The sequence below is a fragment of the Paraburkholderia sp. GAS334 genome (genome assembly GCF_050436625.1).
In the GTDB taxonomy this organism is placed as follows: domain Bacteria; phylum Pseudomonadota; class Gammaproteobacteria; order Burkholderiales; family Burkholderiaceae; genus Paraburkholderia.
On the sequence record NZ_JBNDMO010000019.1, the window covers coordinates 57672 to 115342 of the forward strand.

At 59.9% G+C, this 57671-nt stretch carries 52 protein-coding genes and 6 pseudogenes (1 of these 58 only partly in view); 23 read left to right on the forward strand and 35 right to left on the reverse strand.

What is annotated here, in order from left to right; genetic code table 11:
• Positions 1-83: 83 nt before the first annotated feature.
• The 5 genes from mdlC to P3T21_RS27570 all read left to right on the forward strand — a co-directional run bounded on the left by mdlC (position 84) and on the right by P3T21_RS27570 (position 5815).
• Positions 84-1661 carry a benzoylformate decarboxylase gene (gene mdlC, locus P3T21_RS27550; protein ID WP_429259119.1) on the forward strand — a complete coding sequence of 526 codons (1578 nt, stop codon included), beginning with the start codon at positions 84-86 and terminating at the stop codon, positions 1659-1661.
• Between the two features lie 22 nt (positions 1662-1683).
• Positions 1684-2871, forward strand: coding sequence for an alpha-hydroxy-acid oxidizing protein (locus P3T21_RS27555; RefSeq protein WP_429259120.1), 1188 nt, complete (start codon positions 1684-1686; stop codon positions 2869-2871).
• On the forward strand, positions 2868-3947 hold the full coding sequence (locus P3T21_RS27560; protein WP_429259121.1) for an enolase C-terminal domain-like protein: 1080 nt from the start codon (positions 2868-2870) through the stop codon (positions 3945-3947). The genes P3T21_RS27555 and P3T21_RS27560 overlap by 4 nt, the downstream gene beginning before the upstream one ends.
• Positions 3948-4045: 98 nt before the next feature.
• Positions 4046-5509: a benzaldehyde dehydrogenase gene (locus tag P3T21_RS27565; protein WP_429259122.1), complete on the forward strand. Its 1464-nt coding sequence runs from the start codon at positions 4046-4048 to the stop codon at positions 5507-5509.
• 21 nt (positions 5510-5530) lie between these two features.
• Complete coding sequence (locus P3T21_RS27570; RefSeq protein WP_429259123.1) at positions 5531-5815, forward strand: hypothetical protein; 285 nt, start codon at positions 5531-5533, stop codon at positions 5813-5815.
• 754 nt (positions 5816-6569) lie between these two features.
• Here P3T21_RS27570 and P3T21_RS27575 read toward each other — a convergent pair.
• Both P3T21_RS27575 and P3T21_RS27580 read right to left on the reverse strand, forming a co-directional pair.
• Positions 6570-7004: a TolC family protein gene (locus P3T21_RS27575; RefSeq protein WP_429259124.1), complete on the reverse strand. Its 435-nt coding sequence runs from the start codon at positions 7002-7004 to the stop codon at positions 6570-6572.
• Positions 7005-7048: 44 nt separating this feature from the next.
• Positions 7049-7180 carry a hypothetical protein gene (locus tag P3T21_RS27580; protein ID WP_429259125.1) on the reverse strand — a complete coding sequence of 44 codons (132 nt, stop codon included), beginning with the start codon at positions 7178-7180 and terminating at the stop codon, positions 7049-7051.
• 96 nt (positions 7181-7276) lie between these two features.
• Here P3T21_RS27580 and P3T21_RS27585 point away from each other — a divergent pair.
• Positions 7277-7489 (forward strand): annotated as a pseudogene (locus P3T21_RS27585) (LysR family transcriptional regulator); the annotation flags it as partial.
• A gap of 119 nt (positions 7490-7608) precedes the next feature.
• On the opposite strand, the gene P3T21_RS27590 reads toward P3T21_RS27585, so the two are convergent.
• The 5 genes and pseudogenes from P3T21_RS27590 to P3T21_RS27610 form a co-directional block, all read right to left on the reverse strand.
• Complete coding sequence (locus P3T21_RS27590) at positions 7609-8847, reverse strand: MFS transporter (protein WP_429259126.1); 1239 nt, start codon at positions 8845-8847, stop codon at positions 7609-7611.
• A gap of 145 nt (positions 8848-8992) precedes the next feature.
• Positions 8993-9259: pseudogene (locus P3T21_RS27595) on the reverse strand (MarR family winged helix-turn-helix transcriptional regulator); the annotation flags it as partial.
• Positions 9260-9373: 114 nt separating this feature from the next.
• The gene (locus P3T21_RS27600) at positions 9374-11020 is read right to left on the reverse strand and encodes an FAD-dependent monooxygenase (RefSeq protein WP_429259127.1); all 1647 of its coding nucleotides are present in this window, start codon (positions 11018-11020) and stop codon (positions 9374-9376) included.
• A gap of 288 nt (positions 11021-11308) precedes the next feature.
• Positions 11309-12238, reverse strand: coding sequence for a LysR family transcriptional regulator (locus P3T21_RS27605; RefSeq protein WP_429259128.1), 930 nt, complete (start codon positions 12236-12238; stop codon positions 11309-11311).
• A 45-nt stretch (positions 12239-12283) separates the two neighbouring features.
• Complete coding sequence (locus P3T21_RS27610) at positions 12284-12775, reverse strand: LysR substrate-binding domain-containing protein (RefSeq protein ID WP_429259129.1); 492 nt, start codon at positions 12773-12775, stop codon at positions 12284-12286.
• A 218-nt stretch (positions 12776-12993) separates the two neighbouring features.
• On the opposite strand from P3T21_RS27610, the pseudogene P3T21_RS27615 reads away from it, so the two are divergent.
• Positions 12994-13842, forward strand: a pseudogene (locus P3T21_RS27615) (IclR family transcriptional regulator).
• 559 nt (positions 13843-14401) lie between these two features.
• On the opposite strand, the gene P3T21_RS27620 reads toward P3T21_RS27615, so the two are convergent.
• The 4 genes and pseudogenes from P3T21_RS27620 to P3T21_RS27635 all read right to left on the reverse strand — a co-directional run.
• Positions 14402-15328: a SphA family protein gene (locus P3T21_RS27620; protein WP_429259130.1), complete on the reverse strand. Its 927-nt coding sequence runs from the start codon at positions 15326-15328 to the stop codon at positions 14402-14404.
• Between the two features lie 450 nt (positions 15329-15778).
• Positions 15779-16846, reverse strand: coding sequence for an alpha/beta fold hydrolase (locus P3T21_RS27625; protein ID WP_429259131.1), 1068 nt, complete (start codon positions 16844-16846; stop codon positions 15779-15781).
• 316 nt (positions 16847-17162) lie between these two features.
• Entirely contained in the window at positions 17163-17660 is a 498-nt protein-coding gene (locus tag P3T21_RS27630) for an FAD-dependent oxidoreductase (RefSeq protein ID WP_429259132.1), read from the reverse strand.
• A 266-nt stretch (positions 17661-17926) separates the two neighbouring features.
• Positions 17927-18425 (reverse strand): annotated as a pseudogene (locus P3T21_RS27635) (IS5/IS1182 family transposase); the annotation flags it as partial.
• A gap of 269 nt (positions 18426-18694) precedes the next feature.
• On the opposite strand from P3T21_RS27635, the gene P3T21_RS27640 reads away from it, so the two are divergent.
• Positions 18695-19585: an AraC family transcriptional regulator N-terminal domain-containing protein gene (locus P3T21_RS27640; RefSeq protein ID WP_429259194.1), complete on the forward strand. Its 891-nt coding sequence runs from the start codon at positions 18695-18697 to the stop codon at positions 19583-19585.
• 435 nt (positions 19586-20020) lie between these two features.
• Here the strand turns inward: P3T21_RS27640 and P3T21_RS27645 are convergent, their stop codons facing one another.
• The 3 genes from P3T21_RS27645 to P3T21_RS27655 all read right to left on the reverse strand — a co-directional run bounded on the left by P3T21_RS27645 (position 20021) and on the right by P3T21_RS27655 (position 21838).
• Complete coding sequence (locus P3T21_RS27645; protein WP_429259133.1) at positions 20021-20329, reverse strand: hypothetical protein; 309 nt, start codon at positions 20327-20329, stop codon at positions 20021-20023.
• A gap of 156 nt (positions 20330-20485) precedes the next feature.
• On the reverse strand, positions 20486-20887 hold the full coding sequence (locus tag P3T21_RS27650; RefSeq protein WP_429259134.1) for a transposase: 402 nt from the start codon (positions 20885-20887) through the stop codon (positions 20486-20488).
• A gap of 747 nt (positions 20888-21634) precedes the next feature.
• Complete coding sequence (locus P3T21_RS27655; protein ID WP_429259135.1) at positions 21635-21838, reverse strand: DUF2964 family protein; 204 nt, start codon at positions 21836-21838, stop codon at positions 21635-21637.
• A gap of 516 nt (positions 21839-22354) precedes the next feature.
• On the opposite strand from P3T21_RS27655, the gene P3T21_RS27660 reads away from it, so the two are divergent.
• Positions 22355-22969: an NADPH-dependent FMN reductase gene (locus P3T21_RS27660; protein WP_429259136.1), complete on the forward strand. Its 615-nt coding sequence runs from the start codon at positions 22355-22357 to the stop codon at positions 22967-22969.
• A gap of 116 nt (positions 22970-23085) precedes the next feature.
• On the opposite strand, the gene P3T21_RS27665 is transcribed toward P3T21_RS27660, so the two are convergent.
• Positions 23086-23988: an AraC family transcriptional regulator N-terminal domain-containing protein gene (locus tag P3T21_RS27665; protein WP_429259137.1), complete on the reverse strand. Its 903-nt coding sequence runs from the start codon at positions 23986-23988 to the stop codon at positions 23086-23088.
• A gap of 265 nt (positions 23989-24253) precedes the next feature.
• Between P3T21_RS27665 and P3T21_RS27670 the strand changes: the two genes are divergently transcribed.
• The 3 genes from P3T21_RS27670 to P3T21_RS27680 all read left to right on the forward strand — a co-directional run bounded on the left by P3T21_RS27670 (position 24254) and on the right by P3T21_RS27680 (position 26276).
• The gene (locus tag P3T21_RS27670; RefSeq protein WP_429259138.1) at positions 24254-24817 is read left to right on the forward strand and encodes a carboxymuconolactone decarboxylase family protein; all 564 of its coding nucleotides are present in this window, start codon (positions 24254-24256) and stop codon (positions 24815-24817) included.
• A 413-nt stretch (positions 24818-25230) separates the two neighbouring features.
• Positions 25231-25668, forward strand: a complete 438-nt coding sequence (locus P3T21_RS27675) for an alcohol dehydrogenase catalytic domain-containing protein (protein ID WP_429259139.1) — start codon at positions 25231-25233, stop codon at positions 25666-25668.
• Positions 25669-25718: 50 nt separating this feature from the next.
• Entirely contained in the window at positions 25719-26276 is a 558-nt protein-coding gene (locus P3T21_RS27680; RefSeq protein ID WP_429259140.1) for a zinc-binding dehydrogenase, read from the forward strand.
• A 195-nt stretch (positions 26277-26471) separates the two neighbouring features.
• On the opposite strand, the gene P3T21_RS27685 is transcribed toward P3T21_RS27680, so the two are convergent.
• The 4 genes from P3T21_RS27685 to P3T21_RS27700 form a co-directional block, all read right to left on the reverse strand.
• Positions 26472-27938 (reverse strand): efflux transporter outer membrane subunit, encoded by a 1467-nt coding sequence (locus P3T21_RS27685; protein ID WP_429259141.1) that lies wholly within the window; start codon positions 27936-27938, stop codon positions 26472-26474.
• Between the two features lie 159 nt (positions 27939-28097).
• Positions 28098-31259, reverse strand: a complete 3162-nt coding sequence (locus P3T21_RS27690; protein WP_429259142.1) for an efflux RND transporter permease subunit — start codon at positions 31257-31259, stop codon at positions 28098-28100.
• Between the two features lie 12 nt (positions 31260-31271).
• Complete coding sequence (locus tag P3T21_RS27695) at positions 31272-32432, reverse strand: efflux RND transporter periplasmic adaptor subunit (protein WP_429259195.1); 1161 nt, start codon at positions 32430-32432, stop codon at positions 31272-31274.
• Between the two features lie 142 nt (positions 32433-32574).
• A complete protein-coding gene (locus P3T21_RS27700) occupies positions 32575-33471 on the reverse strand; it encodes an NmrA family NAD(P)-binding protein (protein ID WP_429259143.1) in 897 nt (298 codons plus the stop codon).
• Between the two features lie 503 nt (positions 33472-33974).
• On the opposite strand from P3T21_RS27700, the pseudogene P3T21_RS27705 reads away from it, so the two are divergent.
• Both P3T21_RS27705 and P3T21_RS27710 read left to right on the forward strand, forming a co-directional pair.
• Positions 33975-34706, forward strand: a pseudogene (locus P3T21_RS27705) (COG4705 family protein).
• A 17-nt stretch (positions 34707-34723) separates the two neighbouring features.
• The gene (locus P3T21_RS27710) at positions 34724-34975 is read left to right on the forward strand and encodes a hypothetical protein (protein WP_429259144.1); all 252 of its coding nucleotides are present in this window, start codon (positions 34724-34726) and stop codon (positions 34973-34975) included.
• A 410-nt stretch (positions 34976-35385) separates the two neighbouring features.
• On the opposite strand, the gene P3T21_RS27715 is transcribed toward P3T21_RS27710, so the two are convergent.
• Entirely contained in the window at positions 35386-36057 is a 672-nt protein-coding gene (locus P3T21_RS27715) for a TetR/AcrR family transcriptional regulator (protein WP_429259145.1), read from the reverse strand.
• Positions 36058-36144: 87 nt separating this feature from the next.
• Between P3T21_RS27715 and P3T21_RS27720 the strand changes: the two genes are divergently transcribed.
• The 5 genes and pseudogenes from P3T21_RS27720 to P3T21_RS27740 all read left to right on the forward strand — a co-directional run bounded on the left by P3T21_RS27720 (position 36145) and on the right by P3T21_RS27740 (position 40435).
• Entirely contained in the window at positions 36145-37245 is a 1101-nt protein-coding gene (locus tag P3T21_RS27720) for an NmrA family NAD(P)-binding protein (RefSeq protein WP_429259146.1), read from the forward strand.
• 44 nt (positions 37246-37289) lie between these two features.
• Positions 37290-37886, forward strand: a complete 597-nt coding sequence (locus P3T21_RS27725) for a hypothetical protein (protein WP_429259147.1) — start codon at positions 37290-37292, stop codon at positions 37884-37886.
• 462 nt (positions 37887-38348) lie between these two features.
• Positions 38349-38504: pseudogene (locus tag P3T21_RS27730) on the forward strand (phage integrase N-terminal SAM-like domain-containing protein); the annotation flags it as partial.
• A gap of 93 nt (positions 38505-38597) precedes the next feature.
• Positions 38598-39230, forward strand: coding sequence for a class I SAM-dependent methyltransferase (locus P3T21_RS27735; protein WP_429259196.1), 633 nt, complete (start codon positions 38598-38600; stop codon positions 39228-39230).
• Between the two features lie 197 nt (positions 39231-39427).
• A complete protein-coding gene (locus P3T21_RS27740; protein WP_429259148.1) occupies positions 39428-40435 on the forward strand; it encodes an SDR family oxidoreductase in 1008 nt (335 codons plus the stop codon).
• Positions 40436-40509: 74 nt separating this feature from the next.
• Here the strand turns inward: P3T21_RS27740 and P3T21_RS27745 are convergent, their stop codons facing one another.
• On the reverse strand, positions 40510-41406 hold the full coding sequence (locus P3T21_RS27745; protein WP_429259149.1) for a LysR family transcriptional regulator: 897 nt from the start codon (positions 41404-41406) through the stop codon (positions 40510-40512).
• A 194-nt stretch (positions 41407-41600) separates the two neighbouring features.
• On the opposite strand from P3T21_RS27745, the gene P3T21_RS27750 reads away from it, so the two are divergent.
• Genes P3T21_RS27750 through P3T21_RS27765 form a run of 4 tightly spaced genes read left to right on the forward strand, consistent with a single transcriptional unit; the run spans position 41601 to position 44257 of the window.
• Positions 41601-41999, forward strand: coding sequence for a nuclear transport factor 2 family protein (locus tag P3T21_RS27750; protein ID WP_429259150.1), 399 nt, complete (start codon positions 41601-41603; stop codon positions 41997-41999).
• Positions 42000-42032: 33 nt separating this feature from the next.
• Positions 42033-42932 carry an NAD-dependent epimerase/dehydratase family protein gene (locus tag P3T21_RS27755; protein ID WP_429259151.1) on the forward strand — a complete coding sequence of 300 codons (900 nt, stop codon included), beginning with the start codon at positions 42033-42035 and terminating at the stop codon, positions 42930-42932.
• A complete protein-coding gene (locus tag P3T21_RS27760; protein ID WP_429259152.1) occupies positions 42929-43759 on the forward strand; it encodes an SDR family NAD(P)-dependent oxidoreductase in 831 nt (276 codons plus the stop codon). The genes P3T21_RS27755 and P3T21_RS27760 overlap by 4 nt, the downstream gene beginning before the upstream one ends.
• Before the next feature lie 24 nt (positions 43760-43783).
• Positions 43784-44257 (forward strand): nuclear transport factor 2 family protein, encoded by a 474-nt coding sequence (locus P3T21_RS27765; RefSeq protein ID WP_429259153.1) that lies wholly within the window; start codon positions 43784-43786, stop codon positions 44255-44257.
• A 12-nt stretch (positions 44258-44269) separates the two neighbouring features.
• On the opposite strand, the gene P3T21_RS27770 is transcribed toward P3T21_RS27765, so the two are convergent.
• From P3T21_RS27770 to P3T21_RS27835, 14 genes are all read right to left on the reverse strand, one after another.
• Positions 44270-44965, reverse strand: a complete 696-nt coding sequence (locus tag P3T21_RS27770; protein ID WP_429259154.1) for a TetR/AcrR family transcriptional regulator — start codon at positions 44963-44965, stop codon at positions 44270-44272.
• Between the two features lie 147 nt (positions 44966-45112).
• The gene (locus tag P3T21_RS27775) at positions 45113-46030 is read right to left on the reverse strand and encodes a LysR substrate-binding domain-containing protein (protein WP_429259155.1); all 918 of its coding nucleotides are present in this window, start codon (positions 46028-46030) and stop codon (positions 45113-45115) included.
• Between the two features lie 28 nt (positions 46031-46058).
• Positions 46059-47282, reverse strand: coding sequence for a porin (locus P3T21_RS27780; RefSeq protein WP_429259156.1), 1224 nt, complete (start codon positions 47280-47282; stop codon positions 46059-46061).
• A gap of 113 nt (positions 47283-47395) precedes the next feature.
• Entirely contained in the window at positions 47396-47809 is a 414-nt protein-coding gene (locus P3T21_RS27785) for a DoxX family protein (RefSeq protein WP_429259157.1), read from the reverse strand.
• Positions 47810-47887: 78 nt separating this feature from the next.
• The gene (locus tag P3T21_RS27790; RefSeq protein WP_429259158.1) at positions 47888-49180 is read right to left on the reverse strand and encodes an MFS transporter; all 1293 of its coding nucleotides are present in this window, start codon (positions 49178-49180) and stop codon (positions 47888-47890) included.
• 268 nt (positions 49181-49448) lie between these two features.
• Positions 49449-50588 carry an FAD-dependent monooxygenase gene (locus P3T21_RS27795; RefSeq protein ID WP_429259159.1) on the reverse strand — a complete coding sequence of 380 codons (1140 nt, stop codon included), beginning with the start codon at positions 50586-50588 and terminating at the stop codon, positions 49449-49451.
• Positions 50589-50590: 2 nt separating this feature from the next.
• Entirely contained in the window at positions 50591-51088 is a 498-nt protein-coding gene (locus tag P3T21_RS27800; RefSeq protein ID WP_429259160.1) for an acyl-CoA thioesterase, read from the reverse strand.
• 1 nt (position 51089) lies between these two features.
• Positions 51090-51872, reverse strand: a complete 783-nt coding sequence (locus P3T21_RS27805) for a maleate cis-trans isomerase family protein (RefSeq protein WP_429259161.1) — start codon at positions 51870-51872, stop codon at positions 51090-51092.
• Between the two features lies 1 nt (position 51873).
• A complete protein-coding gene (locus P3T21_RS27810; protein WP_429259162.1) occupies positions 51874-53565 on the reverse strand; it encodes an AMP-binding protein in 1692 nt (563 codons plus the stop codon).
• Between the two features lie 26 nt (positions 53566-53591).
• Positions 53592-54455, reverse strand: coding sequence for a VOC family protein (locus P3T21_RS27815; protein WP_429259163.1), 864 nt, complete (start codon positions 54453-54455; stop codon positions 53592-53594).
• A 15-nt stretch (positions 54456-54470) separates the two neighbouring features.
• Positions 54471-55730 (reverse strand): alpha/beta hydrolase, encoded by a 1260-nt coding sequence (locus tag P3T21_RS27820; RefSeq protein WP_429259164.1) that lies wholly within the window; start codon positions 55728-55730, stop codon positions 54471-54473.
• 160 nt (positions 55731-55890) lie between these two features.
• Positions 55891-56667, reverse strand: coding sequence for an SDR family NAD(P)-dependent oxidoreductase (locus P3T21_RS27825; protein WP_429259165.1), 777 nt, complete (start codon positions 56665-56667; stop codon positions 55891-55893).
• Between the two features lie 46 nt (positions 56668-56713).
• Positions 56714-57502 (reverse strand): SDR family NAD(P)-dependent oxidoreductase, encoded by a 789-nt coding sequence (locus P3T21_RS27830; protein ID WP_429259166.1) that lies wholly within the window; start codon positions 57500-57502, stop codon positions 56714-56716.
• A 65-nt stretch (positions 57503-57567) separates the two neighbouring features.
• Positions 57568-57671, reverse strand: the 3' portion of a protein-coding gene (locus tag P3T21_RS27835) for an SDR family oxidoreductase (RefSeq protein ID WP_429259167.1). Its footprint extends 763 nt past the window's final position; 104 of the gene's 867 nt are visible here — the last part of the coding sequence; its start codon lies off the right edge, out of view — the gene reads right to left on this strand; its stop codon occupies positions 57568-57570.

Here is a 57671-nt window from a genome sequence, read left to right on the forward strand (position 1 = left end):
ATCTATTTTTACAACACAAAAATGATGATTGGATTTATTTTTCACCGACTCCTAGGATGAGCGCGTTGACTAGGAGATTTGCAATGACGACCGTTCACCAGGCATGCCACGACATTCTTCGCGAGCAAGGCCTGACCACCCTCTTCGGCAATCCAGGTTCGAACGAACTGCCGTTCCTGAAGAACTTTCCGGCCGATTTCCGGTACATCCTCGGCCTTCACGAGGGCGCTGTCGTCGGCATGGCCGACGGTTTCGCGCAGGCGACCGGCCGGCCCACACTCGTGAATCTGCACTCCGCCGCCGGCACCGGCAACGCGATGGGCGCACTCGCGAACGCGTGGAACTCGCATTCGCCGCTCGTCGTCACGGCCGGGCAGCAGGTGCGTTCGATGATCGGCGTCGAAGCGTTGCTGACCAATACCGACGCGACCAATCTCCCGCGCCCGCTCGTCAAGTGGAGCAGCGAGCCCGCCAGCGCGCAGGAGGTTCCGCTCGCACTGAGCCGTGCGATCCACACGGCGGCGACGCCCGCGGCGGGGCCCGTCTATCTGTCCATACCTTACGACGACTGGCAGCAGGAAGCCGGACCGGGCGTCGAGCATCTCGCGCGCCGCCGCGTCGAGTTCGCGGGGCAGCCCTCCGCGCATATGCTGGCGTCGCTCGCGAACGCGCTCGAGCAGGCAAAGGAGCCGGTGCTGGTCGTCGGGCCCGACGTCGATGCCGTCAATGCAAACCGCTTTGCCGTCGAGCTCGCCGAGAAGCTCGCGATGCCGGTGTGGATGGCACCTTCGGCGCCACGCTGCGCGTTCCCGACCACCCATCCCTGCTTTCGCGGGCTGCTCCCCGCAAGCATCGCAGGTATCAGCAGGCTGCTCGACGGCCATGACCTGATTCTGGTTGTCGGTGCACCGGTGTTCCGCTATCACCAGTACGAGCCTGGCGACTATCTGCCCAAGGGCGCCCGGCTGATCTCAATCACGTGCGACATCAACGAAGCGACACGCGCGCCGATGGGCGACGCCATCATTGCTGATATCGCTGCCACGTTGCGCGTATTGAGCGAAATCGTGTCGCCCAGTCCGCGGTCGATGCCCAACACGCTATCGCGTCCCGACCACGCGCCCGAATTGCCCGGCCCGCTCGCGCCCGAGCGCGTGTTCGATATTCTCGACGCCGTCGCGCCGCGCGACGCGATCTACGTGAACGAATCGACGTCGACCACGAACCTCCTGTGGCAGCGGCTGCGCATGACCGAGCCGGGTAGCTATTACTTCGCCGCCGCGGGCGGACTCGGATTCGCGCTGCCCGCGGCCGTCGGCATCCAGCTCGCGAAGCCGGAACGGCGAGTCATCGGCGTGATCGGCGACGGGTCCGCGAATTACGGCATCCAGGCGCTCTGGAGCGCCGCGCAGTACGAAATTCCCGCGATCTTCATCATCGTGAAGAACGGCACATACGGCGCATTGCGCTGGTTCGCTGGCGTTCTGCAGGTCGAAGACGTCCCGGGCCTCGACGTGCCGGGTCTCGACTTTTGCGCGCTCGCGCGCGGCTACGGCGTCGATGCGCTGCATGCGAATTCCGGCGCGTCGTTGAAGGCGGCGCTCGAGCAGGCGCTTGGCAGCGACAAGCCGTTCCTCATCGAAGTCGAGACGCGCGCTTGAGCGCATGCGGAAGGAGACAGAGATGAACCACCCCGTCAATGTCGCGGAATTCCGCGCACTTGCCCGGAAGCGTCTTCCGCGAATCGTGTTCGACTATGTGGATGGCGGCGCGGAGGACGAAATCGGTCTGCACCACAACCGCCGCGTTTTCGACGATGTGAAGTTTCAGCCTCGCCGTCTCGTCGACGTCAGCCGGCGCGATATCCGGACGTCGCTGTTCGGCAAACCGCTGTCGGCGCCACTCGTCATCGCGCCAACCGGCCTCAACGGCATCCTGTGGCCGGACGGCGACCTGGCGCTCGCGCGCGCGGCCGGAAAGTTCGGCATTCCGTTCACGCTGTCGACCGCATCGACCTCGTCGATCGAAGCCGTCAGCAGGGCCGCGACCGGCGAGATCTGGTTCCAGCTCTACGTCCTCCACCGCAGGCTCGCGGAATCGCTGGTGAAGCGCGCGCTGAGCGCCGGCTACACAACGCTGATTCTGACCACCGACGTCGGCGTCAACGGCAAACGTGAACGCGACCTGCGCAACGGCTTCGGAATGCCGATGCAGTACAGCCCGCGCACACTGCTCGACGGCATACTGCACCCTCGCTGGTCGCTCGACCTCGTGCGGCACGGGATGCCACAACTCGCGAACTTCGCGAGCACCGATGCTACGGATACCGAACTTCAGGCCGCGCTGATGAGCCGGCAGATGGACGCAAGCTTTTCGTGGGAAGGATTGCAATGGCTGCGCGATCTTTGGCCGCACCGGCTGCTCGTCAAAGGCATCAGCCGTGCCGACGACGCCGAGCGCTGCATCGCGCTGGGCGCGGACGGCGTCATCCTGTCGAACCACGGCGGCCGCCAGCTCGACAGCGCGGTCGCGCCGTTCGAAGCGCTCGGTGCGACGGCGTCGCGGATCGCGGCGCCCGTGCTGATCGACAGCGGCATTCGCCGCGGCGCCGATGTCGTGAAGGCGATCGCGATGGGCGCGAAAGCGGTGCTGCTCGGCCGCGCGACGCTGTATGGCCTCGCCGCCGACGGCGAGCGCGGCGTCGAAGCCGTGCTGTCGATGCTGAAGAGCGAGATCGACACCACGCTCGCGCAGATCGGCTGCCCCGACATCGGCCAACTGTCGCGGGACTTCCTCTGGCCGCACGGGCCGAACGCAGATGGCGGCGCGCCTGCGCCGTCGCCGCTCACTCAACTTTTCGAGGCACCATGACCGACATCCGCATCACCGGCCTGCGCGCGCGGGCTGTCAACGTTCCACTGCAATATCCGGTCAAGACCGCAGTCGGCACGGTGGCGACGTCGCCGCTCGTGCTGATCGACTTGCAGACGAATGCGAACGTCACCGGCACATCCTATCTATTCACCTACACGCCGCTCGCGCTCAAGCCAGTTCGGCAGATGGTCGAGGAGCTCGCGGCGGTCGTCAAAGACATGCCGCTCGCGCCCTACGCGATCGATCAGCTGATGCAGTCCCGATTCCGCCTGATCGGCCATACCGGCGTCATCCGCATGGCGACCGCGGGCATCGACATGGCTGTATGGGACGCCCAGGCCAAATTGCACGGGCTGCCGCTCGTCGAGCTGCTTGGCGGCACGGCACGGCCGCTTGCCGCGTACGACAGCCACAGCATGGACGGCGTCGAGCTCGCCCGGAAGCGGGCGGGCGACGCAGCCGCGTCCGGCTTCAAGGCGATCAAGACAAAGATCGGCTATCCAACGCTTGAGCACGACCTCAATGTCGTCCGGTCCATACGCGAGGTGGTCGGCGACGCGGTTCAGATCATGGTCGACTACAACCAGGGCCTGACGGTGCCCGACGCGGTGCGGCGCGGGAAGGCGCTCGAACAGGAAGGCGTCGCGTGGATCGAGGAGCCGACGCTGCAGCACGACTACGTGGGACATTCGACCATACGCGAAGCATTGCAGATTCCCGTTCAGCTAGGCGAAAACTGGTTCGGTCCCGAGGACATGACCAAAGCGATCGCGGCACGCGCGTGCGATCTGTGCATGCCCGACTTGATGAAGATCGGCGGCGTGAGCGGATGGCTGCGGGCAAGCGCTCTGGCCGAGCAACATGGCCTGCCGATGTCCAGCCACATCTTTCAGGAATTCAGCGCGCATCTGCTGGCGGTCAGCCCGACGTGCCACTGGCTCGAACGCATGGATCTCGCCGGCCCGATCGTCGAGCCCGTTCTGCAATTTAAAGACGGCAGAGCGCATTTCGGAGACGCGCCCGGCGCGGGAATCATCTGGCGCGAAAAAGAGGTCGACCGTTTCCTGGTCTGATCGTCGCCCGCGTGGACCAACGCGGGCGAATGAAGCTGATCCATCTCGCAGATCAGCAGGTGCAACGTGATGCGCAAAAACATTTTTGGAGACAACGAATGACCGACAACAAGCAAACGTGCAAGTGGGAAGGACTCATCTTCTCGAACGGATGGGTACCCGCTGCCGGCGGTACGGCCCCCGTCATCGAACCATCGACGGGCGATACGCTCGCGGCGATCGGCATGGGGCTTCCCGAGGACATCGATCGGGCCGCGCATTCGGCCAGTGCGGCTCAGCCGTCGTGGGCGGCGACGCCGTTCGATCAGCGCGCGGCGATCTTGCGGGAAGCAGCGAGATTGCTGAAGGAACGCGCGTCCGAAATCAACGACTGGAACGTGCGTGAATGCGGCTCCACTCGCGCCAAGGCGGAGTGGGAACTGCACGCGACGTATGAGCAACTGCACATGGCGGCCGCGATGCCGATGCAGCCGGAAGGTGCGCTGTTTCCGTCGGCGCTCCCCGGTCGAATGAATTTCTGCCGACAGATCCCGATTGGCGTCGTCGGCGTGATCGCCCCGTGGAATTTCCCTCTCCTTCTCGCGATGCGGTCGGTTGCGCCGGCCCTCGCCGTCGGCAACACGGTCGTTCTGAAACCGGATCTGCAAAGCGCAGTGGCGGGCGGCTTGCTGCTGGCTCAGGTGCTGGAAGATGCCGGCTTGCCGGCCGGCGTCCTCCACGTTGTCCCGGGCGGTCCGGCGACCGGCGATGCGCTCGTGCGCCATCCGAAGGTCGGGATGATCTCGTTTACGGGTTCAACGGCGGTCGGCCGAGCGATCGGCCAGATCTGCGGACAGATGCTGAAGAAGGTTTCGCTGGAGCTCGGGGGCAACAACGCGATCGTCGTGCTGGATGACGCCGATGTCGACGCAGCGAGTTCGAGCGGCGCATGGGGCGCGTTTCTGCACCAGGGGCAGATCTGCATGCAGACGGGTCGGCATCTCGTGCATCGCTCGCTGGCCGAGCAGTACGCATCGAAACTCGCCGAACGAGCGCGCAAGCTGGCGGTGGGTGACCCGTACAAGGCGCAAGTGCACCTCGGGCCGCTGATCAATCAGAAACAACGCGACCGGATCGACAACATCGTCAGGAAGACCCTCGCGTCCGGCGCGACACTCCTTACGGGCGGACGATTCGAAAAGCTTTTCTATCAACCGACGGTGCTGACCGGCGTGACGACGGACATGCCCGCGTTCACGGAGGAAATCTTCGGGCCTGTCGCGCCTGTCACGGTGTTCGACGACGATGACGAAGCCGTGGCGCTCGTCAATGCGTCGGATTACGGTCTTGCGGCCGCCCTCCACACTCGGTCACTGTCGCGCGGTTTTGCGCTGTCATCACGTATCCGGGCGGGCATGGTGCATTTGAACGACCAGACGGTCAACAACGAATTCCACGTGCCCTTCGGGGGAATGGGGTCGTCCGGAAACGGTGGGCGATTCGGCGGACCCGCGAACGTCCACGAATTTACGCAGACCCAATGGATCAGCGCGCTCGACAAGCCGATCGCCTATCCTTTTTAGAAAACGCTAACTGAATGAATTTTGAAACCGTCGCTAGCGAATGATGCAGGCGGCAACTTTGAGGAATGCCTTGCCGTCTCGCAGATCATCGCCGGCGTCGAGCCTCGCTGTGCCGCCGTCGCACCGACGGCAACCGCGCTCGTCGCGACCTCCGTGGTCGCGACCGCACTGCTGACGTCCGTGCTCAGCGCTGTGGTCGCGCCGGTGGGGCGTGCTGTCGGCGAGACATCGCGGCCCCCGCGGCGGCGCGCTCGGGTGCGCTGTCTGACGCAAACGGGCTACGGCCAATGCTCGATCATCCGCTGAAATAGCTACGCGAGGCGCCTGAGTCGTCGAAGCCTGCCTTCGACCATGAACAGGTTCGGACTGCGATCGTCGACATTCTCGAGACCGCTCGGCATGCGCAGCGCGCGGCGCATCGCTAGGCTACCTGATCTGAGCAAAGACGGGGTCGTGCGCGATCAGAGACTGCGGCACAGAGGACAAGATGATGCGCGCGGGTGCAGTCGTACGCAAAACACCGGAAATCAGGTTCATGGCCGCGGCCTTTGCACCATCGCCGCGGGATCCAATCGCGTTTGAACAACTCGTGATAGATAGCAAAAGAGAAATCCGCCAGGAATGTCAGGTGGACTATTGACCTTCTCATAAATCATGATGTCGCCATTACATTGCCTGAATCCAACACGCGGCGGCATATAGGAGCCGTGGCGGTGGCAGCACCTCGAAGCCGAGATACCAGAAGATTACATTCTCGACATCATTCACTTGACATGAAGGGCTGGTGCCAATCCATCCAGTCATACGTTCCCTGCACGTTGCTCCAAGCCCAGGTTGGACGTCTTTCAGCGATCCTTGTTTTAATCCGTACCCCTGGCTTTGTGATTCGATCGTCCGGCTGTAACCAGTCTCTCGCTTCAACGAAATCTTGCACGAGTACATTCGTCGACGTACGCATCATCTAACCACCTCAAAGTAACTATTCCGGCCATTGGTTGCAGCTTTCCCGTCGTCAAGGAAGAGACCCTGCGACGTCCAGACCGCTCGAACGTGATACCCGTTAATCCAGATCTGACGCTGTCATGGAGGCCCGCGAAACACTGCCATCGATCGAAGTCTGGTTCCAGGTACTCAACGGGCTGTTGCGTTTCAACGAAGACGCTACCGGAAAGGTGGTCTCCCAACTTCCACCCAGCGCCTTGAAAAGGCCGACAAGCGCGAGTGAGACCTCTGTGGTGCTGACAACACTTGCCTGCTGAGTGTCCAGCAGGTCCCGCTGGACCGTGAGGACGTTCAGAAAGTCTGTCGCACCCGCAACGTATTGCCGACGTGCATTGTCAAGCGCCACCTGATCCTGTGCTACGGCGCTGTCAAGCTTCTCGTGCCTTGCCTGACACGTGTCGTAATCACTCATCGCGTTATCAACCTCATGCCAGGCGTCGAGCACAACGCGCTGGTATCCGACCATTGCCTCGCGCTGCTGGGCCTTGCGCAACTCGAGTTGTCCTTTCAGCCGACCGCCCTCGAAAATCGGAACAGTCAGCGCCGGCCCGACCCCAAAACATCCGCGAGCTCCACTCTTGTGACGGTGTCCTTGTGCGTGATGGATGTGGCGACGCGCTCGGTGCCATCTACGGCGTCGACAAACAGCGATTCGATATCGAACGTCATGCGCTTTCGACTGACAGCGTCGTATATTTCGAAGTGGAAGTAAAATATATTAATTTTACTGATTGATCATTTAATCTGATCTTGTGATAGAACACCATGGATCTTCGCCGTCTACGTTATTTCGTTGCCGTCGCGGAAAAAGAGCATTTCGGACGCGCGGCCAAACGCATCCACATTGTGCAGTTCGCGTTGAGCATGCAGATTCGCTCGCTGGAGGAAGAACTGGGCGGGCCGCTTTTCCAGCGCACCAGCAGGCGCGTGGTGCTGACCGAGGCTGGCAGCATGTTGCTCGCGGATGCGCGGCGTCTGCATCCATTAGGCACGCAATGCTGGTGCGCTGAAAACAACATGGTAGCGATACGGACGTTATTCCGATAATGCGTCATCTCTATAGTTGTCGTTCGGATTGTGTTTAATGGTACAAACCCTTACGTCGCTAGGGGCCCCGCGCCACGTGCTACGCCTTCAGTGCCTTCGGCAATGGGCATGGACCGCCCGAGCATGAGGAACAAGAAGGCCGAGACAACGAACAGAGCCGCGGACATCGCGAGCGCCGTCACGTAGCTACCGGTGCGGTCATGAATCACGCCGTAGGCAATACCGCCAACCGCGATGCCCGTATAGAAAAACGCGGCGAGCCCTCCATACACGGCGCCGTAGTGCCTGAGGCCGAACAGACGGGCGCAGAAGAACGAGAGAAAATCGAGCTCGGCGCCGATACTCAGCCCAACGAGAAGCACGGCGAACAACGCCGTAGCCGCATGCGGCCCACCGAACATCCAGAGCAGCATGCCGGCTGCGGCGAGGCAAAGCGCCGTTGCGGCGACTCGCTCCGGCCGGAAAGCGTCCAGCGCCCCGCCGATTACCAGCCGGCTCACCACAACCGACGCGGAAAGCGCTGACAAGAGCAAAGGCGCCGATTGCGCGGCGAGTCCTTTCTCAATGACGATGGACTGAAATTGCGACACGAATCCGAGCGACGCCACGCTCAAGCCCAAAATTGCCGCGCCCAACAGCCAGAACGCACGCTTGCAAGCAGCGACGGCGAGCCGCTCGCCCGCTCGCGTATCCGGCGAGCTTGCGTCTTGGACCGGCGCGCGGCTTAGCGCCAACGCAAGCAGTCCGCCAATCAGCACCGCCGCAGCGAAGAACTGGTAGCCGCCTCGCCAGCCCCAGCGCGCCATGACGCCTGCGAGCACCGGCGGCAGGATCATCGCGGTCAGGCCGATACCGAGCAGCGAGAACGCAAGCGCCGTTCCGCGCGACTTCCGGAAGCGAGTCGAGATGGTTCGTGTATAGCTGACGGGACCAGTCGCACAGCCGAGCACATTGAGCGAGATGAACGCCGCATAGAACATCCAGAGTTGACCATTCATGGCCGAAAGCCACACGAAGCAAGCCGACATGCAGATGGTCGAAAGCGCTGCCACCCGGCGCACCCCAAAGCGATCGAGCAACAGTCCCGCGAAAGGGAGCACCGCTGCGGTCACGGGCAGCGCGATCAGCGAAACGGCGGTGGCGCCTTTCGACCAGCGGAACTCGTGCTCGAGCGCGCGAAAGAAGAAACTCGAAAGCGGGGTATAGGCGCCGATGCCGAGGCCCAGTCCAAGGACAGCGCCGATCAAGTCGCGCCAGCCGGCGCGCAGTTCGTCGAGGAATGCGCTCATGTTTCGTCCTTGCCTGAAGGCAGCATTATGTCGTTCACGTTTGTCTCCATTTGTTGTACGCCAGTGAGTGGCGATCTTTTTTGCCTCAGTCCGGCGCGCACCCACGTGTGCGCCGTGTTTCGGGACGGGTCAGTGCACCGCGCTATCGCGAGCGTTTCAGCAGACCCCTTGCATCGAGCTTGTCGAGCAAGCGGGTCATCAGTCCCGTGTCGACGGCCAGCAGCGTGGACAGCTCGAACGGCGTGCTTGCCCCGTCGTTATGCATCGACAGCAGGATGCCCATCTGCTGGCTCGTAATGTCGAATTCCTGGAGCGCCGCATCCATTTCCGCCATCACGAGGTTGCGCGCCTTCTTGAGCAGAGACCCGATGGTTTCGTTCAACAGGAAGTTCTGGGTTGTATAGTGTTTCATCGAAAACGGAGGAACGGCCACGTCAACCTTCGCCTTGTTTGCGGGCCGTAAGCGTGCCGTCTGGCAACGTGTCAGTCGCCAAACGGATGGCAGGATGCCGCTGAGTGATCGTCGTTAGACTGCCGCACGGCAAAGCGTGCGGTCCAATGCCTTCTGGAGAATCGTCGACGGATCGGATACCGCGCCCCGGCTGCGCCATGCGACGTGACCGTCTGGCCTGACCAGTACGGCGCCGTCTTCGCCGATCCCATACAGATCGGCAAACGACCCTTCCGGCGTCAAATCGGCATTGCCTGTATCGGCGACGGTGTATGTACGAAGCGGTGGACACTGCTGCAGCCTTTGCGCAGCTTCGCGCCAAACGTCTCCCTTGCCGCCGGTCAGCAAAACAATGTCCCTGTCGAACAGATCAGTCGCCGACAGCCTCTCATTCCCGCGGCGAAGCCATATGTGGGGTGCCCGATAACCAGGTTTTGCGCACGGAACATAATCAACGACTGGATGAGCGACGGCGGGTGCAGGTTCATCGTCCGGAACGAAAGCACCGTCCTGTTCGTAGTGAACGCCTAAATCCACTCCCGCCCAGTTACCGTACTGCGTCGAGGCGAGCACAGCTTCGACCTGTGCTTCCCTTGTCCGCGCCCGGTGAATCTTGCCGACATGGGCAAGATTTTCTTTGCCATAGTCGCATGCCCGTTTGGCGACTTCGCGCCTTTCGCTATCGAAAGTGTCGAGCAACGTGTCGGGAGCATATCCTTTGAGCACGGAGGCAAGTTTCCACGCCAGATTGTGTGCTGTCTGGATCCCCGTGTTCATGCCGATACCGCCGGCGGGCGGAATTCGATGCGCAGCGTCGCCTATCAGGAGCAATCGTCCGTCGCGAAGGCGATCGGCAACCGATGCGGCGATCGCATACGTGTACGTGGAGTGCAGATCGAAAGCGACGGATTCGGCTTCCTCTCCTCCAATCATGTCACGCATTCTGCGAATGACTCGCTCAGGCGTCCAGCTTTCCGCTGATTCCTTCTCTGGATCGAAGCCGATCTGACACATCCAGCGCTGCTTACCATCCAACGGCTGAAAAACACCGAGCTTGTTCGCACCCATCGTCCAGATGAGGGCAGCTTCTTTTCCTTCGGTCCAACGGCTGAGATCGGCTGTGAAATGGTTATTGATGTAGTGCTGAAGGCTCGTTGGCCCGGTAGAGGTAATGCCGGCCATTTCTCGCAGGGGACTGCGCCCCCCGTCCGCGGCGATCAGCCACCGTGCGCGGATTTCTTCGAGCGAGCCATCCGGCTTGCGCACGGTGACGACAACATGATCCTCATTCTGCGCATAAGCGATCAGCTCAGTCGAAAACTGGATCTGTGCTTCGCGATAGCCGCTCGCATGCCGGAACAGCATTGAGTCGATCTTATCCTGCGCCGTGCACTTGAATCCGTAGGCGGTGTTTTCCGCCTGCGCGTCCGGTGCCATGCAATTGCTCGGCATCTCGCCGATCATGTCGCCGGACAAGGTATCGAAGTAATTGAAGCGATGGCACCAACTCTCCGGGAGTGAAACGCTATGCAGGTCGTCGTAAAGACCGAACTGGCTCCATATCTCCACCGTGCGCGACATGACGCCGCGCGCTCGGGGTAGCGTACTAATGCCGGCGCGCTTTTCGACGAGCAATGTCTCTATGCCAAATCGAGACATCATGATCGAAAAGGTGAGCCCCACGGGCCCCGCGCCACAAATAATTACAGGGATTTCACGCATCGTGCATGTCTCCGGGTTCTATGAGTTTTCATCCAGCGATACCTATAGAAAAGCGCTGATCGCGCACGGTGAGTCATCCGCGCTGACGGTATCGCGGAATTTGACCCATCACATGCGGTCGTCACCCCTTTGCTATGGATGCGCCAATGATGAATTCATAGAGAGAAAAACGGAACACTGAGAAGCGTGAATGCCGTTATCACGGTTTTGAATATCATTGACCGCGGCGCCGTCCGTGACGGCCGATGAAACGGTCGCCGGCTGGTTGCACTGCCGCGAGCCATGGCCTCACGCCGAGGTTCCGCCGCCCCGGTTGAGTTGCGAAAACTGCCCATGGATGAGTTGTCGAAGCCACTGGTTGCCGGAATCACGATGGTTTTGTGCATGCCACAAAATGTTGATCTTCAGTTCAGGAAGATCGAAGGGGCATGGGGCCGTCGCCAGTTTTGTCAATTCGAAGGTACGCGCTGCATAGGCCTCAGGCACGACCGCGATCATGTCGCTAGACAGGAGGATGTGGGCGACGGCAACGAAATGAGGTACTTCTATCTTTACCTTTCTCTTGATGCGAGACCGTTCGAACGTCGCCTCAATGTCCGCATGAGCGGTGCCTTCCGCAGTTATTCGGATGTGTTCCGCCGCCTCGAAACGCTCCTTGGTCAAGCCTGTTGCGGCGCAAGGATGACTTTGCCTAAACAGACAGACATATGGAGTGGTAAACAGCGTGCGTTGGAAGAATCCGAATTCAATCTCTGGTACCACACCAAGTGCGAGGTCGATCCGGCCGCTTTCCATCTCGTCACGGAGGTTCACCATGGTGTGGCGCACGGAGGTGATGGTAATTCCCGGGCCGGCTTTTGACAGGAGGGTCGTCAGTGCAGGAAGAAAGTACGTTTCTCCCACATCCGTCAACGCGATCCTGAAGTTTCGCGAACTCGTTGCAGGGTCGAAGACAGGAGCGGTGTTGACGCTGTCCAAAATGATCTGGAGCGCGTATGCAATCGGCTCGCTCAGATTTTCGGCAAACCGGGTAGGTGTGAGTCCTTTTGACGTGCGTAAGAATAGGTCGTCTCCGAGCATCTTCCGGAGCCGGTTCAATGCGTTGCTCACTGCGGGTTGGGACATCCCGAGACTTTTTGCAGCTTTCGATGCAGTGCCTTGAGCGAGGAGTTCGCTTAACACGACCAGAAGGTTCAAATCGAGGTCTCGAAGTTTCATACCTGTGTCCACTCGGTGTCTCTTGAGTCATCCTTCGCTTTTGGATCAACCTTCGTCGATCATTTTGAACGTCACCGCCTTAGCGGTATCGTCCAAACGCACTGCTCCAAGCCACTTGCCACGGCCGACGATTTCGTCGACCAGCTTGAATACGAGCTTGAGGCCTTCGTGGATAGCCGGGGAATGCGATCGCGCGGTGTTCTCGCACAGCGCCCACGTCATAGACATGCCACGAACGGGGCTCCAGGCCACTTCGTTCGCCAGGCGTTCATTCCCGCTTATCACCGTGTCGCACGCCCCTTGACGCGCCAGCTCGATTGAAAGATTCATCGCGTCAATCTCGAAGATCGTTTTGAACTCAAATCCCCTCCGTGCCATGGCGTTTTCGATCTGCGTGCGAATCACGTTTGGCTTGCCTGGCAGCGCCAATCGTAAATTGTCGAGACGCGAGAGCGCGATCGGCTTGTCAGGTTGCAGCAGCGACTCGTTTCGTGAAACGAGAATCAATGGTTCACGGAACGAGAGGGGCGTGAACATAACCGTCCTCAAACGGATCGAACGCAGCAGCGCGTGCGCTCACCGGGCAACCGCTGGGGGAAAGGACACTTCGATACACCCAGATCAGGCGCGACTTCGGCCATGCTCTTCTCCAAATACGGCGTCATTTGCGCAACTCTAATACGCAATGCGTAATTTCGTGATCCGGGTTAACCTTGCCACCTCGGCTGCCGCTTCCGGTCGGCTAAGATCGCGAAATGGAAAATCATTCTGCAAACCAAGCTAGTGCCCGCACTGCGTGCGACCGCCGGCAACGCGTGCAGTCTGCGTCCATCGGGATGCTCGTACTAAAGGAACTGGCTGCCCTTGGCGGTCGTGCGACGCTGACCGCCCTTGCCGCCCACCTTCACGAAAACCCCGCGAAAGTCCATCGCTATCTGGCGAGCCCAACGGAAGAGTCTTTCGTCACTCAGGATCGGGCGACGCAGCAGCACTGTCTTGGGCCTCAATGCATCGCCATCGGTCTGGCAGCAATGCGCACGGCGGATCCCATTCGCTTGTCCGAGCCGTCGCTTGTTCGCATATGAGAGAGTCTCGAAGTGACGTGCTTCATTGAGGTAATGGGCAATCGCGGCCCTGCGATCGTGCGCTTTGAGGAGCCGGGGTCGCCGGTCACGGTAAATGTTCGCGCGGGTTCAGTGATGTCGATGCTCTGGTCCGCGACGGGACGGGTCTTCCTCGCCTTGCTCGACGAGTCGCGGGTTCGAGCACTTGCCGAGGAAGAACTCCCGCACGCCCCTGCGGACTTACGTGGGCAGCGCGATCCGACCGATCCGATAGGACAGCGGCGACGTGAGGTTCGCGCAGTGTGCTGCGCCACGGTCCAGGATACCAATCTGAAAAGAATAAGCGCTGTCGCCGCACCGCCGTTCAATGTCAATGGACACCTTTGCGCGACGCTCACCGCGCTGGGAGCGACCGGTGGGTTCGATGCCTCGATCAATGGTCCGATCGCGACTGCGTTGCGACAGGAAGCAAAGACAATCAGCGCGGAGGTTGGCGACGTGCCGAATAGTGCCGACGCAATTTTGCATGGTGGCGCATAGGTGGTCGCGAGCGTCACGTTGTGTCTTCGTACGGCAGCAATGATTCCGCCGGCGTCGCTGCAGAGCTACGAACGGCCGCCATGCCCGACGACGCCAGCTCTAAGTTTCGAATCGGACGGCTGCTTACAGAATGCACCGGACGTCCAAACGTTGCCCGCCCTTGACCCGTTGCACGGCTGCTGCCTTGAACTCAGCCGTGTACACCTGATTCGGTACCTTGAACATCTCTTCTTTCCTTCCTTTCGGTCGACTTTATACACGACCTGAGCAGCCCTTCCATAGTATCTGGAAGGCGAAATTTCGAGGGAAGCTCACCTCCAGGTACACACGCTAGCGCGTGCGTCGGATGCTCAGGTCCAGACCAAGGTCGGTCTGCGTGATGGGCTCATGGTGGTGCGCGAACCTTCCTTTGACTGTCCGCGTTTGCATGAGTTTTGAATATCCTACTTAGGCGACCGGCCAAGCATCAAGACGTGGTGTCCGCACTTACGCCGCCTCCGCGAGGTTGAGTTTTCGAATTGAATCCGTCGGTTTCTCCCTCATCGCATCTACTCCGCCATCAAAAGCGGAAAGTGAGGTTGGCAAAGACCTTGTAGCCTTTCGGGATCGTTGCCTTGTCAGGTCCCGTCGGACCACCCGACGCACTGGCACTGATATCTTTCATCGCCCAAAGATTGACGCTGGCAGGACCGAACTTGTATCCGACCAGTGCGCCGACCGCGAAGATGTTGTATCGATCGACATTGATCGCGTTGTGGTAGAAGGCGCTGGACGTATCGTTACTGACCTGGCCGATGTAGGATGCGACCGGCCCGATGGACCAGTTACCCAGCGTCTTCGTCGCGGCAAAATCCGCATGCAGGATGTCGCCGGTCCGATAGTGTGTCTCCGTATTGGGTGTGTTCACCTCTACCGAAAAGTTTCCGGTCACATTCCATCCATACTTGATGTACGAAACACTAAGCAGGGGCTGGAAGATCCACCAAGGCGCCCCCGGACCCGCAAGGCCGTTGGTGCCAGTGATCGTCCCGTCGGGCACCGTCACCGCGAATCCCGCTTTCACATGGAACCCGGTGTCTCCCAGCTTCCAGCTGATTTGTGCCGGCGCAATCAGCGTATTGTGGATGCCCGAACTCTGCTGGTTCAGAGGCGCGCCTGCGTCCGCCATCATAAATGGTTGCACGATGAGCGCCTCGTAACGGCCGCCGAGGAATGTCCAGCCGGGCGACCACAGAATCCCCGTTACCGCGGTCGCAACGTGAAGGGGCGTGGACCCGCTGGGATCCCCGGGACCATAGCGATGCCCCTGAGCCGTATAGATCTCGTTGAAACTATAGAATCCGGGCGGCGGCGAAGCCGCCGACATGGTCAACACTGCCCCGGATGGGATCGACCAGCCCGGATATCCGTGCTCGTAAGCAAATGCGCCGTCCGAGAACGCGGCAAGCGCGAACAGTACGCATGCACTTATTTTTTTTACGCTCATATGTCTCCTCCCGGCGGCCCGCTCCCAGCAAGGCCGTTATTTTTTGAATGGTCGATCGTTGAAGGAAGTGATGCGCGGCATCACTGACAAAGCAACCCTTAGCGCGGCGTGGCTTCGATCATGCGGTCACACAACAGGCACGGTTCGTCGGATCGATTGCTCCAGGCGTGATTGGTGCCGCGAATGTGCAGCACGTTAGTGGCCCCATCCATTAACACCACAGATTTCCCGTCTGCATCGGTCCCGGCCGAATTTCGTTTCATTTCAATTTATACATTTTGGTATCCTATATTTTTATGGTATTACGTGATCTTTCAAACAGGAAAGGAACTCGCCAATGGCCCACGTTTCGTTAAATTTCTCAATGGCAACAGCGCGCTCTATCATCGGTAAAAGCGCGATCCCGGCGTTGTTCCAGGCGCTGTACTGATCAAGCTTGGGACGCGCGGATCAATCCGGTTGCGAAGTAGGCTGACACGTCAGCTCGTCAATGAATGCCTTAAGGCGCGGCGCCCACTGTGCCGCGTCGATTCCAGAGGCAAAGTGACCAAACCGGCTTGCAATTTCGTGATAGATAGCTCGAACCCCTGTGTCACGGAGTTGGTTCATGATCTGCGGGGCGATTGTCGGCGGGAACATCTGGTCCGTGCTGGACAGCACGAATAGAACGCGGGCCGTAATCTTTGCCAGGTCGGCTCGCACATCGAATCGCTCGGCGGCACGCATAAGGATCACCATCGAATTGGCGTCAAAGGTGCGGGCCCATGCGCTCGCAAGATGCGCGATTTGCGCGTCCATCGAGCCCTGATCCGGAAAGCGATCAGCCAACACACTGTCGATTCCGAAATTGCGAAGTGTCCGGACGCGCATTCGTTCGAGCGTCGCCTGGACGCCGGCTGTGCCGTAATAGTCACCGCCGTGCCAGTTTGGATCCTCCGCAAGCTGTTCGACAATGCCCGCGGCATTTGCCCCCGGGCAATATAACGCGCACGTTACCGCAACGATTCCGTCGACGAAGTCGGAGTGCGACACGGCCCACTGGAAAGCCTGAAAACCACCGTACGACGGCCCCACTACCGCGACGAGATGTCGGACGCCCAGGTATTCCAACAATTTGCGTTGTGCGTTCACCATGTCGACGAGGCTCAGATCTGGAAATCTCGAACCATAAGGTTGCCCGGTTGCTGGATTGATGCTCGAGCCATTCGTCGAGCCAAAGGAGGAGCCCAACATGTTTGGGCACACGACAAAGAATCGCCTCGTGTCGATGGGCTTCGCAGGACCCACGAGCTCGCACCATGAACCCTCGGCGGTCGTGCCTCCGGGCAGCACCATTTCCGGTCCACTTGTATAGCCGTGCGTAACTAGGATCGCGTTTCTACCATCCGGCGCCATTTCCCCGAACGTCAAATAGGCTGTGATCGCATCGGTAAGCACCGCACCATTTTCGAGCTGAAGGCGCTCAATCTTGTGCTTTTGAATACCGGAGATCGTGGATTCTGTATCGGTCTGGTTCATTGAACGGTTCCCCAAGGGGTCGTTGCGCGTCGGTCTCAAAATCGGCGTTCGCTATACGAAGAATGAACATGATTTGCCCGCGCCAAGACGAGGCGGTCGGAATGCCAATTCATCCGATTCCTAAAACGTGCGGTCTTTTTTTGAGCTGTCATCGCCGGCGGATCTTCACGCAGGTGACACCGCGGCCGCGTTCGAGCACGTGATGCACATTGTCCATGCAGTACTGGATCACGCATTACGCGACTTCGCGCCGCTCGTCTTCGATTGTATCGAGCAGCCGGTGACCGGCTACGCCACGTATAACGGCAGCCAGCTTTCATGCGAGGTTATGCGCGGTGTGAATGCCGGCATTCACACCGATTCCGCCGAACGGCGACACGTGATGCACCGCGTCGCCGACGAGCAGCACGCGGCGGTCACGCAAACGCTCCGCAACAACGGCTGCGAGCGTGTATGGGTAATTCGAGTGCAGATCGAATTCGAAACTGCCGCATCGTGATCGCCGATCATCGCTCTCACACGCTTGAGTACCCGCTCCATGCCAGCTATGGCCCGATCGCGATCGGGAGTCGCTCGACCGCTGGACGTTGCGACACCACTGGGGCGGCAGCGACAGCGCATCCAGTTCCTCGACAATACCGAAGTGATTCCAGATCTTCATCGTCCGGCTCATGATGCCGCGGGCGCGCGGCACTGTGCTGACGCCGCCGCGCATTTCGACGACGAGGTTGCAAATGCCGAAACGCGACAACAGTATCGACAGCGTGAGGCCGACCGGACCGGCCCCTGCGTTGATGACGGGTACGTGCTTCACGGGTGTCTCCTCCTTTCCACGATCGGGCTCGAGGGATGCACGCGGCGAAACGCAGCGTCGCCGCGCGTGGCGCTCAATGTTGGCGCTCGATGTGCCGATGATGAACAGAACGTGACCGCAAGGCAACACAGTGACCCGCATATGGGGTTATCACGATAGTGAATAATGGGAGCATAGCGACGTGTTTGTGGACACTGTCGGTCATTCGTGTCCGTCGCAGCCGATCATTGCATCTTCTACGCAAAGCGGGGTAACGGTACAGATCAGATGCTTACTGCTCGTATCTCGGGGCCACTGAAGTAGGCCCGGTCAGCCATAACCTTCAGCTTTGGTTTGCCCATCCCGTTCTTCGCGGGCAGTGCCATCCTGCTGAGTTGCCCGTGATCGTTTCCGACGTTAGTAACCTCGTGTTCAACGATCAGATGATGCTTCGTGTCCCCGGCGGCCTGAACGTTGTAGCCCACTATGCCGGAGCCTTTTCCGCTCGTTGTCCTGGACCGTGCGTCGGGATCCGTCATCGACAGCTGTCTGTCCGGCTGCTTCTTCAACTGTTTTTCGATCTGCTTAAGCTCACGCTTCTACTGGCGCAAACTGGCGATCTTCTCGTACAGCCGCACGGTCTTCACGTCGAAACCTGTCGGGCTGGTCCGGTCCGCATTTTCGATCGTCGAGATACCGTTGTACGCTTCCCTCAATCTGCTGCTGAAGCTTGTCGATCTTGCCTGCCGTGTAGTTTCTGTCGCGGCTGTTCACAGCCTTGGTCCTCTTACCCTTGACCGGCGTTCGCGAGCGGGTTGTAGTTGGAGTCGGTGTGCGAGATCCGCCGGTGAAGCATACTCGGGAAGCCCGGTAGTGACATGCAGTGAAACCTTTGAGAATGGACCGCATGCGAACGATGCCACGGATACCGACGCATCGGTTGCATCAATCCCCCGAGAGTTGTGCCTGATCCTGCAAACGGACACACAGGCGGATCTATTTGTGGCTACCATGGGAGGACTAGTACAGATCCCGGAGCGGTTTCGTTGCCCACCATGAGATTCCACGCCTTCAAGGAAATTACCGAGCTGGTCGCCCGTCATGCAAAAGACGAAGGTGCCAACGCCACGGCTGTCGATAGCCTGTTAGTAGGGCGGCATACTTCCCGTTCGGCGTTGATCCATTGTGAGCAATCCCCGACGTTCGCGATGGTGGTACAGGGCAGAATGAGCATCGAACTCGGTGGACAGGTCCAACATTACGGTGTCGGCGACTACCTGTTTGTGTCGTTCGATGTTCCCGTCGCATTTCGGGTTATAGAGGCTAGCGAGGAACAGCCGTGTCTTGGACTAGGTATGGCGATTTCCCCGGAGCGTCTACACGAAGTGCTCGCGCGGGTGGACTTGCCGCCACCCCCCACGGCAACCGAAAGTGCATGCAGTGTCATTGTCGCCCGTGCGAGCCTCGACTTGCTGGATGCGACGCTTCGCCTGTTACGCCTGCTGGATGCTCCTGGCGACATCCGGCCGATGGCGCCCCTTATCGAGCAGGAGATCATTTACCGGCTTTTATCCGGGCCGCATGGCGGACGCCTGCTGCAACTGGCCGTAGCTGACAGTCCAGCCAACGGGATAGCCAAGGCGATCGCCTGGCTGCGCAAGCACTACGAGCAACCGCTGCGGATCGCGGACCTTGCCGACCAGGTCGGGATGAGCGAGTCCTCATTGCATCATCATTTCAAGGCAATCACCCGCCTTACGCCCATGCAGTACCAAAAGCAACTCCGACTTTACGAGGCACGTCGGCTAATACAGATCGAGCGTCGGAACATCGGCAGCGCCGGCTATGCGGTGGGCTATCAAAGCCGCTCGCAGTTCAGTCGTGAATACGGCCGGCTATACGGGGTATCGCCACAGCAACATATGAATGGCAGCACTCATACATGAACGGAGGTAGCTCTCACCGATCCCAACATGTCCGCGGGAGCTCCTTCAGGTTCCAGCACGGCCCTCCTGATAAACAAGCTGGAGCCTTTTGCCGATCGCACAGCGGTCGGCATTTTTTTTGTTCCGAACGCGCGGATATCGTGCGTCAGCTATCGTCAGACACACGCTCGTCAGACCGGGCGGTCGCAGCCACCTCTTGCCATTCCGTGCAGTAAATGCGGTGCGCAACAAACGAAGCTTTCGATATCCGACATCCCAGCCTCCCGGTATGAACGGGTGTAGCGGCTCATGAACCACTCATGACAGACGACGGAAAAGCACAGTCAGCACGTTCCCGTCGGATGAGCCCGCGGCGTGGAATTCGGAAGGAACCAAGGGCGGTCCGATCGGTGAGACGATTGTAGCCCGCACAGATGCAGCGGGTTGAAGATCTTCCTACACGTCGTGATGGTGAGGCATGCGAACGAGGTCGATAGCCTCTCTCAATGTCGTAGCGCTTACATCATTTTTCTTCGTCACGATGCGGGGCAGCGCAAAGTAGGTGCGACACACCGGATCAGAATACTCTTCATGAGCCTGCTCACTTAGCCAGTCGAGCCGTTCGCTATCCGCATTACTGGCATGCGCCTCAAATAGGTGCCTACGAAGGAGTCCAATCTCGCTGGCCGCTTGCCGAAGGGTATCAGCCGCCTCACCCGTCATGGCTTCCGCCAGCTTTTTTAGCCGTTCAAGATCGACAGGCATATCAGGCTAATTCCCACGCTTTCTGGCCGGGAGGCAAAACCGTTGTGTTTCGCATGAAAACGCCGCTCCGGTCCATCGTCATCCCGTTTCCGTCATGACCGCCCTTCGCAGACTGTCTTCGGATGAAGCCATCCTCATCGGACAGTTCGTCGTGCGTCACGCCATCCTGACCGGCGCCCGCCAGGACGCCGGGTTCGTCCAGAAGGCGCCGCGCAGGCGATCGCTGCCAGGCTGTGCCGGCGGCTTGGCGCCGGTGGCGCCGATGCTGCCGCGCGGCGAAATTTCGCGGCCGCTCGAGTTGAGACGTCTGATTATTTCGGCGAGCGTGCCATCAGCCTGCCACTCGTCAAAGCGGCGCCTGCATGTAGGCGGCGACGGGTAGCGGCCCGGCAGCCTGGACCAGCCTTCGCCGGTCGAGAGCACCCATAGCACCGCATTGAGAACTGCACGCGTTTCCGCGCGCGGCCGGCCGCGCCGCTCGCTCCGCGAGGGCTTCGCACAGAACAACGCTTCGACCAACTCCCACTCGTTGTCTCCTAAATCGTTGGCCAGCATCATATTTCACCTCAACAAAGCTAACTCCGGTGTGCCGACTCGCAGCGCGCTCTTCTCGTCCACAGCGCTTCGGGTTGCCTTGACGATAGTCCAGCGCGACTTCGAACACCCTCTTCGATCAAGCCCAGATACCCACTACAGCCTAACCATGCCGTAAGAAGACGATGCCACGAATGACGACGCATCGGTTATATCAATTCGCCGAAAGTTGTGCCTGATCCTGCAAACGGATGCACATGCCGATCCATCTGCAGCTACCATTGTGAGGACTGGCACAACTCCCAAATCGGCTTCGTTGAGCACCATGAGTACCCCTATCTTCAGGGAAATTGCCCGGCTGGTCGCCCCTTTGAATAGACGAACGGTGGATTGGATGAGAAAAGCTCGTGCAAGGGGCTCGCAGCAAAGTGGAGGAGGACGAATCGATGCTGCGATCCGAACGCTTCTGAGACTTGCGGTTGTGACGGCAATCATTGTCGTAATTGGTTTGCTCGGGATAACGCTTGTCGCGCTGTGTGACGAGGACTGCGAAGTCAATTGGTCAAGCGTTTGTGTCCCATAGCAATCGACGCGCTCGCCTTCGTCCTTTTCGAGGTCAACAGACACCTTTTCTTCTCCGGCGTACATGCAATGCGTGTGAGCTTCTTCATGCAGCATGAAGACATAGTGGGAGACGTGTATTGCACCGCCTGCGAGTTGGGCCTGCGACCGTCGATGCCCGGATCGATGTCCGCCATCACGCACTTCGAACTACCAATTGTCATGCCAATCATCATTCGGCCACAGGTTCAGCATCACGACGAGCGCAACGACCGCTGCGGCGATGATCCCAATGCCCAACCAGATGACCCGCGTCAGGTCGAACAACAGCCCTTGGATGCAGATCGCCACGCCCGCCAGCGCAGCGAAAGTCGCAAGCGCTGCTAGCGCGATTCTCCATTCAGCTCGCACCATGACGTTCTCCCGAACGGCGCGTCGACTACGCGCCATTTGCCGCGAGTCTCCAACGCTTATCGAACGCCGCCGCACGTGAAAAAGTGCGCCACCACCTGCAGTGGTGGCGCGCCAAGGCACTTCGGCCCGGGGGGCGGCCGAAGGTTCGGGGATAACGTTCGTCGCAGGTAGCGATCGTTTGGAGCTCTGCGGGGTGACATCGTTAGCTCTCAGGTGCTGCCTGAGCAACGGGACCGAGCCGGATGTTGTCCCAGTCCTTCCATCGTAGCCGCAGATCGATCCGCTGTGTTTCTTTTGCAGGATCAGGCACAACTCTCGCGCGATTGCGGTAACCGATACGCGGGCACTGTGCCATCTTTCGTAAACGGTTGCTTCTCACAAAACCGTTAAATGTGCGATCGCCGACAACGAGGTTCGGTCGAAGAGAGCAAGCCACCACAGCGCAAAGTCCAATGGGCGGTGCGACGCTTCGGTTAAGCGTACTGATCGCGACCTCAACGTGAACGGGAGCGAGAGATGACGACAAGTATTTTCGGCAGTGCATCGAAGTATCGACCAAAAATCCTGATAGTCTCGACATCGGCGACCAGGGAATCGTGCGACGGTCGCCTGACCGCACTTGCCACTAAGCGACTAGCAGCAGAGAATGCCGTGCTAACGGTATTGAACCTGACTGAATACCCATTGCCGCTCTATCCTGACCGTATCGACGTCCCTGACGACGTCCCCCTGGAGGCCCGATCTCTGCATAAACTGGCGCTCAGACAAAACGGTGTCCTATTGGTGACGACAGCTCGCCACGGCTACTTGCCGAAGTTACTGGTCAACGCCATCGCATGGCTCGGCGCGATAGAGGCCGAACGACGACAGTCGCTAGAGCGACTCCGACCGGTATACGCATTGGCCGCCGTTTCGGCTGACGGGTTTGGCGTCGACGTCGCCGCACTTAAAATGCGTGTATCGATCGAGATAGACCTGAAGGTGGCGTTCCTTTCCACAGTCCTGGTACGGCACGCATGTCAAGCGTTCGACGAAGCCGGCGAGCTGCGAGATGGCCGTACGGTAGCGGCGCTAGAACATCTTACGATGCAACTTGTCGCGGATTCGCAGTGCGACGCTGTCTCGGGCTGAGGCCCCACGGCGACGTTCAGATCGTGGCTTTCTCGCTCCAGGCTACCAGAGAGCCATGCTGAAGCCTGCCGGGCTGCCCGGAAGTTTTCGGGATCAACGAGGGCACAACTCCTCCGTTATGTCGAACTGCTGCTGGTCATGTGCTGCTGCGGCGATACCCCGTATAGCCGGCTATATTCACGACCGAACTGCGAGCGGCTTTGATAGCCCACCGCATAGCCGGCGCTACCGATGTTCCGACGCTCGATTTCTATTAGCCGACGTGCTTCGTGCAGTCGGAGTTGCTTCTGGTATTGCATCGGCGTGAGGCCGGTGATTGCCTTGAAGTGGTGGTGCAATGAGGACTCGCTCATCCCGACCTGGTCGGCAAGTTCCGGGATGCGCAGTGGTTGCACGTAATGCCTGCGCAACCAGGCGATCGCCTTGGCTATCCCGTTGGCTGGACTGCCGGCCACGGCCAGTTGCAGCAGGCGTCCGCCATGCGGCCCGGATAAAAGCCGGTAAATGATCTCCTGCTCGATAAGGGGCGCCATCGGCCGGATGTCGCCAGGGGTATCCAGAAGGCGTAACAGGCGAAGCGTCGCATCCAGCAAGTCGAAGCTCGCGCTTGCGACAATGACACTGCATGCTTCTTCGGTTGCCGTGGGATCTGGGGGAATGTCCACCCTGGCGAGCACTTCGTGTAGACGCTCCGGGGAAATCGAGATACCTAGTCCAAGACACGGCTGTTCCTCGCTAGCCTCTATAACCCGAAATGCCACCGGAACATCGAACGACACAAACAGATAGTCACCCCACCCGAAATTCTGGATCGTCCCACCAAGTTCGATGCTCATTCTGCCCTGTACCACCATCCCGAACATCGGCGATTGCGGGCAATGGATCGCGGGTGAACGGGATGTGTACCGCGCTATCACCAGGCTGTCGACAGGCGTGGCGTTCCGACCTTCGTCCTTCGCATGACGGGCGACCAGGCGGGCAATTTCCTTGAGGGTTTGGATACTCATGGTGGGCAACAATGCCGATCCGGAAGTTGTTCCACCCCATGGTAACGGCAGATAGAACCATTTTGGTGTCTGTTTGCAGGATCAGGCACAACTCTCGGCGGATTGATGTAACCGATGCATCGGTATCCGTGGCATCGTTGCCGTGCTGCCGATTCTCAGGGGTTTCGTGGTCCGGGGAGCAACGGAACGGTTACGCAAAAAAACCATAAGCGTTCCGTTGCTCCCCGGACCCCGTACACCACTTTCGACAATAGCTCACGAGAGCGAGGAAATTACGATGACCCGGATACCTCTGGCAAAAGATGAAGAGCTCACGCCTGCCCAGCTTGAGTTTTTTCGTGTCGCACCGGCCGGAAAATTAAATTTAGCTCGGCTTCTCGCTCATGGAACGACTGTTTTTTTACCCTTTATGGAATTCGCGAAAGCCATTTTTGCGAAGCTTGATATTCCCCCACGCGAACGGGAGATCATTGCTCTTGCCGTTCAACATCTTGAACGCTCGAAATATGAATGGGCGCAACATGTGGAAATTGCGGAGGACATGGGCATCTCCCGGGACAAGATTGATGCGATCGACGACGGTCGCTTCAACGCGCCAGTATTCAATGAACGAGAGATCGCTATCCTTGCCTTTACAAGACAGGTGGTTCGGGCTGGACGGGTTGATGACTACGTTTTTGGTGCACTCTCTGCGTTCTATTCATCCCGCCAAATTGTTGAGGCTATCTATACCATCGGCTGTTACATGATGGTGGTGCGCGTATCGGAAGTCGCCGAGATCGAAATCGATGCGGTCCATGGTGCCGAGGTCGTTCGCCAAGCCGTGGCGGAAGCCAAATAACGATAGCAGTCCCTCTTTACATATCCTTGTCCATACCCCGATCTGAATAGCGCTCCCTGACCTGTTCGGCGCGATGCTGAGCCACCTCTCGCACGCGCTCGATCACCTGAGGCGGCCCACGCGATGGACCAAAGCGCGTCGAACCTTACCGGGTCATACCGGGCTGAAACCCATGAAAAGCACTTGCAGACATCGAACTCAAACCCGGCAAGGAAGTTCGACTTCACGCGGGCGAATCGGCTGTACTCAGAGGTGTCCGCCATAGCTGGCACAACCGCGACCTGGACCACGTCGCTCGCATACTCATTTTTCGCATCGCCGCTCGGCCGTCAGCCCCTGGTTCACTCAACAGATCCGCTTCACATGCCGCTACCAACGCTCACCGACCGCGCGTCCGAGCAAGGAGGTTCACGATGAAAGCATTCCGTTTCGACAAACTCTCCGGTCTGCACGATTTGACGCTACATGACGAGCGCCAGCCAGTTCCGCAGCGTGGCGAGGTACTCGTCAAGATCCGCGCGGTCTCGCTTAACCGACGCGATCTTCTGATCGCCGAGGGCGGATATCCGGGACCAGTTGCCGAAGGTCGCGTGCCGTGTAGCGACGCGGCGGGAGATGTGATTGCCGTCGGCGAAGGTGTCAGCGCCTTCCGAGCCGGGGATCGGGTGATCAGCACGTATCATCCTCGCTGGTTCGGCGGTCGTCCGCCAGCCACCGTCAGCAACGACACGTATGGCAACGGGGCCGACGGGTGGCTGATGGAATACAAGGCGGTGTCTCAGGAGGCCATCGTGCCGCTGCCATCCGGGCTGTCGTACCAGGGGGATGCACGCTGCCGTGTGCGGCGGTGACCGCATGGAACGCGCTCTCGGGGCCTTCCCCGATTAGAGCAGGCGATACGGTGCTGACGCTCGGCAGCGGAGGTGTCTCAGTATTTGCCATTCAACTGGCCAAGGTCCTCGGCGCTACGGTCATTAGCACCACATCGAGCGAACATAAAGGCGCACGGCTCAGGCAGCTGGGCGCAGATCGAATCGTCAATTACTCAGACATTGAAGCGTGGGGACGTCACGTCAAGCAAGAATTGACGGACGGGTTGGGCGTCGACCGGGTGGTCGATGTGGTCGGCGCAGGCGCGCTATATCATTCGCTGACGGCCGTTCGTCGCGGCGGGGAAGTCGTACTGGTAGGGCAACTTTCGACTGCCGGTCCCGCTCTCGAGGCGGCACAGATCACAGCAAGCGGAGCCACGCTCAGACCGGTTCGTGTGGGTGATCGAGCGGTGCTGGAGGAATTGCTTCGCGCCGTCGCTAACGCCCGGGTGAAACCCGTTATCAGTCAAGTGTTTGCATTCGCGGACAGCAGAGCGGCGATGGAAGCGCTTGGCTCGAGTGAACATGTGGGAAAGATTGTCATCGCTTTGCCCGATTCATCCTCATCATCCCGCTCGTATGGATAACACGTCCTGTCACGGGAGGGGGTTCCGGTGCAGCGTCGGCAGCACATTAAAAATCGAACCATTGTTGAAGGGCCGGCATTGACCGCGACCGGCTTCGTGATGTCGCTTTCGAGACGAGTTCGACCGCATGACCTGCCCCCGCCGTGATAAGGCGATTTCGTCGACTTCATCTCCGGATCCTACGACTACCCTGCGTCAACGTAACAAAGCCGTCGAGGACAGCTTTTCCGCTTCCGGCAGTTTCTGCGGCCAGCCGCCGGCCAGCGCCTGATAGAGCGCGACCGCGGCCGTGGCGCTGCGCGTGCGGCTGTCGGCCGCGGCATCCTGGGCGGAGAGCATTTGGCGTTCGGTGTCGAGAGTTTCGAACAGGCCTATGATCCCGGCCTGGTAGCGCACGCGGGCCAGCCGCGCCGCCTCCGCGCTGTCGCGCGCGGCGCGCTCGAGCTGCGCGTCCTCGCTGCGAGTGCGCGCGTCACGGATCAGCGCGTTCTCGGTGTCCTCCAGCGCGAGCAGCACGGTCTGCTGGTACTGCGCGAGCAGGCCGGCCGCATCGGCGCGGCTCGCGGCGATGCGCGCGCGCACGCGGCCGATGTCGAGAAAGGACCAGTCGACGCCGAGGAAGGCCGAATTCATGCCGGTACCGCCGTGAAACAGCGTGCCGGGTGTGAACGCCTGCGTGCCGATCAGCCCGCTCAAGGAAAACTTCGGGAACAAGTCGGCCGTGGCGACCCCGATCTGCGCGGTCGCCGAGTGCAATCGTTCTTCGGCCGCGGCGATGTCGGGACGGCGACGGATCAGGTCGGCCGGTGTGCCGGGATCGATGTCCGCGGGCAGGGCCGGCAGCGGCCTGGGCGCATCGAGTTCGGCGATCAGCGCCTCGGGCGGGCGGCCGGTCAGCACGGCGAGGCGATGCTCGGCCACCGCCACCTGTGCCTCGAGCGCGGGCGCGCGCGAGGAGGTGGTCTCGAACTGGGATCGCGCGAGCGCAAGCTCGTAGTTGGTGTCGCTGCCGGCTTTGTATCGTGCTTCGACGAGGTTCAATGTTTCGCGCTGGTTGTTGGCGTTCTCGCGCGCCACGCGCAAGCGCTCCTGCAGGCCGCGCAGTTGCACGTAGGTGCTCGCGGTCTCGCCGGCGATCGACACCTGCAAGGCGGCGAGATCGGCGCGGCTGGCCGCGGTGTCGGCGCGCGCCGACTCCACTTCACGACGTACGCGGCCCCACAGATCGAGTTCCCAGCTCGCGTTGGCCTCGACGTCGTAGCTGCGGAACGAGCGCGGCGTACCGGGCACGACCTGCGTCACGCTCAGCGTCTGATGCCCCCCATTCGCACTGGCAGTGATGGTCGGCACGTAGTCGAACCTGGCCTCGCGCAACAGCGCGGCGGCGCGATCATAGTTAGCCAGCGCACTGCGCAGATCGTTGTTCGCGGCCAGCGCCTGTTCAACGAGTTGGGTCAACTGCGGATCGCCGAACGCCTGCCAGAACTGTATGTCGGCGGGGAGCGGCGCGGCGATGCCGGCAGCGCTCGACGCGGGCGCGGCCTCCTGGCGCGCGTACTGCGCGGGCACAGGCAGGTCGGAACGGTGGTAGTCGGGGCCGACCGCGCAACCGGCCAGGGTCAGGCTGGCTGCGATCAGCAGGGACTGAGTTGAACTGCACATGGCGATTGCTTCTCCAGGGAAATCGTTTATCGGCCTACCACCGCCTGATGCGCCTGCACCAACGATCCGAGCGTTGGCGCAGGCGAGGGCGGCTGACGACCGTTGTCGTCGATGCCGTAGGCGAGCGCAGCCCCGGCACCATCAGCACCTTGCCGGGCTTCAATCGTGCGCCATGCTCCCCTCACCATGCTGGACCAGCTTGCGGCCGGACAGCTTGCGCAGGCCGACGTAGAACACCGGCGTGAGGAAGAGACCGAACAGGGTCACGCCGATCATCCCGGCGAACACGGTGATGCCGGTGGCCGAGCGAACCTCGGCGCCGGCGCCGTGAGAAAGCACCAGCGGAACGGTGCCGGCGATGAATGCCACCGAGGTCATCACTATCGGGCGCAGGCGCAGTCGGCAGGCTTCGAGCGCGGCCTCCACGATGCCCTTACCCTGGAATTCCAGCTCGCGCGCGAATTCCACGATCAGGATCGCGTTCTTGCACGCCAGGCCCATCAGCACTACCAATCCGACCTGCACAAAGGTGTTGTTGTCGCCGCCGAACAACTTGACGCCAGTCAGCGCCGAAAGCATGCACATCGGCACAATCAGGATTACCGCGAGCGGCAGCACCCAACTCTCGTATAGCGCAGCGAGTACGAGGAAAGCCAGCAGGATCGCTACCGGAAACACGAGCAACGAGGCCTTACCCTGTGTGGCTTCCTGGAAACTCAGGTCGGTCCATTCGAAGCTCATACCGTTCGGCAACACCTTTCCGGCAATCTCGGTGATCTTGTCCATCGCCTGTGCGGATGAGAGCAGCGCCGGGTTAGCCTCACCGACGAAATCAGCGGCCGGATGGCCGTTGTAACGGATCACCGGATCGGGTCCGTAGCTCTGCTTGATGTTCACCATCGAGCCAATCGGCACCATCTCGCCCTGAGCGTTGCGCGTTTTCAGGTTGCCAATGTCTTCGACCTTTTTACGGTAGTCGCCCTCGGCCTGCGTATACACACGCCAGGTGCGGCCAAACAGATTGAAATCGTTGACATAGCTGGAACCAAGATAGACCTGCAAGGTCTCGAACAGGTCGCTTAGCGTCACGCCTTGTGTCTTGGCCTTGAGGCGGTCCACATTCACGTCGAGCTGCGGCACGTTGGACTGGTAGCCCGAAAACGGGAAGCCCATACCCGGCTGCTTCATGAGCGCGCCTTGCAGCGCGCCCACGCCTTGCTGCAACTCGCCGTAACCTCTTCCAGCACGATCTTCGACAAACAGCGAATAGCCGGCGCCGTTGCCGAGCCCCAGGATCGGCGGCGGCATCATGACAAACGCCATGCCTTCCTTGATCGTGCTGAGCTTGGCCTGGATCGCATCAGCGATCTGCTTGGCGCTAACGTGACGCTCGTCGAATTTCTTCAGAATCACGAACGCTATGGCGTAGTTGGGCGTGTTGGTGAACTGGGTTGGGTTGAGGCCAGCGAACGAAACCGTGTGGTCAACGCCTTCTGTCTCCAGGGCCATTTTGTCCATTCGCTTCACGACCGCGTCGGAGCGACTGATCGAAGCGCCATCCGGCAGTTTCACGCCAGCGATCAGGTAGAGCTTGTCCTGGGTCGGGATAAAGCCGCGCGGTACGTTGTTGAACATAAGGCCCGTGCCCACGAGTAGCACCGCGTAGACCGCGAACGCCGCGCCACGGCGCTTGAGGATGCGCGATACCGAACCCTGGTACTTGTCCGAACTCACCTTGAAGAAGCGGTTGAACGGGCCGAACACCCAGCCGAACGCGCGCTCAATGCCGCGAGAAACCGCGTCCCTGGGCGCGTCGTGCGCGTGTAGGAGCTTGGCCGCAAGCGCCGGCGACAAGGTCAACGAGTTAATCGCCGAGATCACTGTCGAGATCGCGATGGTCACCGCGAACTGCTTGTAGAAGGTACCAGTGACGCCGGTCAGGAAGGCCATCGGCACGAACACCGCGCAAAGCACCAGCGCAATGGCCACGATTGGTCCGGAAACCTCCCTCATAGCTTGATGCGCCGCTTCCAGCGGCGTGCGCCCTTCCTCGATATTTCGTTCGACGTTCTCGACCACGACGATCGCGTCGTCGACGACGATGCCAATCGCCAACACGAGGCCGAACAAGGTCAGTGTGTTGATCGAGAAGCCGAGCACATACAGCACGGCGAAGGTACCGATCACCGACACCGGCACCGCGATCAGCGGAATAATCGAGGCGCGCCAGGTCTGGAGGAACAGAATTACCACCAGCACGACTAGTAGAATCGCCTCGCCCAGCGTGTGCGCCACGGCTTTGATCGAATCACGCACGAAAATGGTGCTGTCGTAGTACGAATGGTAGGTCATGCCGGGCGGGAACTGCTTGGACAACTCGTCCATCTTCGCGATCACTGCATCGCGTACGGTCAACATGTTGGCTCCCGGCGCCTGAAACACGCCGATGGCCGTGGTATACCTGCCATCAACCGCGCCACGCAGGGTGTAGTCGCTAGAGCCAAGTTCGATGCGCGCTACGTCGGCGAGGCGGACGACCTCGCCGTTGGCGCCTGTCTTAAGCACAACGTTGCCGAACTCCTCGGGCGATTGCAAACGGCCCTGCGCATTGATGGCGATCATAAAATCACTACCGCCTTTAATGGGTTCGGCGCCAAGCTGACCCGCCGACACCTGGATGTTCTGATCCTGTATCGCGCGGACCACGTCGCCCGCGGTCATGCCTCGGGAGGCGACCTTGCTCGGATCGATCCAAACGCGCATCGCGTAGTCCCCGCCGCCGAACATGCGTATCTGGCCGACGCCGGGCAGGCGCGCGAGTTCGTCCTTGATCTTGATGTTGGCGTAGTTGCGCAGGTAAAGCGCATCGTAGCGGCCGTCCGGAGAGTACGGCGTGACCATGACGGCGAACGTCGGCGACTGCTTCTGCGTGGTCACGCCGAGCGCGACCACTTCCGAAGGAAGACGCGACAGCGCCTGGGCCACGCGGTTCTGGACGTCGACCTGGGCCTGACTGGGATCGGTACCTGGCTCAAACGTGACCGTCATCTGCAAAACACCGTCTGAACCGGCCACCGATTTCATGTACATCATGTGGTCGGCACCGTTGATCTGCTCCTCCAGCGGCACCGAAACAGTTTCGGCGATCACCTTGGGATTGGCGCCGGGATAGGTTGCGGTCACAACCACGGTCGGCGGCACTACCTCGGGGTACTCGCTGATCGGCAGCAGTGGGATCGCGATCAAGCCGCCGACGAAGATTACGATCGATAGCACCGCCGCGAAGATTGGGCGGTCGATAAAGAATTTGGAGATATTCATGTCGCGCTTTCCTCACTTCGCCGCGATCGAAGCTGGAGCTGCCGCCGACGCACCCATGGCCACCGTACTGGCGTTCACTGGTGCGCCCGGAAAGAAAATCCTCTGCAGGCCGGCGACAATGACCCTATCATCCGGCGCGAGCCCGGACTGCACGATACGTAGACCATCGGCGAACCCGCCAAGCGTGACGTCCTTGCGCAGAGCCTCGTGCTTCGGGCCCACCACATAGACATACTTACGGTCCTGGTCGGTCATGATCGCCTTGTCGTCGATCAGCATCGCCCTGAACTCGGCGCTGCCCTCGAGCTGCACACGCGCGTACAGACCCGGGGTCAACGCGCGGTCTGGATTCGGTACCACCGCGCGCAGATTGATCGTGCCGGTGGCTGAGTCGACCTGGTTGTTGACGAAGTTGACCGTACCGGAATACGGGAAGCCGACGTCGTTGGCGAGGCCGATGCGCACCGGATTAGCCGAGTCTGGCCGCTGGCCTTTACGCGCGAGTGCCGCGTAGCGAAGGTAGGTCTGCTCGTCCGGCTGGAAGTAGACATAGACAGGGTTCTGCGAGACAACGCTGGTCAGCACGCTCTGGTCAGCCTGGACCAGATTGCCGACGGTCAGCATGGCGCGACTGACGCGCCCGGCGATCGGCGAGCGCACCTCGGTAAAGCCAAGATTGAGCTTCGCCGTGGCCAGCGCCGCCTCGGCCGCTTGCACGTCGGCGTCGGCCTGAGCGAGACCGGCGCGGCGCGTGTCGACGTCCTCGCGCGAAATCGCGTTGGCCGCGATCAGCGCCTGCGCGCGCTGATCCTGCGCGCGCGCCAATTGAGCCGCCGCACGCGCACGTTCGAGCTGCGCCGCCGCGCTGTCGTAGGCGGCCTTGTACGGGCGTGGGTCGATCACGAACAGCAGATCGCCGGACTTGATCTCATCGCCTTCCTTGAAGGCGATACGGTCGATGTAGCCGCTAACCCGCGCGCGCACCTCGACCGCGTCGATGGCGGCGATGCGGCCGTTAAATTCGTCCCACTGGCGCACGGGCTTGACCACGACCTGAGCCGCGCTGACCTCGGCCGGGGGCGGTGCCACCACCTGCGCACTGCCCTTGCTGCACGCCGAGAGAACGGCGGCCAACGCCGCGGCGGCAAACAAAGAAAATCCCGCGCGCAACAGCGCGCAATAACGCTCGGAGTAAGGCACAAGCAGCCCCTTTACTTGAAATCGGAGAAAAGTTCAACGCGCTTTAGCCCAACAAGTGGGCAGCTCTTTACGCGACGCACGGCCGAAGTCGAATCAAATGGGAAATTAGAAAAAATTAGCTACCCACAATTTCCAACAACTCATCGGCGTGAAGCTTTGCCCAATCCAGCAGCATCAACGGTGCGCGACCTAGAATTCTTTTCGTATCGTCTGCAACGCTTCCGATGTAGGCCATTCTTCCGTTCTCAACGTCCCGGAAAAATTCGAACCCTCCCTTTGCATAGGCCGATTCGTACGTTGAAGCCGCTGGTATCACCATTTCCTTCAGAAAAAGCTCGTGATTACGAACCTCTGCTGTGAACTGATAACCAGTAGCCGCGGTTAGCGTTCCAGCCACCTGCTGCGGATCAAGTACATCTGCTGAAAACCAGTAGTCCTTTCCATGGTGTTTTTCCGGACCCTCCATAAGAATGACTGCCGCCGCTTCCGCAACATCTTCCAAGGCTGTAAACCCAATGGGTTTGGAAGTGTATACGCGGTACCGACCACCTTCGACGCGCCACCCCGCTAGCAAATTCTGCATAAACATATTGGGATGCAAATTCGTCCACGCAACGCCACTATCGCGAAGATACGCTTCGATCAACTGATGCCAGGCAAAAACCGTCGCGTATGCGTCGTGCTCTCGTGTAAATACGCCCAGATGCACAATATGACTCACTCCGTTTCGCCTGGCCGCATCAATCAATGTTTTGCTCTGCACAAGCATGTCGACCGTATATCCATTTATAAGAAAAATCCCAGTGACATCTTTCAATGCCTCAGCGAAAGTTCGTGGATCATCGAGATCGATATAGCGGGATGCTCCAAATTGGTCTGCGAGCGCGTCCAGATGCGCTTTTCTTCGCGTCCCCGCCGAAAATTGCGCACCGCTACTGCTTAAATTCTTAGCGACGAGCGTTCCTACTTGCCCCGTCGCGCCCAATACAAGCAGATTGTTTGAATTACTCATTTGAATCTCTCTCCTACAGTTTTTTGCTCGGCGAGTGATGAGCCATTTCAGCGAAGGTGGGGTACGTACGCTCGTCATGCATCAAGCGTACTGTCCCCGTCGCTCAAAAGTAATGGGCGACAGCGACCTAATAGCGGTCAGCGGTGGGTGCCCGGCTGACGGTTCGGGCGAAGCTGGCGAAGTGAAAGTTCGCTTCATTAACTATTCGTGTGAGCAGTGGTGTGGAAAATGGAACTGAAGCGCTCGGAAAGCGCGGCAGCGGGATGCAGCGAAACCTGTGAGAATCGACCGCATGAAAACGATGCCACGGATACCGACGCATCGGTTACAGCGATCCCCCGAGAGTTGTGCCTAATCCTGCATACGCAGGCACAGGGGGCGATCGGCAGCTAACATAGGAGGATTGAGGTTCCCTCTGTTTTTTCGCCTTCCAAAGGTCCCAAGTTATGCAGCCGTCTCCTTCGCTTGCTGAGCGTTGAGCCGGTCCCGCGCTCGGCTTCTGGATCATCAAAATCGCCGGAACGACGCTCGGCGAAACCGGCGGCGACTGGCTGACGATGTCGCTCAACCTCGGCTGTCTCGTCGGGTCCCTGATCCTCCTTGTCGGCTTCGTTGTGCTGGTCTCGGCTCAGATCCGCGCGCGCCAGTTTTATCCGTCCTTGTACTGGGCCACTATCGTCGCCACGACGGCACTCGGCGCGACGCTAGCCAACTTCCGCGATCGCTCGCTCGGCGGCGGCTATCCAGGCGGACTATCGATCATCTCCGCACTGCTCGTCGTGAGCCCTGCTATCTGGCCGCGTAGAGGGCACGGTTTCCGTCGAGAGCGTCGTGAGCGCGCGTGCGGAATGGTTCTACTGGACCACAATCCTGTTCTCACAGACGCTCGGTACCGCGCTCGGCGACTGGTTCGCTGGCGATGATCGAGGCGGCCCGGGCTCGGCTATGCGGCCGGCGCGGCAATCTTCGGTGCCGGGCTCGTCATCGTGGATCTGCTTTGGCTGTGGCCCCGTGTCTTGCGCACCGCGCTCTTTTGGGTCGCGTTCGTGCTCGCGCGCCCGTTCGGCGACTTGCTCGACAAGCCCATCGCAGAAGGCGGCGTGCACTTCAGCCGCTTCTACGCGTCTGGTATCTTGGTCGCCGTTATCGGGCGCTGCATCCTGCTGATCCCGCAACGTGCGGCACGTCGAGCACCTTCGGCACAGCGCCGGGGTGTGCCGGCCAGCGTGCTGTGAAACTTGTGCCTAACAGCGTGAAGCGGCTCGAATGCCTCAACAGATTGCTCAACTGTTTGCGCACCGCGGACAAGCGCCATGTCGCGTTCGAATGTCCCTTGTTTGAAGATACTGTTGAAAAAGTCGCCGCGTGGCTTTTTCAATTCGCTCGCAAGAAAATCGACCTCTCAGATCGGCTTGCAGACCGCTCGCGAGTACCGGTCAAGGGCAAGAGGACCCCTGAAGAAGTCACGACAGAGATGGACAGCGACTTTTTCAACAGTATCTGAACGAGGCGGCCGTTCGAATGTCACTTCGCGGACGACGGCCAACGGCCCAGACTGTGTCAAAACACAAAATCCCTCGGTTTTCGAGTGTCGCTTTACCCCTCCCGAAGCGCTATCAAGCCAACACAGAGCGTTCTGACGAGTCGAGATTCCTGCTGACCGGTCGCGGCGCACGTTTTGACACAGTCTGGGCCAAAACTGGCCGGTTGCACCCGCTGAAATATGACGCAAAAAGCTGCCGCTGCCCAAGGCGAATGTTTTCGGCCGGCGGCTGACGGCGAAGGGGCTCAACGCGTACAGTCGGCCAGGAGCTGCCACTCGATCTCGCCTCGCATGTTTCTCGATAGCGGCCACTCGGGAGCCATGCCACGAAATCGCTAGGTGGCCGTGGCATTGGACGGATCATCCATGCATCAGATGTGCTGGCGGGGCATCGTAGCGCTAATCGGGAGCGGATGAAGTTGAAGAAACGCAGCTGTGGCGTTGCGGGCACGTGCCGCGACTTCGCGTGAGTTCGGCCGCTCGGCGACGCCGAGCAGCAGACTGACCATCAAATTACCCCACAGCAACCCGCCGAACCGTTCGGCAAGTTCGGCAGGACGGCCATTGAGAAGTCCGGACGCCTGAGCCCGGGCCATGATTTGACGCAAGGCGGCACGACTCGTCTCGCGCCCTATGGAGTCGAGCGCTTGCGCCACCTCGGGCGCGTGGACCGCCTCGGCGATCGCCAGTCGGAATACCGCAATGACCGTTGGATCGGTTATCTCGCGGACGAGCTGCGTCCCGAGGGAAGTCAGTACGTGCGCGAGGGTCTCGCGATCGTGCGGCACGGGCAAGTCAGCGGGTACCTGCAGTCGCGTGGCGCGCGCGCTGATGCATGCGATTAGCATTTCCTTCTTGTTGCCCACCAGCGCGTACAGTTCTCGTTTCGAAACGCGCGCGCGCGTGGCGATCTCAAGCGTGCTGGTCGCCGCGTAGCCACTCTTCATGAACGCTGCGAAGGCTGCATCGAGGATGCGCGCGCGCACCTCAGTTTCGTCGCGGCCTTCCTGACGCTCCTTTGACAGCGATACCGTGGTCATCATCGTCTCTCTTGACATTCGGTACCGCATAGTACCATACTAGAGCAATCTTCTGGTACTTCCGGGTACCACGACTGCTAGGAGGCTATCATGCTCAAGCCAAAGATCCTCGTGACCGGCGCGACCGGGAAGACAGGCAGCGTCGCCGTTGCCGAACTGCTGAAGGCCGGCTATCCCGTGCGCGCTATGGTGCACCGAGAAGACGGCCGCAGCGCGCGGCTGCAGGCGCAGGGGGCCGAGATAGCGGTCGCCGACATGAGTGATGTCGAGCGCGTCGCCGACGCGCTGACGGATGTTCAGCGCGCCTACTATTGTCCGCCTTCCGATCCCTACATGATTCAGGGCGCGGTCGCGTTCGCCGTCGCCGCCAAGGAATCCCGGCTCGAACACATCGTGGGCCTCACCCAATGGCTGTCGAGCCCCTCGCATCCGGCCCTCATGACCCGCCAGCACTGGCTCGTCGATCGATTGTTCTCGATGATGCCTCGAGTCGCGCATACGATCGTCAACCCAGGCTTTTTCGCTGACGACTACCTGGTGACGATCGGGTTGTCCGCGCGTCTCGGCATCTTTCCCTGGATCTTCGGTAATAGCCGCAACGCGCCACCTTCCAACGAAGATATCGCGCGAGTCGCCGTCGCGGCGCTGATGGATCCTGCGCGGCACGCCGGAAAAAGCTACCGCCCCACCGGACCGGAGCTTCTCGGCGCGGAGGACATGGCCAAGGCCATCGGCCGAGCCGTTGGGCGATCAGTTAAGGTCGCGCCAACCCCGACCTGGATGTTCATGAAGGCCGCACGGATGAGCGGCTACCCGATCGATGTGTTCAGTGGCGTTCGCTACTACATCGACGATCACAAGCGCGGCGCCTTCGAGCTGGGGGCGCCAACCACGGACGTGCTCGATGTGACCGGCCGCCCCGCTGAGGACTTCGAGACGATCGCTCGTCGTTATGCGGCGCTGCCCCGCAACCAGCGGACCTTCGGCAATTGGCTTCGCGAGTTCGCGCAGTTCGTGATCGCCCCGCTCAGCCCCGGCTTCAATCTCGACCGCTACGACCGCGAGCTGCGCCGCCCGTTCCCGTCAGAGCCGCAGTTTGCGCCTGAGTCCAAGGTCTGGCTGCGTGAGCATGCCATCGCTCACGCGGAGCGAGGCGCTGTGATCGCAGAGCTACGCACCCTGCGCGCTTAAGTTCTCACAGTCGATCGCGGGAATTCGAACCAAAGGAGAGACTCATGCTGCCGCAACTCTGGTTTTTCGTTAGCATCGCATTCAGCTTCAGCACGTGGGGAATCGTCGCGACGCGATACATCTGGCCAAAACTCCGCCTCCTGCGACGGACCGAAGCGCTGCGGCCTCTTCTCATCCTGCACAGCTTCCGCTTCATTGGGTTGGCATTCCTCGTCCCAGGCGTCGTGTCGCCCGAGCTGCCGTCTGCCTTCGCGTATTCCGCCGCCTACGGGGACCTCGTTGCGGCGACACTCGCGTTGCTCTCGCTGGTATCGCTGCCACGCGGGGCTGGCATTGTCATCGCATGGATCTTCAACTGGTGGGGCTTAGCGGATCTCTTGAACGCGTTCTATCAGGCCAATGATGCCGGGCTCGTGGCGGGGCAGTTGGGCGCCACCTACTTCATTCCGACTCTCGTAGTACCGCTACTGCTGATCACGCACGGACTCGTCTTCCGGATTCTTCTGCAACATCAAAGTCAGTCCGCAATGCGGGAAAGCCGGCAGCCCGGCGAAGGGCTACCAAGTGGAGGGCCCATGATCGATGCAACAACCTCCACAGAGCCACAATCAGTCGGTGCGGCGACCCGTTTGACGGGGTGAGGCACAATCTGCCCTGGAGCGGACATCACGGCTCAAGTAGCAACATACCGCATAGTGGGCGGTCGCGATCACCTTTCGAAGGGGTCGTTACGACACGGGCGGCTCTCTCAGAATGGTGTTGAGTCGGTAGATGGTGGACTAGGCGTCTTCGCGCGTAGCCGATCGGCCCCGGTCTCCGCGGAGTAAGTTCTGTGTCGGCGGCAGCGAATCATAGTCTGTAGCGGTGACTACATCAGTGTCCGCTGCCGTCTCAATCAATGTCCGCTAACAGCAGAGCAACCTGACGGCTCTGGGTCGGTGAACGAAACCGCTCGCGCTGTAGGGGGCTCCGGCTAAGCCCGGTGGTTTGTGAGGGGTCGGCTGCGCGGTTCCGTATGTTGGCGAATGAGGCAATCCGCCTCGTTCTCCAGCAGGAGCCGAATCATGACCTCTCAACCGAGCGTCAGCCCGCTGCGTCAGCGCATGACCGACGACATGCGCATGCGCCAGCTTTCTCCCAAGACGCAAGCCACCTATCTGCGCATCGTGCGCGAGTTTGCCCGGTTTCTCGGGCGCTCGCCCGACACCGCCACCATCGAGGATTTGCGAAGCTACCAGTTGCATCTGGTCGATCACGGCACATCATCCTGTTCGGCACGCAACCGACCACGACCGATGACACCGGAGGTACGACGTAGTCGTGCGGGAAATGCCCCGAGATATACTTCCCGCATGGAACTCGACCCCCGCGACCTCGATAAAATCAGTGCCGTCACGTTGCAGCACTACGACGCGCACGCGGAAGATTTCCGCGACGGCACGTACGACCACGACGTCACGCAGAACATCGCGGCGCTGCTGCACCATATCGAAGTCGAGCCCCCTCTTACGATCCTGGATTTCGGCTGCGGGCCGGGGCGAGATCTCAAGGCCTTCACTACACTCGGCCATTGCGCGGTCGGCCTCGATGGCGCCGAGCGCTTCGTTGCAATGGCGCGTGACGCGACTGGCTGCGACGTCTGGCAGCAGGATTTCCTGCATCTCGATTTGCCGGCCGCGCACTTTGACGGCATTTTCGCCAACGCCGCGCTGTTCCATGTCCCGAGTCAGGCGTTGCCGCGCGTGTTGCGGCAATTGCACGCGACACTGAAGCCCGGCGGCGTGCTGTTCAGCTCCAACCCGCGCGGCACGAATCAGGAAGGCTGGAGCCACGGCCGCTACGGCGTCTTCCATGATCTCGAAGCATGGCGCCGATATATGGCGGGCGCGGGATTCGTCGAAATTGAGCACTATTACCGGCCCGCCGGCTTGCCGCGTGAGCGGCAGCCGTGGCTAGCCAGCGTGTGGCGCAAGCCGGTTGCCTGAAACGCCAGGGGTTGTCACCGTATGCCCGCGTTGGGCTTGGCAGATGCTTGCGTTCAAGCCGCTTTGATGCAGCGCAAAGCAGCCGATTTGCAGCACTGTCCATCGCGCAGAGAAACGGCCAGTCGTAGATCTCGCACAATCGGCAGAAGCGGGGACGCCTGTCGTCGGGCGCGACAGGCAGAGTGCGGCCGATACTGTTGAAAAAGTCGGTGACGGTCGTTCCAACCGGGTTTTCATGGGTCGCTTTACCCTTAACCGGTGCTCGCGAGCGGTTTGCGGGCCGATCTGAGAGGTCGAAATTTTCGCTCGTGTTGTTAGGGCGACACGCTGCGACTTTTTCAACAGTATCAGCCATGAAGCGTCATTCGCCCGTTGGGTTAGTCGGACATTCAAACGGCGGCTCCGCTCAGCAAACGGCCATTCGATCCGCGAGAGTGAGCGTTGCTTCGTTCAGAAAATACGTCATTACAGGTTCAGCATCCGGAATTGGCCTCGCAACCAGGCATTTACTCGAGGCACAAGGCCATCATGTGATTGGCGCGGATATTCACAATGCCGAAGTCATCGCAGACCTGGGTACACCTGAAGGACGCGCCGATCTGGTCGAGCAGGTGGAGAGAAAAAGCGGCGGCTCGATCGACGCGGTTCTCGCCGTGGCCGGTGTCGATATTCCGGGCCCCGCCACCGCGGCGATCAACTACTACGGCGCCGTGGCGACGCTGCAAGGGCTCCGGCCACTGCTGCTGAAGTCGTCGGCTCCTCGCGCCGTGGCCGTCTCGTCCATTACCTCCGTCCACCCATACGACGAGCAACTCCTGAACATGCTGCTGAACGGCACAGAGGAACAGGCATTGGAACGGGCACGAGACGCGAGTTACGTCTACGCGACATCCAAGCGAGCGCTTTCACGATGGATCCGTCGCAATGCAATCAATGCGGACTGGGCTGCCTCGGGTATACCGTTGAATGCGCTTGCGCCAGGACTCGTCAAGACCGAATTGCTAGCGCGACTTTTCGAAGACCCCGATAAAAAACGCGCCGTCAGCGCCGGCACCCCCATGCCACTCGGCGGTCCGTACGAGCCCTCGGCAGCCGCCGAGTTCCTTGCCTGGCTCGCGAGCGAAAAGAACGGCCATATGACCGGCCAGACCATTTTCATTGACGGTGGCGCGGACGCGGTGATTCGCGGTGATTCGGTCTGGTAAATCGCTGGACGGGGTATACCGTGCGTCAGAAGCAAGCGTGTCAGGCAATCGCCGCGACACGCCCTGCTTGTCTGCTATTGACGCCCCCTCTCCAGCGGTACGTGCTGGCTGATGAAATCGATGAACGCTCGTAGCTTCGGCGTGATATGTCTGCCGGACGGCCACAACAGCTGGAAAGTGTTGTGGTCGGTTGTGTACTCGTCCAGAACGGTCACCAGCCTGCCGTCATTGAGGGCGTCGCTCACCGTGAAGTCCGACATGTAGGCAATGCCGAGACCTTCCAGCGCGAAGCACAAGCGCGCCTCGTTGGTATTGCATGTCACCGTTGTGGAGAGTTGCGCTTCGACTTCGTCGGCATCGTGCCGCAGTTGCCAGACCTGCAGTTTGCCCGTGTTCGGTATACGGAATTGAATGCAGGCGTGCTCGGCGAGTTCCCTGGGATGCACCGGCTTCCCGCAGCGCTCGAAATAGGCTGGCGCACCAACGAGCAGCATCCGGAAAGAGCCCAGTCGCCGCGAGGTCAAACGGGAATCCTCAACGTCGCCACTGCGCACGACAGCGTCGTAACCCTCTTCGATCACATCGACCTTCCGGTTGTCGAAATCGAGATCCAGTTCGATCTCGGGATATCGCCGTTGAAACTCGGCAAGCACAGGTAGAAAGGGCTCGCCGATCATGGGCAAGCCGATACGCAGCCGCCCTTTGGGGACCGCCGAGGCCTCGGACAACTCGGCTTGCGCCGCGTCGAACTCCGCCAGAATGCGGCGTGCGCGTTCGACAAACATCTCGCCCTCGGCCGTCAGCCTGACGCTGCGTGTGCTTCGATGAAACAATCTGACGCCGAGACTCTGCTCGAGACGCGTTACGCTTTTACCCACGCCTGAAGCGGAAATACCCAGATTTCGACCGGCAGCTACAAAGCTGCGCGTCTCGGCAGCCTGAACAAAAACATTAAGCGCAACGCTATCCATAGTCTCGCAGCATCCATTGCGCGGACACATTGTCCACTCTATCGGGAACTCTACCCTACTTAATTCAAGCGTGAGAAGCAGTTACTTTTGCAAAGTGGAGAGGACGCGGACTCTTTGCCTCGCAGGAGACAACGACCTCTTTTCCCTTTGACTGAATATGCATTGGTAAAACCATGCCCGAACAGGAACTCATGATGACAACCGGATCAGATTTTTTCGATCTCGCGCGCAAACTCGAAGACACACGATGGCAGCTATTGCTGAATGCCGATGTTGACGCGCTAACCGACCTTTTATCCGACGATCTGCAATTCGTGCATTCGAGTGGCCTGAAGGACGACAAGACGGCTTATCTCGACGCCGTCAGGGCCGGTGTGGTGATCTACCGAAGCGCGAATAGCCGCATCGAGACAGTCGTGCCCCTTGGCGATGAATCGTTTGTCGTGCGCGGTGCTCTGAAAATGGAAGCAACCGTGCGTGGAACGGAACGGAGTCTCCATTCGCTCTTCATGGTTGTGTGGCGCCGCGAGCGGGAAACATGGCGGCTTGTTGCGCACCAGACCACCCTGATGCCGGCTTCGACAGCTAGCTAAGTTACCTAACCAAGTCTTCTAAAGGAACAGATCGTGAACATTTTTATTACTGGCGCCAGCGGTTTCGTCGGCGGCACCGTCGCCCGCCGTCTGCTCGCCGCAGGCCATAGCATTCGTGGATTGATACGCGACGCAAGCAAAGCCGAAGCGTTGAAAGCACAGGGTATCGGGCCCGTGATCGGCAGCCTCGAAGACAGCAGTCTGCTGACGCGCGAAGCCCACCAATCGGAGGGTGTGATCCACGCCGCCGACAGCGATCATCTGTCGGCGATCGAAGCCCTTATCGAGGGTTTGCGTGGCTCCGGCAAACCATTGCTGCACACGAGCGGTTCGAGTGTGATCGGCGATGATGCGCTGGGCAATAGCGTTTCAGAAGCTATCTACGACGAAGACACGCCGATGATCGTGGAGCCCGTCAAGCAACCCCGTCGTGACATTGAACTGCAGGTACTCGCCGCCTCCGCTGAAGGCGTGCGCGCCATAGTGATCTGTCCGAGCAACATCTACGGCAGTGGCACAGGCCTCAATCCGCGCAGCGTGCAGATCCCGTTTCTGGTCGACGACGCGCGCAAGGGCGGTGTGGTGCACATGGTTGGACGGGGCGTCAATCGCTGGTCGAACGTCCACATTGAAGATGTGGCCGAACTCTATCTGCTTGCGTTCGAGAAAGCACCGGCTGGCGCGTTTTATTTCATCGAGAACGGCGAAGCATCGTTCGGTGAAATTGGCGCTGCTATCGCACGGCGTCTGAAGCTTGGACCGGTTGAATCCCTGACGGTGGAGCAAGCTACCGAGCGTTGGGGCAAGGTCCATGCGCACTACACCTTCGGTTCCAATAGCCGTGTCCGCGCGAAGCGTGCCCGCAAGGAACTCGGCTGGGCGCCACGCCACACGTCGGCGTTGACCTGGATTGAAGAGGACATGCCGCTATGAGCAAAGTCTGGTTCATCACTGGCAGCGCCGGTGGCATCGGCGCCGGAATCGCCCGGGCAGCGCTGACTGCAGGCGACGTAGTGGTTGCCACTGATCTCGACCTTGATCGACTGCAGCAGGTCTATGCAGCGAACGCAGCGAACGTTCTGACAGCGCAACTGGACATTCGCGACGCGGCGCAGGCCGAGGCCGTCGTGGAAGCCACCCTCGCCCGTTTTGGCCGCATCGACGTGCTGGTCAACAACGCGGGTTATGGCCAGTTCGGGCCATTCGAGGAGATCGAGCCCAAGGCGATCGAGCGCCAGTTCGCCACTAACGTGTTCGGCACCTTCAACGTCACCCGGGCGGTCTTGCCGATGATGCGCCGGCAACGCGCAGGGCACGTCATTAACATGTCTTCCAATGGCGGTTTCAAGGGTGTCCGCGGCGCTTCGATGTATTCGGCCACCAAGTTCGCCATCGAAGGATTCTCCGAGGCTCTCGCACAAGAAATCGCGGACTTCGGTCTCAAGCTCACCATCGTCGAACCAGGTGCCTTCCGAACCGACTTTCTCGACGACCGTTCGCTAAAACGCGGCACGCACGCGCTGAATGACTATGATGATTTCCGCGCCAAGGCCAATGCAGTGTTCGAAGCCCGCAATCACAACCAGGTCGGCGATCCCGACAAGCTTGGCCTTGCGCTAGTCCAGATCGCAAACGAAACCGACCCGCCGTTTCGCTTCAGCGCCGGCGCCGATGCACTCAAGGTAGTGGACGACAAGCTGGACTACGTTGCCCGTGAAGTCGAACGCTGGCGCGAATTGTCCCTATCCACCGACTTTTAAATCATCCATCACAGGAAACATTTCATGAATCTTCAAACTCTGGACTCACGGCTCGATGCGTTGGAAAGCCGCTTTGCTCTTGAACGGCTGATCGCTGAATATGCCCAGGCCTTCGACAACCATGACGAAAATCTGTTGCGCAGCATATGGCATGAGGGTGCGCTGCTGTCACTCGGCGACGCCTTCGGCAACTTTGAAGGCGTCGAAGCGATTCTCGAATCGGCCCGGCAGAACTGGCAGAAAATGCCCCACATGCATCACTGGATGGCCAACCCATTGATCGATATCGACGGCGATAGCGCTACCGGCCGGGCAGCCGTCGACTGCCTGTGCACCCATGTCGAGATGGGTCCCGTGCAAATCAGCGGCCTCTACCACGACCGCTTTGAACGTCGCGACGGCCGCTGGGCCTTCGTCGAACGCCGCTTCGACCTTCATTTCCTCACACCGCTCGCCAACTGGACACCGGTTATGGGCAGCGAGAGCGTCAAACCGTAGGCGAATAAGTAACTAGCCGGCCTTCGGTGTTTTGTCGATCATCAGCGACAGATGATCCAGATCCTCGCGCAACAGTGCCAACGCTTCGCTGACGGCGCTGCTGCCTTTCAATTGCCGCTTGGCCGGCCGCACGACCGATTGCACTGCAAGCTCAGCGATCGTGTCGGCGATCTCGATTGCGCTGCTCGCGCCCTCCGGCTTGTACCAGAACGCGGGCCAGCTGCACATGCCGATGAGAGTGAATGCCGTGATCTTGGCGTCGACGACACGGAACACCCCGGCGCTCACCCCAGCTTCGATTGCCGCGGTAAAGTTGTTCAGCACCGCGCGCTTCGCATCTTCGTTTGCGCGATATGCGCGCTCGGGCAACTGCTGCTCGGTGCGTTGGATCACGCGAAATTCGTTGTAGTGGCTCAGAATCAGTGTCGTATGCTGATGAACCAACAGACGCAGGCGCTCTTTCGGATCTGCATCCGTCTCAGCAACTGCCTGGCTCGACAGCCGCCTCGCTCTTAACGTGACCTCCTCGACCAGCGCCGTGAGTATCTCATCCTTGTTCTTGAAGTAATAATAGACGGCGGTACGCGTCACGCCAAGCGCCTCGGCGATTTCCTGCATCGACGCACCGCCGAAACCCTTTTCGATGAAGAGCGCGGCCGCGGCGTTCAGGATCTGTTCTTTTTGTCCGTCAGCATTCACCTTTGCCACGAAATCACTCCTGATAGCGGTCGACGGCCAGATGGCCGCCCTACCGTAGTGTTGTGTTTGCGTGATTGTAACGCCCGGGCCATCCCGTTCAACCCCTCGCGGCCTGTCCTGACTCATGCGCCGTCGTCATGCGTCGCCGGTCGAGTATCAAGCGTGACTGGCAGAAAGCGCCGCAGTCACAAACTCGCGTAGAAAAGCAATCCATGTCCTGATTTTTGCGTCCAGGTATTCTCGCGACAAATACGTAGCGTACACGGTTGTACCCTGCAGCTCGTACTCCGGCAGCACACGCACCAGCGCGCCACTCTGCAGCGCCGATAACGCAGAAAGCGTCGGCAACGGACCGATTCCAAATCCCTGAACCAGTGCAACCGCCAATGCATCGGCCGAGTTCGCGCGCAACTTGCCCGGGCGCAGTTCGATTTCCGCCGCGCCGTCCCTTCCTTCAAACCTCGAGCGATCGACCGGAAAGTGCGGGGTCACCAACTGCAGGCACGTATGCTGATGCAACTCCGGCACCGACCTTGGCGCGCCGTGCCGTTGAATGTATTTCGGCGACGCGCACAGCACAGTTGGCATCGTGCAGATTCTGGCAGACACGAGTGCGGAGTCGGGTAAATTGGCCGTGGCGACCTGGAACGCAACGTCGAATCCCTCATCGAGCAGGTCGGGAAATCGCTGCGAAAGCGTCACGTCGGCACGGACCAACGGATATCTCTCCAGATAGTGAGTCAATGCCGGCACGACATAGATCTGCCCGAAGCTCAACGGAGCATAAATACGAAGCACGCCCGCCGGTGATGTTCGCGCTTCTCCGGCTTCGGCTTCGGATGCATCGATGAGCGCGAGGATCTCCTTGCAGCGATGCAAATACCGGTTTCCCGCATCGGTCAACGCGATACGCCGGGTCGTCCGATTGAACAGCCGGGTGCGCAAATGGGCTTCCAGATCCGAGATAAAGCGGGAAGCCTGCCCCGTGCTCATGTCCGACTGCTCCGCGCCCGCCGTGAAGCTACCAGCCTCCGCCACGCGCACGAAGACTCTCATGTTTCGCAATAGGTTCATCGTGCGCTGCCCGGCTGCTCCATCACCGTTAGAATTTGTGCCGCAATGCAACGCGAACACCGACCTGCTTGCTGGTGGTGGACGGACTAAAGCCGCTGACGGAGGCGACCGCCGCCTGATTGAGCGAGTCACGGCCGCTTGCGCGCTGCAGGACCGCTAACGCGTAAAGGTCTGTTCTCTTGGAGAGGTTGTAATCGGCGCCGAAGTCGAGTTGAAGATACCGGGCGCCACCATCGCCCTTAACCGAATTTCGCCGCATATAGTCAAATGCGGTGCCGATCAATAATGCAGGGGTGAGCCGGGATCTCACGCTCAATTCAAGGTTCGCAAACTGGGCAGTTCCAGAATAGCCGAACGGGTTGGGACCCGAGGCGGAGCCGAGCGACTCGAAACGCGTATTGGTCGCAACGAATCCGAGCGTAGTGGCACTGATCGCATACGCCGCACCCACACCAAAAATCTCGGTCGTTTTAGCCGACGCATAGCCGGCATACACAGGATTCGATTGGGCTGACGTCGCCGATCCCAGCGCCCCCATATTGTCCGCTGTCACGCCGCCCTTGTTCGGCGTATTTCCGTAGAAGGAGATGTTCGGATCGCGAGCATTCAGATAACCGGCCCCGAGCGACAAGGAACCGCCGGTATAGCCCGCGCCGATTGACCAGATCTGATTTTGTGTGATGCTCCCCGCCGTGCCACCGAAGCTATAGGCAGCACCCGCGCTAAACCCGTGGTACGCAGCGCTCGTGAACTTGACCGCATTGTTGATGCGATTCGAATTAGCCAGATTGTCGACGTCGTCGGGATGCGTGCCCATGAATCCCGCCCACTGCCCCACGACAGCCAGCGGCTGCAAGAAATCGACCAGCGTGTCATATTGCCTGCCGAGTGTCACTGTTCCGGGTCCGCCAGCAATCCCCACGTAGGCCTGGCGGCCGAACTCCGTTCCGCCTTGAGCAAGTACGCCGTTATTCGCGTTAAAACCGTTTTCGATGACGAATAGTGATTTCAGTCCTCCGCCGAGGTCCTCCGTTCCGCGCAGACCCCAGCGACTCCCGCTTACTCCTGTCGCCGTTCCATCGGAAATAGCAAACAGGTGTGCACCTGACAGCGCACCGCCTGTTTTGCCGGTTTGTGCGTTGTTCACGTAAGTGACGCCAAGATCCACAATGCCATAGAGGGTGATTGTGCTCTGAGCATGTGCTGCGCAAACGAATCCACCGAGTAAACAGCCAATGTAAGCCTTGTTCATGAATTGTCTCCAATATTATTTAGTAATACTATTTATTATTTAGCCGTCTACAAACGGATCATTTTTATTTCATAGCAATCAGAAGATCTCAAGTCGCAAATATCTACTGACCGCTACGCTCGCGCACGTCGCCGATTTGCCGCAATGAATGCATCGAGGCTCAGAGACCCGGCACCCCATACGATCACCTGTAGAAATCCACCCGTAATCGCAATGTTCTTCATGAAACTAATCAGTTGCTTGGGATCAGCAAAGTTGTCGTGAAAGGTCAACCCCGTCGCCAATGTAAATATCGCCATTACGGCGGCCACGATACGGGTGCGATAGCCGAGAACGAGTGCCGTCCCAAACCCTAGCTCAATTACAACTGCGATGACGTAAGCGGCCTCGGGCCATGGCAGCGCCTTCGAGGCAATATAGGCTTGGGTGCCAACGGGGTCGGCCAGCTTGCCGACACCGCTCATCAGGAAGAGCGAACTCATCAGAATGCGACCGAGGGTTGCGGCCGAAGAAGTGCTTGTATTCAACAGTGCCTCACATTTTGGTTAAACATCGGATAACAACGCTGACGAACTTCTCAGGTCCAGCAAACCGCTCTTCGTCGGTTATGCCTTTTTGTCCAGCTGACTGGACGTGCTGTGCCGAACCGACAACTTCTCCCCGGAAGCCGGGATCTGTTTCACGCGCCGTTCATGCAGGCGGCCGAGACTGCCGACAGCCACCGCCGCCAGCGCGGTCGGCACGGCCGACACAAGCAACGTTTGATCGACGCTCCATACGAGCGCCATCAACTGGCCGCCGGCGAGTGGCCCAAGCACCGCGCCGAGTCTGCCGAAACCGAGTGCCCAACCCGCACCGGTAGCCCGCGCTCTTGTCGGATAGATCGTGACCGCCAGTGCATTCAGGCCGGATTGACCGCCGAGAATGCAGAATCCGGCGAATGCGATGCATAGACCGGCGGCCAGCGGCATGTTATGAAAGTAGCTGATGCCGACTATTGCTATGCCACCGAGGGCGAAATTCGCAAACAACACCGCCGTAAAGCCGCGCCGATCGATCAGCATGCCCAACGCGAAATTACCCACCAGCCCGCCAAGCCAAAGTGCCGTCCCCGCCAACACCGCTTTGCTCGACGAATAGCCTGCGCCACTCATCAGCACGGGGATCCATGCGGCGAGGAAGTATGCGCAAAGCATGTTGGCGAAGTTCGCAGCCCAGAGCAGAGGCGTAACGATCCGACGGCCCTCCCCCAGCAGCATTGCGAGCGTATTGCCACTAAGTACGCCGTTCGCGGGCGGCAACGTGGGCATGGCGGCCCCGGGCGCCACCCGGTGTAGCAGGTGCAAGGTCCGTGGCGTTTGCGGGTGGCGTAGAAGGAAAAATTGCAGCGATTCGGGAAGCGCCGCGAACATTGAAAGGGACAACAGCGCTGTGAGCAATGCGCCCGCGTAAAAGACACCGCCCCAGCCGAACGGTGCAATCACCAGCGCCGCAATCCCTCCACCGACCACACCGCCGACGATGTAGCCTGACGATACCGCCATCATCAGGCTCACGCGGATGCGCGCCGGGCTGTATTCGCCTGCGAGGGCCATTGCATTCGGAACGATCGCACCCATTCCAATCCCTGCAGCAAAACGAATGCCGATTAGGGCGCTAATAGAATTGGCGAAAGGGGTTAGCGCCATGCAAAGCGCGATCCAGGCGGTCGCCGCGATCAGCATCGGACGGCGGCCGATCTTGTCAGCAAATCCCGCGAGCACCAGCGATCCGGCGAACATGCCCAGCAACCCGGCCGCGAACACCGGCCCCAATACGGAGCGGCTGGTGCCCCAGGCTTTTATCAGCGCCGGAGCGGCATAGGCCATGGCCTGAACATCAAAGCCGTCGATCACCATGCACAATGCGCATATGCCGAGTACGCGCCACTGCATCGCGCTAACAGGCCTGCCGTCGAACAACGAAAAAGCGGTCTCTTCCCCAGGCGATGCCATAACTGTCTCCCAACCTGATTTCTATATTCAGTGCGAATTCGCGTGAGCGGACCCGGACGGACCCGTCGTTCCCGTGACAACCGGGGTCGCCATTCAATTGACTTTCACATCTTTTATTTGACGACATCGACAAATAACGAACAAAAAAAACAGACCCGCCGCAGCCGGAACCTCAGTTCACTGGCTCACCGTGGAGCAGTTCATATTGCCGAACGAATCCCGGGTCTCGTTGGCGCAAATCATCATGCGTCACGCGTCCGGTACGGCGCATGTAATCGTAAGTGAAGCCGATCGGATCGAGATGCAGCTTGTCGCCGACGTTTTCATACCAATCAAGACTCTTTGCCGCGGCCAGCTGGAAGCGATCCGAAGCGGAGCGGCGCAACGCCTCGAAATACTCGAACACAGACTTTAGATCAGACCTGTGCGCGCACAGGCCTTCGTATAGCGCGATCGAATCTTCCATCGCCATCCGTGTACCGGAGCCGAGCGAGAAATGCACCGAACGCAGCGCATCCCCGATCAGAATCATGTTCTCGTGATGCCAGTTCTCGTTTTTAACGGTCACGGCTTCAAACCAGGTGGACTTGTTCGACAACAGACCGTGTCCGTCCAGGTCGTCGGCGAAAACCTGCTCACAGAAGGCACGGCTGTCCGCATCGCTCATTTCGCCCAATCCGGCGCGTGTCCACGTCTGCGGATCCGTTTCGATCAGAAACGTACTCATCCCGTCGGCGTACTCATAACTATGGGCGATGAAAACACCGAACTCGGTTTCGCGAAAGATCAGCGAGACAGCATGAAACGGCTTCCTGGTTCCGTACCAGGCAAATTTGTTGCGACGCTGCACGAACGACGGTTTGAAGGCATCCGCATATTGCGCGCGCGTCCGACTGTTCACGCCATCCGCCACCACAACGAGATCTGCCTGACGCAATGCGCCCAGGTCGTCTACGCGAGCGTTGAACTGTAGATCGACGCCCGCCGACCTGCATTCGGTATGCAGAAATTGCAGCAAGGCAATGCGGGCGACCCGCGAAAAGCAGTTGCCATGGATCGGCACATGCACGCCGCGGTGGACAATTTCCATGTGCTCCGAACGCACGTGGCCGGCGGTGAACCGACGGAAGAACTCGGGGTCCGATTTCTCGAGAAACGACAGCGCGACATCCGAAAACACCACGCCCCAGCCGTAAGTTGCGCTGGCATCATTCTGTTCATAGACCCGGACCGTCCACTCCGGAAAGCGTCGTTTGACCAGATATGAGAGAAACAGCCCACCGGGCCCTCCTCCTACGATATTGATGTCCATCTTCAGTCTCCTGCGTCTTGCTCGAGCGCCGTGCGCTGCGCGGCGACTTCCATCAAACGGCTGCGAAATTCCGCTGGTATCGAGATCGAACGGCGCTCGGGACGGGCTATGCATATTGGACTCAGCGTCGCCGAGAAAATGTTCTCCCCGGTTTCGTTGGTTCCTGCTATCGCAAGATCGAAAGATCTTTCGCGCACATCCATGACGGTCACGCTTACATCGAACAGTTCATCCGGTCTCAGGCTCTTGTTGAATACAAAGCTAAGCGCCTTGACCGGCGTCCCGAACGATTGGGCGTCCTTGCCGGCCTCAACCGGGGCGCCAAGCAGGAAAGCATAGAACCGGTTTGCCGCAGAAATCACGTATTCACTGAAATTGACCGTGTAGACCACCCCGGCCGGATCGCACTCGGCCCATTTCACGCGCCGACGCACCACAAAAGGTTGACCGCTGATCAACCACTCTGACGGGCCGGTGTCGAAACCCTCGAAGGCGGTCATCTCAGGCCTCGACCGGCGCCACAGGCACTGCAAATTTTTCCGTCAACAACGCGCCTCCGCCCGGAATCTCCGCGTCGAGTCTCAGCCTGTCGAGCATCCGCCGCGTCGTGCACACCGCTGTTGACGTGACGGGAATCCCGAGTCGGGTCTGGATTGCCTCAATGGCCAGCAGCGATTGCATCTGCACACACGCTGACGCCACAACGACGTCGACATTCGCCACGTAAAGCCTTTCCACGTCCTGTAGAAGCTGCATGGGGTCGCGCCGACCCACATCCAGGTTATCGGGGATCTCGAATGACAGCGCATCGACAACCTCGATCCCTTCGCTCTGGATGTACTCCACCACCAGCTTGGTCAGCGGCTTCATGTAGGGCGCCATCAACGAAATTCGGCGCGCACCCATGATCTTCAGCCCTTCAATGAGCGCACCGGCTGAAGTCATCACCGCCGCATCGCACTGATTGGCTTTGACCACCTCCGCCAGCTCGCTCTCCACTGTGCGGTGATATCCCGGGCCCATTGCCATGATCGCTACAAGACAGGCGGTACTCATCACATCCATGCGGGCGTCGGCGAGTTCCGCCGCACATCGCAAGCCTTCCTTATTCATGGCGACAAGTTCTTCCTTCGTCACTTTATGCATACGCATGCGGCTCGAATGAAACGTGAATCGTTCCGGCGCGAGCGTCTCGCGGCGCCGCAGCAACGCGGGCACTTCCGTTTCCATCGTCGTGTTGGAACTCGGCACGATCTGGCCGATCCGGTAAGCGATCTTGCTCATGTCATTGATCCTCTCTGGAAGGTGAAATGTTCGCCGCAGTTTCGGCCTCAATAGTTTCGGCGATGATCCGGCGCATGGCCGGCTTGTCGACTTTGCCGACCCGCGTCACCGGAAACGCGTCCACGATTTCAATCCGCTCCGGACATTTGAACTTCGCGAGACCCTGCGATGAGAGAAATTCGATCATCTGCGGGATATCAGGCGCGGAATGCCCTTCACGAAGAATCAGAAACGCGCAGCCCTTTTCTCCGTAAAACGGATCGGGCATAGCCACCAGTTTCGCGTCCAGAACAGCGGGATGACGGCTCAGAAACGCCTCGACTTCCTCAGCGCCGATCTTCTCGCCTCCGCGATTGATGTTGTCGCGCAGGCGGCCTTCGAACGAAAAGTAGGTCACGCCGTCGATGACATGCGCGCGCATCATGTCCCCGGTCCGGAAGAAACCGTTCGACGTGAAGGCCGTGGCATTAGCCTCCGGCGCGTTGTAGTAGCCTCTCAGGCTGGACGGGCCGCGAAAACATAGCTCACCCATTTCGCCAGGCGCGACGGGCGATTCGTTATCGGCATTGAGCAGAACGAGGTCGTCATGCTCACAACCCGAGCGCCCGTGCGTGTGATGACGGACGAATGCGTCAGTTGCTGGGCCGGAGCCGATCAGCAATCCTTCCGTCGTGCCGTACATGTTCGAACTGGTCACGCCGAGAAACGTTTCGAGCGCATCGGCCCGAGTCAGACAAAAGAACAGCTTGAGCGACGACAGGTCATAATCAAGCACCTCTGCACACGCCATGATCTGGGGCGCAACCGGTCCGATTGAAACAGCATGCGTCACGCGATGCTGCTGGATCAGTTCCGCCATCCGTACGATATCGACTTTCGGCATGAGTACGGTGGTTTGCCCAAGGGATATCGTGGGCACGAGCGCATACAGATGCGCCGCGTTGTGAAGCAAAGGCAGCGACCAGATCAACGTGGCGTGTTCACCCGCCTCCACGTGCCTCGCCCACGCTTCGGCATGCGCGAGGTATTCCGCGTGAAAACGCGGGATGATTTTGGGCACTCCAGTCGTGCCGCCTGAGAGCTGGAAACTCAGGACGTCTTCCGAGCCGATGTGCACACCGCGTAGAGTGGTCCTCGCCTCATCCAGCGAGACAGACTCCAGTAACGCGGACATTGAGTGCGTCCCAGCGGGCGCATCACCACGCGCCACGACTAGATTTTTGAACGACGGATGTTCGGCACACATCTTCCGTGCAAAACCAACCAAATCGAACTGTGCTGCGTCGGCCTGCACGAAATAGGCTTGCGGCAACGACAGGTTCGCCAGTTTGCCGATCTCGACCTCGCGATACTGCGGCAACGCACAAACCGGAACAATACCGCTCTTGTAACACGCACATAAAGCTAGTGCGGTGTCGATCGTCGTGCCCATCTGGAACACTGCGCGTGCGCCGGGTTCGAGTCCAAGTTTGAGCAAAGCGGCGGCCAGACGGTCGCTTTGTTCATCCAGCTCACGAAATGTGATGCTGCGTTCGTCGCTGATCAGGGCCAGCTTGTCGGGAAGGCGTTTCGCCGTCTCGGCGAGCGCCTGGCCGAACGTTCTGTCTTTCCATGCCCCCACCTGAAAATAATGCTGAGCGATCGACGGCTCGCAATACGCGACGCCTTCGAGCGGATAATGGATACCTGCCATGTCTGTCTTCTCCAGTCGACCCGCTCTTATTGTTCGACGATGCGAACGCGGTCTTTGTCAAACGTGTCAATACGCCCACACAACCCGCCGGTGAAGAGTCCATACCAGACGGCCGGTTTCAAGCCCAGTTCCCTGCGATTGAATTCGAGCGCCTCGTTCGATTCAATCAGGAAGTAACCCGGCGACGGTTGCGAGACGCGATACTCCGAATTGTGCCGCGCTGCATCAACCACGCTTGCGAATTCCACCAGCGCCGGCACGAAAATGCCCGGGCCTTCGCACTTTATGCCGCATTGCCCACTCAACAGTCTGCCCTTTTCCTGCCACACAGTATCAATCTCCCGGACTTGCCCTGCATGGTCACTGGCGATCTGCTCTGCCATGATCGCCGCCTCAAGTGTTAGCGCCGCATCCCGCGCGTCCAGCGATTGCAGTTCGCGCAGCTTGACCGTGATCTCGATGAAGTAACCGTTTGGGTCGCGAAAATAGATCGATTCGATCACTTCATGCTGGGTGGTCGATGAGACCTCGACACCCTTGACCTCGAGCATCTCCTTCCACGCGAGCAGCTGTTCCGTGCTGTCGGTCAGCCAAGCGGTGTGCGTCGCATCGAATACATGGTCATCTGGCGTAGGCGGCATCAAGGGGCGTTCTTGCGGTCGCGGTTCGCCCAGATAGTAGAAAAAGGCAATCGTGCTGCCGTTGCCGCTATCGAAGAAAAAGTGCAGGAAATCCGGATGACTCTCCGGACCCCAGCCTCGCGCGGAGATCGTATGGACGAGCGGCAGACCCACCGTGTCGCGATAGAACTCGATGGTTTCGCGCAGCTTCCACGTCGGACGCGCCGTGTGGTCGACCCCCGACAGTCTGAGCGGTACTGATTGATTCATTCGTCAACTCCCGAGTTATAAGAAAGACCGTTGATGCAGCCATTCGCCGACCGAGCGCGCGGCAATTGCCCGGCCGGGTTCATCCCCGTCATCCAGCGGTCGGCCGTGATGATCGCCGCGCACGCGAACGTGGGTCTTGTCGGTCGAACCGATACGGCAAAAAATGTCGGCAATGGCTAATGGAAAAGTCGTTTGATCGCCGGTGTATTCGACCAGCAACGAGGGCACGGTGACCGAAGGCGCGGTTGCTTCCAACGCCGCATTCGACGACAGACCGGACCACGTGGAGAGCCAGGACTCCGGAGAACACAAGCGTCCAAAGCCCACCGAACCATAGTTCGAGATCACCGGATTCGGCGACCACAGCGAACCGGGCTTGCGGTCGGACGGATCAAGCGACGGATCCAGACAGCGTAGGTCGGCATCCGTACGCCACACGGTCATGATCGGCGTGTGGTTGGCCTCAAGCTTCTGCCGGTGGGTCGCTAGCTTGTCTTTCACGGATTGCCTCGCGTCCTGGCGCACGGCGATCAGTTGTCGGGCAATCCGGTCAAGGCGCGCTACGCGGTCCCGCTGCGCATCGCGATAGCGGGAGACGAACTCAGCGTTATAGCGTGTCGCCCCTGGTTCGCGGGAATAGCCGTTCTCGGGGTTGAAGGGGTTCAGCGTATCGTCAATCGACAGCGCATCGCCTTCGTCAGTAACCGACGGATCGATGCACCCCATCAACAAACGCCCCTGCCCCGGATGCGGAGCCAGATAGATCATTCCGTCCACCATCGGCATGGTCGCGCTCGCCAGATGTGTAGCGCGACCACCAGGCGTCTTTGTGATCCGGTCTTGCGCTGGCAGTGCCGATTGCTGGATGTAGAAGCTATAGAGCCCCGAACCGCCCGAATTGCCGAGCAACACCATGCGCTCGAAGCCCGCTTCGCGGAGATAGCACAAGCCGGCCGCGACGTCGTGCAGGGCAAGTTCATGCTCGAGCCGGAGGTCGTTGCCGACCGAGCGCGCCGCTTGTGCCCAGACCGACGCGCCCGCGCGCAGCAGTCCGGGAATCAGGTAGTGGAATGTGAAGTTCTCGCGTGGATGCATCAGACAAACGACCGTTTTCGTCGACGCGCCGCGATATAACACGCCGCACGTGGCCGCACCATCTTCGGTGCGCAGTGTCACGCTGGTCTGTTGTGTGGCAGGCGGCAAAGTGTCAGGAAACCAGTCAATCGTCAACGTATGAGGACGTTCGAGAACCGCGCCGGCTGGTATGTTGCTCATATCAATGTCTCCGTATCCGTTGACGTCAGTATAGCTTTTTTGACGCCAACGTCAAATTTTCGACAAAAAATCTGACTATGTTCTTCGAAGTCCACCACACCGCTCCCGCGCCGTCGGGCCAAAAGGCGCCCATGCCTCCTGTTACTGCACCAAGCCCGGGCTAGAGAAACGACTGCCCACCGTCAACGGTTATCACCTGCCCGGTGATGTGGCGGCCGGTTTCGCCAAGCAGAAATGTAATTGCTGCCGCCTGATCGGCCGCCTCAGCCATGCGTCCGAGTGGAATACCGAGCCGCCATTGCGCGAGATTGCCGTTGATCGCGATCTCGTGCCGGACCGGATCGGTGCCCATCATCGACGTGGCGGTCGATCCGGGACACACGATGTTAACGGTAATGTTCTTGCGGGCCAGTTCAAGTGCCATATAACGGCCCAACTGGATCACTGCGGCTTTCGATGCACCGTAAGCCGCCGCGGTCAGCTGCGGCTGGCGCGCGCCGATAGAGGCAACCAGAACAATGCGTCCGCGGCCCCATTCCAGCATGCGTTTTGCGACGGTCTGCGAGACCAGAAACGCACCCGTGGTGTTGACCGCGAACAGGCGGTCCCAAGTGGCTCGCGAAGTCGCCGTGAAAGACTCAGGCGAATACAGACCAGCCGAAACAACGAGGCCATCGATCGCGCCGTGGTTCTGCACGACCGCCTCAACGACTTGCGTAATCGCGGCCTCGTCCGTGACATCGAGTGCGTAGGCAGAATGTCGCTCGGAACCCGGCAGATCGGCCACGAGTTCGCGTACTCGCCCACCATCGAGATCTGCCAACGCGACGCGGGCTCCCTGCTCGGCCAGCATCTGTGCGGTTGCAAATCCAATCCCGTCGCGCGCACCGCCGCCGACGACCAATACCGACTTGCCTTCAAAAGTGGACAGACTCACAACAAACCCCTTGCGTTGATATGAAATATTGCGATGCGTGCCATGCTCATTTGGGTGTCTGATACAGACCTGCCTGGCTAGCCACCTTCCAATAGGCGGCACCTGCTGTAAAGCCGCCGTCCACGACGATTTCCTCGCCGGTGATGCCGCCTGACGCAGGGCCCGCCAGGAACGCGACGACAGACGCGATCTCATCGGCTTCGACTGCACGGCCGACAGGCGTCATGTCGATCATCGGTTGCAGATGTGGTGAATGGCGATTGATGTCGGTCACGACAAGCCCTGGGCAAACACAATTGACACGGACGTTGAACGCCGCGAATTCGAGCGCGGCAGACTTCGTCAAACCGCGCACGCCCCATTTGCTCGCCGTATAGGCCGGGTCCGCGTGCCCGGACAGTGCTGCATTGGACGCAATATTGACAATCGCACCGCTACGTTGCGCGCACATGGTCGGTGCGACCTGGCTCACACCGAGAAAGGTGCCTGTGAGATTGACGTCGACTACCCGGCGCCACTCGGCTTCCGGATAGTTCGAGATCGTCTTGCGATAGAGAATGCCGGCATTGTTGACCAGGACATCGATACGCCCGCGCCACTCCAGCACTGCTGCGATCACCTGGCTCCAGTTTTCCTGCGATGTCACGTCGAGCTTGAAAAAACGCGCTTGCAGCCCTCGCTCCCGCAACTCGGAGGCGCTCTGCTCGCCTTCCTCGGGCGCGACGTCACAGATCGCAACATAAGCGCCACCTTCGGCGAACAAGGTCGACTCGACGCGGCCCATGCCGCGGGCGCCGCCGGTGACAATGACAACCTTTTCCTGAAATGTCTGCATGCTGGTTCCTGTGATGAATTCGATGACACTGCGATGCGTTGCGTAGTGGGGTAGTGGTGTAACGGCTATGGGTTCGGCATGATCGTCCTGCCGATGAGCGGCCAACCGATTGGCGCAACCGAAGCATCGCCGGCTGCCGTGGCCGCCTCGGGCGTCCAGGTGGCGGCCA

Bases quoted from the DNA above. Each gene is read 5' to 3' on its own strand.
- mdlC (WP_429259119.1), top strand. From the start codon at position 84: ATGACGACCGTTCACCAGGCATGCCACGACATTCTTCGCGAGCAAGGC.
- P3T21_RS27555 (WP_429259120.1), top strand. From the start codon at position 1,684: ATGAACCACCCCGTCAATGTCGCGGAATTCCGCGCACTTGCCCGGAAG.
- P3T21_RS27560 (WP_429259121.1), top strand. From the start codon at position 2,868: ATGACCGACATCCGCATCACCGGCCTGCGCGCGCGGGCTGTCAACGTT.
- P3T21_RS27565 (WP_429259122.1), top strand. From the start codon at position 4,046: ATGACCGACAACAAGCAAACGTGCAAGTGGGAAGGACTCATCTTCTCG.
- P3T21_RS27580 (WP_429259125.1), bottom strand. From the start codon at position 7,180: ATGACGTTCGATATCGAATCGCTGTTTGTCGACGCCGTAGATGGCACC.
- P3T21_RS27590 (WP_429259126.1), bottom strand. From the start codon at position 8,847: ATGAGCGCATTCCTCGACGAACTGCGCGCCGGCTGGCGCGACTTGATC.
- P3T21_RS27600 (WP_429259127.1), bottom strand. From the start codon at position 11,020: ATGCGTGAAATCCCTGTAATTATTTGTGGCGCGGGGCCCGTGGGGCTC.
- P3T21_RS27605 (WP_429259128.1), bottom strand. From the start codon at position 12,238: ATGAAACTTCGAGACCTCGATTTGAACCTTCTGGTCGTGTTAAGCGAA.
- P3T21_RS27610 (WP_429259129.1), bottom strand. From the start codon at position 12,775: ATGTTCACGCCCCTCTCGTTCCGTGAACCATTGATTCTCGTTTCACGA.
- P3T21_RS27620 (WP_429259130.1), bottom strand. From the start codon at position 15,328: ATGAGCGTAAAAAAAATAAGTGCATGCGTACTGTTCGCGCTTGCCGCG.
- P3T21_RS27625 (WP_429259131.1), bottom strand. From the start codon at position 16,846: ATGAACCAGACCGATACAGAATCCACGATCTCCGGTATTCAAAAGCAC.
- P3T21_RS27640 (WP_429259194.1), top strand. From the start codon at position 18,695: ATGAGATTCCACGCCTTCAAGGAAATTACCGAGCTGGTCGCCCGTCAT.
- P3T21_RS27645 (WP_429259133.1), bottom strand. From the start codon at position 20,329: ATGCCTGTCGATCTTGAACGGCTAAAAAAGCTGGCGGAAGCCATGACG.
- P3T21_RS27650 (WP_429259134.1), bottom strand. From the start codon at position 20,887: ATGATGCTGGCCAACGATTTAGGAGACAACGAGTGGGAGTTGGTCGAA.
- P3T21_RS27655 (WP_429259135.1), bottom strand. From the start codon at position 21,838: ATGGTGCGAGCTGAATGGAGAATCGCGCTAGCAGCGCTTGCGACTTTC.
- P3T21_RS27660 (WP_429259136.1), top strand. From the start codon at position 22,355: ATGACGACAAGTATTTTCGGCAGTGCATCGAAGTATCGACCAAAAATC.
- P3T21_RS27670 (WP_429259138.1), top strand. From the start codon at position 24,254: ATGACCCGGATACCTCTGGCAAAAGATGAAGAGCTCACGCCTGCCCAG.
- P3T21_RS27675 (WP_429259139.1), top strand. From the start codon at position 25,231: ATGAAAGCATTCCGTTTCGACAAACTCTCCGGTCTGCACGATTTGACG.
- P3T21_RS27685 (WP_429259141.1), bottom strand. From the start codon at position 27,938: ATGTGCAGTTCAACTCAGTCCCTGCTGATCGCAGCCAGCCTGACCCTG.
- P3T21_RS27690 (WP_429259142.1), bottom strand. From the start codon at position 31,259: ATGAATATCTCCAAATTCTTTATCGACCGCCCAATCTTCGCGGCGGTG.
- P3T21_RS27700 (WP_429259143.1), bottom strand. From the start codon at position 33,471: ATGAGTAATTCAAACAATCTGCTTGTATTGGGCGCGACGGGGCAAGTA.
- P3T21_RS27715 (WP_429259145.1), bottom strand. From the start codon at position 36,057: ATGATGACCACGGTATCGCTGTCAAAGGAGCGTCAGGAAGGCCGCGAC.
- P3T21_RS27720 (WP_429259146.1), top strand. From the start codon at position 36,145: ATGCTCAAGCCAAAGATCCTCGTGACCGGCGCGACCGGGAAGACAGGC.
- P3T21_RS27725 (WP_429259147.1), top strand. From the start codon at position 37,290: ATGCTGCCGCAACTCTGGTTTTTCGTTAGCATCGCATTCAGCTTCAGC.
- P3T21_RS27735 (WP_429259196.1), top strand. From the start codon at position 38,598: ATGGAACTCGACCCCCGCGACCTCGATAAAATCAGTGCCGTCACGTTG.
- P3T21_RS27745 (WP_429259149.1), bottom strand. From the start codon at position 41,406: ATGGATAGCGTTGCGCTTAATGTTTTTGTTCAGGCTGCCGAGACGCGC.
- P3T21_RS27750 (WP_429259150.1), top strand. From the start codon at position 41,601: ATGACAACCGGATCAGATTTTTTCGATCTCGCGCGCAAACTCGAAGAC.
- P3T21_RS27760 (WP_429259152.1), top strand. From the start codon at position 42,929: ATGAGCAAAGTCTGGTTCATCACTGGCAGCGCCGGTGGCATCGGCGCC.
- P3T21_RS27765 (WP_429259153.1), top strand. From the start codon at position 43,784: ATGAATCTTCAAACTCTGGACTCACGGCTCGATGCGTTGGAAAGCCGC.
- P3T21_RS27775 (WP_429259155.1), bottom strand. From the start codon at position 46,030: ATGAACCTATTGCGAAACATGAGAGTCTTCGTGCGCGTGGCGGAGGCT.
- P3T21_RS27780 (WP_429259156.1), bottom strand. From the start codon at position 47,282: ATGAACAAGGCTTACATTGGCTGTTTACTCGGTGGATTCGTTTGCGCA.
- P3T21_RS27790 (WP_429259158.1), bottom strand. From the start codon at position 49,180: ATGGTGATCGACGGCTTTGATGTTCAGGCCATGGCCTATGCCGCTCCG.
- P3T21_RS27795 (WP_429259159.1), bottom strand. From the start codon at position 50,588: ATGGACATCAATATCGTAGGAGGAGGGCCCGGTGGGCTGTTTCTCTCA.
- P3T21_RS27800 (WP_429259160.1), bottom strand. From the start codon at position 51,088: ATGACCGCCTTCGAGGGTTTCGACACCGGCCCGTCAGAGTGGTTGATC.
- P3T21_RS27805 (WP_429259161.1), bottom strand. From the start codon at position 51,872: ATGAGCAAGATCGCTTACCGGATCGGCCAGATCGTGCCGAGTTCCAAC.
- P3T21_RS27810 (WP_429259162.1), bottom strand. From the start codon at position 53,565: ATGGCAGGTATCCATTATCCGCTCGAAGGCGTCGCGTATTGCGAGCCG.
- P3T21_RS27815 (WP_429259163.1), bottom strand. From the start codon at position 54,455: ATGAATCAATCAGTACCGCTCAGACTGTCGGGGGTCGACCACACGGCG.
- P3T21_RS27820 (WP_429259164.1), bottom strand. From the start codon at position 55,730: ATGAGCAACATACCAGCCGGCGCGGTTCTCGAACGTCCTCATACGTTG.
- P3T21_RS27830 (WP_429259166.1), bottom strand. From the start codon at position 57,502: ATGCAGACATTTCAGGAAAAGGTTGTCATTGTCACCGGCGGCGCCCGC.